The sequence below is a fragment of the Thermoplasmata archaeon genome, from assembly GCA_036395115.1.
Classification (GTDB): domain Archaea; phylum Thermoplasmatota; class Thermoplasmata; order RBG-16-68-12; family RBG-16-68-12; genus RBG-16-68-12.
Map to the genome: position 1 here is coordinate 57,672 of DASWDU010000037.1, position 55,773 is coordinate 113,444.

General features: G+C 64.6%; 59 protein-coding genes, 1 tRNA gene and 1 pseudogene (2 of these 61 running past the window's edge). 33 read left to right on the forward strand and 28 right to left on the reverse strand.

The features are described 5' to 3' along the window. From VF992_09240 to VF992_09250, 3 genes are all read left to right on the forward strand, one after another. On the forward strand, positions 1-240 hold the end of the coding sequence (locus tag VF992_09240) for a hypothetical protein (GenBank protein ID HEX9341330.1). Its footprint begins 1,422 nt before the window's first position; 240 of the gene's 1,662 nt are visible here — the last part of the coding sequence; the start codon falls outside the window, past its left edge; its stop codon occupies positions 238-240. Positions 241-338: 98 nt separating this feature from the next. Next, on the forward strand, positions 339-1,538 hold the full coding sequence (locus tag VF992_09245; GenBank protein ID HEX9341331.1) for a dimethylsulfoniopropionate demethylase: 1,200 nt from the start codon (positions 339-341) through the stop codon (positions 1,536-1,538). Between the two features lie 123 nt (positions 1,539-1,661). Further along, positions 1,662-1,994: a hypothetical protein gene (locus VF992_09250; protein ID HEX9341332.1), complete on the forward strand. Its 333-nt coding sequence runs from the start codon at positions 1,662-1,664 to the stop codon at positions 1,992-1,994. 7 nt (positions 1,995-2,001) lie between these two features. Here the strand turns inward: VF992_09250 and yaaA are convergent, their stop codons facing one another. Next, positions 2,002-2,613 carry a peroxide stress protein YaaA gene (gene yaaA / locus VF992_09255; GenBank protein HEX9341333.1) on the reverse strand — a complete coding sequence of 204 codons (612 nt, stop codon included), beginning with the start codon at positions 2,611-2,613 and terminating at the stop codon, positions 2,002-2,004. A 129-nt stretch (positions 2,614-2,742) separates the two neighbouring features. Here yaaA and VF992_09260 point away from each other — a divergent pair, with 129 nt between their 5' ends. Then, positions 2,743-3,165 carry an SRPBCC family protein gene (locus VF992_09260; protein ID HEX9341334.1) on the forward strand — a complete coding sequence of 141 codons (423 nt, stop codon included), beginning with the start codon at positions 2,743-2,745 and terminating at the stop codon, positions 3,163-3,165. An 18-nt stretch (positions 3,166-3,183) separates the two neighbouring features. On the opposite strand, the gene VF992_09265 is transcribed toward VF992_09260, so the two are convergent. After that, a complete protein-coding gene (locus VF992_09265) occupies positions 3,184-3,735 on the reverse strand; it encodes a hypothetical protein (GenBank protein HEX9341335.1) in 552 nt (183 codons plus the stop codon). 47 nt (positions 3,736-3,782) lie between these two features. Here VF992_09265 and VF992_09270 point away from each other — a divergent pair, with 47 nt between their 5' ends. Next, entirely contained in the window at positions 3,783-4,220 is a 438-nt protein-coding gene (locus VF992_09270) for a hypothetical protein (GenBank protein HEX9341336.1), read from the forward strand. 26 nt (positions 4,221-4,246) lie between these two features. Here VF992_09270 and VF992_09275 read toward each other — a convergent pair whose 3' ends face one another. The 3 genes from VF992_09275 to VF992_09285 all read right to left on the reverse strand — a co-directional run bounded on the left by VF992_09275 (position 4,247) and on the right by VF992_09285 (position 10,038). Next, a complete protein-coding gene (locus VF992_09275; protein ID HEX9341337.1) occupies positions 4,247-4,489 on the reverse strand; it encodes a hypothetical protein in 243 nt (80 codons plus the stop codon). 128 nt (positions 4,490-4,617) lie between these two features. Further along, positions 4,618-9,120, reverse strand: a complete 4,503-nt coding sequence (locus VF992_09280; GenBank protein HEX9341338.1) for a DNRLRE domain-containing protein — start codon at positions 9,118-9,120, stop codon at positions 4,618-4,620. 165 nt (positions 9,121-9,285) lie between these two features. Next, positions 9,286-10,038, reverse strand: coding sequence for an ArsR family transcriptional regulator (locus VF992_09285; protein HEX9341339.1), 753 nt, complete (start codon positions 10,036-10,038; stop codon positions 9,286-9,288). A gap of 111 nt (positions 10,039-10,149) precedes the next feature. On the opposite strand from VF992_09285, the gene VF992_09290 reads away from it, so the two are divergent. From VF992_09290 to VF992_09320, 7 genes and pseudogenes are all read left to right on the forward strand, one after another. Continuing rightward, on the forward strand, positions 10,150-10,674 hold the full coding sequence (locus tag VF992_09290) for a VOC family protein (GenBank protein HEX9341340.1): 525 nt from the start codon (positions 10,150-10,152) through the stop codon (positions 10,672-10,674). A 15-nt stretch (positions 10,675-10,689) separates the two neighbouring features. Beyond that, positions 10,690-11,346, forward strand: coding sequence for a dihydrofolate reductase family protein (locus tag VF992_09295; protein HEX9341341.1), 657 nt, complete (start codon positions 10,690-10,692; stop codon positions 11,344-11,346). Positions 11,347-11,492: 146 nt separating this feature from the next. Further along, entirely contained in the window at positions 11,493-12,953 is a 1,461-nt protein-coding gene (locus VF992_09300) for an MFS transporter (GenBank protein HEX9341342.1), read from the forward strand. Between the two features lie 139 nt (positions 12,954-13,092). Beyond that, positions 13,093-13,998 (forward strand): isocitrate lyase/phosphoenolpyruvate mutase family protein, encoded by a 906-nt coding sequence (locus VF992_09305; protein ID HEX9341343.1) that lies wholly within the window; start codon positions 13,093-13,095, stop codon positions 13,996-13,998. A gap of 81 nt (positions 13,999-14,079) precedes the next feature. After that, positions 14,080-14,310, forward strand: a pseudogene (locus VF992_09310) (metalloregulator ArsR/SmtB family transcription factor). Positions 14,311-14,412: 102 nt separating this feature from the next. Beyond that, complete coding sequence (locus tag VF992_09315) at positions 14,413-14,880, forward strand: SRPBCC family protein (protein HEX9341344.1); 468 nt, start codon at positions 14,413-14,415, stop codon at positions 14,878-14,880. 248 nt (positions 14,881-15,128) lie between these two features. Then, positions 15,129-16,049 carry an SDR family oxidoreductase gene (locus VF992_09320; GenBank protein HEX9341345.1) on the forward strand — a complete coding sequence of 307 codons (921 nt, stop codon included), beginning with the start codon at positions 15,129-15,131 and terminating at the stop codon, positions 16,047-16,049. Positions 16,050-16,712: 663 nt separating this feature from the next. Here the strand turns inward: VF992_09320 and VF992_09325 are convergent. Continuing rightward, the gene (locus VF992_09325; protein ID HEX9341346.1) at positions 16,713-17,870 is read right to left on the reverse strand and encodes an ankyrin repeat domain-containing protein; all 1,158 of its coding nucleotides are present in this window, start codon (positions 17,868-17,870) and stop codon (positions 16,713-16,715) included. Between the two features lie 274 nt (positions 17,871-18,144). Between VF992_09325 and tcmP the strand changes: the two genes are divergently transcribed. Next, positions 18,145-19,104, forward strand: a complete 960-nt coding sequence (gene tcmP / locus VF992_09330; protein HEX9341347.1) for a three-Cys-motif partner protein TcmP — start codon at positions 18,145-18,147, stop codon at positions 19,102-19,104. Here tcmP and VF992_09335 read toward each other — a convergent pair. The 4 genes from VF992_09335 to VF992_09350 form a co-directional block, all read right to left on the reverse strand. Further along, the gene (locus VF992_09335) at positions 19,078-19,995 is read right to left on the reverse strand and encodes a radical SAM protein (protein ID HEX9341348.1); all 918 of its coding nucleotides are present in this window, start codon (positions 19,993-19,995) and stop codon (positions 19,078-19,080) included. The genes tcmP and VF992_09335 overlap by 27 nt on opposite strands. Before the next feature lie 356 nt (positions 19,996-20,351). Next, complete coding sequence (locus tag VF992_09340) at positions 20,352-20,798, reverse strand: DUF6188 family protein (protein ID HEX9341349.1); 447 nt, start codon at positions 20,796-20,798, stop codon at positions 20,352-20,354. A 128-nt stretch (positions 20,799-20,926) separates the two neighbouring features. Further along, positions 20,927-20,998, reverse strand: a tRNA-Thr gene (locus VF992_09345). A 65-nt stretch (positions 20,999-21,063) separates the two neighbouring features. After that, positions 21,064-21,393, reverse strand: coding sequence for a hypothetical protein (locus VF992_09350; protein ID HEX9341350.1), 330 nt, complete (start codon positions 21,391-21,393; stop codon positions 21,064-21,066). Between the two features lie 266 nt (positions 21,394-21,659). On the opposite strand from VF992_09350, the gene rqcH reads away from it, so the two are divergent. The 3 genes from rqcH (at position 21,660) to VF992_09365 (ending at position 25,984) form a co-directional block, all read left to right on the forward strand. Next, entirely contained in the window at positions 21,660-23,546 is a 1,887-nt protein-coding gene (rqcH, locus tag VF992_09355; GenBank protein HEX9341351.1) for a ribosome rescue protein RqcH, read from the forward strand. Positions 23,547-23,606: 60 nt separating this feature from the next. After that, positions 23,607-24,905: a TrpB-like pyridoxal phosphate-dependent enzyme gene (locus tag VF992_09360; GenBank protein ID HEX9341352.1), complete on the forward strand. Its 1,299-nt coding sequence runs from the start codon at positions 23,607-23,609 to the stop codon at positions 24,903-24,905. 194 nt (positions 24,906-25,099) lie between these two features. Next, entirely contained in the window at positions 25,100-25,984 is an 885-nt protein-coding gene (locus VF992_09365; protein HEX9341353.1) for a zinc metalloprotease HtpX, read from the forward strand. A gap of 3 nt (positions 25,985-25,987) precedes the next feature. Here the strand turns inward: VF992_09365 and VF992_09370 are convergent, their stop codons facing one another. Further along, positions 25,988-26,365, reverse strand: coding sequence for a hypothetical protein (locus tag VF992_09370; GenBank protein ID HEX9341354.1), 378 nt, complete (start codon positions 26,363-26,365; stop codon positions 25,988-25,990). A 130-nt stretch (positions 26,366-26,495) separates the two neighbouring features. Here VF992_09370 and VF992_09375 point away from each other — a divergent pair, with 130 nt between their 5' ends. From VF992_09375 to VF992_09390, 4 genes are all read left to right on the forward strand, one after another. After that, complete coding sequence (locus VF992_09375) at positions 26,496-27,881, forward strand: MmgE/PrpD family protein (GenBank protein HEX9341355.1); 1,386 nt, start codon at positions 26,496-26,498, stop codon at positions 27,879-27,881. Between the two features lie 5 nt (positions 27,882-27,886). Next, positions 27,887-28,732: a phosphosulfolactate synthase gene (locus VF992_09380; GenBank protein HEX9341356.1), complete on the forward strand. Its 846-nt coding sequence runs from the start codon at positions 27,887-27,889 to the stop codon at positions 28,730-28,732. A gap of 139 nt (positions 28,733-28,871) precedes the next feature. Further along, complete coding sequence (locus tag VF992_09385) at positions 28,872-29,324, forward strand: cupredoxin domain-containing protein (GenBank protein HEX9341357.1); 453 nt, start codon at positions 28,872-28,874, stop codon at positions 29,322-29,324. A gap of 216 nt (positions 29,325-29,540) precedes the next feature. Continuing rightward, positions 29,541-30,614: a Coenzyme F420 hydrogenase/dehydrogenase, beta subunit C-terminal domain gene (locus VF992_09390; protein HEX9341358.1), complete on the forward strand. Its 1,074-nt coding sequence runs from the start codon at positions 29,541-29,543 to the stop codon at positions 30,612-30,614. 60 nt (positions 30,615-30,674) lie between these two features. On the opposite strand, the gene VF992_09395 is transcribed toward VF992_09390, so the two are convergent. From VF992_09395 to VF992_09405, 3 genes are all read right to left on the reverse strand, one after another. Further along, complete coding sequence (locus VF992_09395; protein ID HEX9341359.1) at positions 30,675-31,040, reverse strand: SHOCT domain-containing protein; 366 nt, start codon at positions 31,038-31,040, stop codon at positions 30,675-30,677. Between the two features lie 234 nt (positions 31,041-31,274). After that, positions 31,275-31,802, reverse strand: coding sequence for an SDR family oxidoreductase (locus VF992_09400; protein ID HEX9341360.1), 528 nt, complete (start codon positions 31,800-31,802; stop codon positions 31,275-31,277). A 94-nt stretch (positions 31,803-31,896) separates the two neighbouring features. Continuing rightward, positions 31,897-32,043 (reverse strand): SDR family NAD(P)-dependent oxidoreductase, encoded by a 147-nt coding sequence (locus VF992_09405; protein ID HEX9341361.1) that lies wholly within the window; start codon positions 32,041-32,043, stop codon positions 31,897-31,899. A 270-nt stretch (positions 32,044-32,313) separates the two neighbouring features. Here VF992_09405 and VF992_09410 point away from each other — a divergent pair, with 270 nt between their 5' ends. After that, positions 32,314-33,288, forward strand: a complete 975-nt coding sequence (locus VF992_09410; protein HEX9341362.1) for a PhoU domain-containing protein — start codon at positions 32,314-32,316, stop codon at positions 33,286-33,288. 73 nt (positions 33,289-33,361) lie between these two features. Further along, positions 33,362-33,976, forward strand: coding sequence for a hypothetical protein (locus VF992_09415; GenBank protein HEX9341363.1), 615 nt, complete (start codon positions 33,362-33,364; stop codon positions 33,974-33,976). Between the two features lie 69 nt (positions 33,977-34,045). Here the strand turns inward: VF992_09415 and glnA are convergent, their stop codons facing one another. Further along, positions 34,046-35,476 carry a type I glutamate--ammonia ligase gene (gene glnA, locus VF992_09420; protein ID HEX9341364.1) on the reverse strand — a complete coding sequence of 477 codons (1,431 nt, stop codon included), beginning with the start codon at positions 35,474-35,476 and terminating at the stop codon, positions 34,046-34,048. A gap of 232 nt (positions 35,477-35,708) precedes the next feature. Here glnA and VF992_09425 point away from each other — a divergent pair, with 232 nt between their 5' ends. The 6 genes from VF992_09425 to VF992_09450 all read left to right on the forward strand — a co-directional run bounded on the left by VF992_09425 (position 35,709) and on the right by VF992_09450 (position 39,574). Then, complete coding sequence (locus VF992_09425) at positions 35,709-36,167, forward strand: Lrp/AsnC family transcriptional regulator (GenBank protein ID HEX9341365.1); 459 nt, start codon at positions 35,709-35,711, stop codon at positions 36,165-36,167. Positions 36,168-36,238: 71 nt separating this feature from the next. Beyond that, a complete protein-coding gene (locus VF992_09430) occupies positions 36,239-36,739 on the forward strand; it encodes a zinc ribbon domain-containing protein (protein ID HEX9341366.1) in 501 nt (166 codons plus the stop codon). Positions 36,740-36,743: 4 nt separating this feature from the next. Further along, the gene (locus VF992_09435; GenBank protein ID HEX9341367.1) at positions 36,744-37,271 is read left to right on the forward strand and encodes a hypothetical protein; all 528 of its coding nucleotides are present in this window, start codon (positions 36,744-36,746) and stop codon (positions 37,269-37,271) included. 11 nt (positions 37,272-37,282) lie between these two features. Then, complete coding sequence (locus VF992_09440; protein ID HEX9341368.1) at positions 37,283-38,758, forward strand: SPFH domain-containing protein; 1,476 nt, start codon at positions 37,283-37,285, stop codon at positions 38,756-38,758. A 4-nt stretch (positions 38,759-38,762) separates the two neighbouring features. Further along, entirely contained in the window at positions 38,763-39,407 is a 645-nt protein-coding gene (locus VF992_09445; protein HEX9341369.1) for a zinc ribbon domain-containing protein, read from the forward strand. 2 nt (positions 39,408-39,409) lie between these two features. Then, positions 39,410-39,574 carry a hypothetical protein gene (locus tag VF992_09450; protein HEX9341370.1) on the forward strand — a complete coding sequence of 55 codons (165 nt, stop codon included), beginning with the start codon at positions 39,410-39,412 and terminating at the stop codon, positions 39,572-39,574. 27 nt (positions 39,575-39,601) lie between these two features. Here the strand turns inward: VF992_09450 and VF992_09455 are convergent, their stop codons facing one another. From VF992_09455 to VF992_09475, 5 genes are all read right to left on the reverse strand, one after another. Further along, positions 39,602-39,895, reverse strand: a complete 294-nt coding sequence (locus VF992_09455) for a PRC-barrel domain-containing protein (protein HEX9341371.1) — start codon at positions 39,893-39,895, stop codon at positions 39,602-39,604. 56 nt (positions 39,896-39,951) lie between these two features. Next, positions 39,952-40,614, reverse strand: coding sequence for a hypothetical protein (locus tag VF992_09460; protein ID HEX9341372.1), 663 nt, complete (start codon positions 40,612-40,614; stop codon positions 39,952-39,954). A gap of 57 nt (positions 40,615-40,671) precedes the next feature. Then, positions 40,672-42,885 (reverse strand): CDC48 family AAA ATPase, encoded by a 2,214-nt coding sequence (locus tag VF992_09465; protein HEX9341373.1) that lies wholly within the window; start codon positions 42,883-42,885, stop codon positions 40,672-40,674. Between the two features lie 83 nt (positions 42,886-42,968). Beyond that, positions 42,969-43,913, reverse strand: coding sequence for a hypothetical protein (locus VF992_09470; protein ID HEX9341374.1), 945 nt, complete (start codon positions 43,911-43,913; stop codon positions 42,969-42,971). Beyond that, on the reverse strand, positions 43,910-44,092 hold the full coding sequence (locus VF992_09475; GenBank protein HEX9341375.1) for a hypothetical protein: 183 nt from the start codon (positions 44,090-44,092) through the stop codon (positions 43,910-43,912). Before VF992_09475 ends, VF992_09470 begins: the two co-directional genes overlap by 4 nt. A gap of 153 nt (positions 44,093-44,245) precedes the next feature. Here VF992_09475 and VF992_09480 point away from each other — a divergent pair, with 153 nt between their 5' ends. Next, the gene (locus VF992_09480; protein HEX9341376.1) at positions 44,246-44,659 is read left to right on the forward strand and encodes a winged helix-turn-helix domain-containing protein; all 414 of its coding nucleotides are present in this window, start codon (positions 44,246-44,248) and stop codon (positions 44,657-44,659) included. Here the strand turns inward: VF992_09480 and VF992_09485 are convergent. Further along, positions 44,648-45,406 (reverse strand): hypothetical protein, encoded by a 759-nt coding sequence (locus tag VF992_09485; protein HEX9341377.1) that lies wholly within the window; start codon positions 45,404-45,406, stop codon positions 44,648-44,650. The two genes, VF992_09480 and VF992_09485, sit on opposite strands and share 12 nt — an antisense overlap. Before the next feature lie 150 nt (positions 45,407-45,556). Between VF992_09485 and VF992_09490 the strand changes: the two genes are divergently transcribed. Beyond that, positions 45,557-45,691 (forward strand): hypothetical protein, encoded by a 135-nt coding sequence (locus VF992_09490; GenBank protein HEX9341378.1) that lies wholly within the window; start codon positions 45,557-45,559, stop codon positions 45,689-45,691. Here the strand turns inward: VF992_09490 and dnaJ are convergent. From dnaJ to thsB, 5 genes are read right to left on the reverse strand one after another with little or no spacing between them, the layout of a single operon-like run. Next, entirely contained in the window at positions 45,688-46,863 is a 1,176-nt protein-coding gene (dnaJ, locus tag VF992_09495; GenBank protein HEX9341379.1) for a molecular chaperone DnaJ, read from the reverse strand. The two genes, VF992_09490 and dnaJ, sit on opposite strands and share 4 nt — an antisense overlap. A gap of 30 nt (positions 46,864-46,893) precedes the next feature. After that, positions 46,894-48,732: a molecular chaperone DnaK gene (gene dnaK, locus VF992_09500; GenBank protein HEX9341380.1), complete on the reverse strand. Its 1,839-nt coding sequence runs from the start codon at positions 48,730-48,732 to the stop codon at positions 46,894-46,896. Next, positions 48,725-49,252: a nucleotide exchange factor GrpE gene (locus tag VF992_09505; GenBank protein ID HEX9341381.1), complete on the reverse strand. Its 528-nt coding sequence runs from the start codon at positions 49,250-49,252 to the stop codon at positions 48,725-48,727. Before VF992_09505 ends, dnaK begins: the two co-directional genes overlap by 8 nt. 1 nt (position 49,253) lies before the next feature. Beyond that, the gene (locus VF992_09510; protein HEX9341382.1) at positions 49,254-49,685 is read right to left on the reverse strand and encodes an Hsp20/alpha crystallin family protein; all 432 of its coding nucleotides are present in this window, start codon (positions 49,683-49,685) and stop codon (positions 49,254-49,256) included. A gap of 31 nt (positions 49,686-49,716) precedes the next feature. Next, a complete protein-coding gene (gene thsB, locus VF992_09515) occupies positions 49,717-51,369 on the reverse strand; it encodes a thermosome subunit beta (GenBank protein HEX9341383.1) in 1,653 nt (550 codons plus the stop codon). A gap of 154 nt (positions 51,370-51,523) precedes the next feature. Between thsB and VF992_09520 the strand changes: the two genes are divergently transcribed. From VF992_09520 to VF992_09530, 3 genes are read left to right on the forward strand one after another with little or no spacing between them, the layout of a single operon-like run. Continuing rightward, on the forward strand, positions 51,524-52,291 hold the full coding sequence (locus VF992_09520; GenBank protein HEX9341384.1) for an inositol monophosphatase family protein: 768 nt from the start codon (positions 51,524-51,526) through the stop codon (positions 52,289-52,291). Continuing rightward, the gene (locus VF992_09525) at positions 52,288-53,094 is read left to right on the forward strand and encodes an NAD(+)/NADH kinase (GenBank protein ID HEX9341385.1); all 807 of its coding nucleotides are present in this window, start codon (positions 52,288-52,290) and stop codon (positions 53,092-53,094) included. Before VF992_09520 ends, VF992_09525 begins: the two co-directional genes overlap by 4 nt. A gap of 8 nt (positions 53,095-53,102) precedes the next feature. Further along, positions 53,103-53,477: a Mov34/MPN/PAD-1 family protein gene (locus VF992_09530; protein HEX9341386.1), complete on the forward strand. Its 375-nt coding sequence runs from the start codon at positions 53,103-53,105 to the stop codon at positions 53,475-53,477. On the opposite strand, the gene VF992_09535 is transcribed toward VF992_09530, so the two are convergent. Then, positions 53,461-54,615, reverse strand: a complete 1,155-nt coding sequence (locus VF992_09535) for a glycosyltransferase family 4 protein (GenBank protein ID HEX9341387.1) — start codon at positions 54,613-54,615, stop codon at positions 53,461-53,463. The two genes, VF992_09530 and VF992_09535, sit on opposite strands and share 17 nt — an antisense overlap. A 9-nt stretch (positions 54,616-54,624) precedes the next feature. Then, positions 54,625-55,773: the 3' portion of a bifunctional sugar-1-phosphate nucleotidylyltransferase/acetyltransferase gene (gene glmU, locus VF992_09540; GenBank protein HEX9341388.1), read on the reverse strand. 78 nt of this gene lie beyond the right edge of the window; the window shows 1,149 of its 1,227 coding nt (coding positions 79-1,227); its start codon lies off the right edge, out of view — the gene reads right to left on this strand; the stop codon is at positions 54,625-54,627.

Genomic DNA, 55,773 nt, shown 5'->3' on the forward strand with positions numbered 1-55,773 from the left:
CGGACGACGGGCCTCGAGCGGGCGACAGTCTACTACCAACTCTTCCCCGCCCACCAGGTGATCGGGCCAGGGTACGCGTCGACGTACGCGATCATCGGGGAGCGGATTCGGGCGTTGCAGCAGGACGCCCTGAGCCGCGGCAAGACGCTCCGGGACTTCAACGCGTACGCGAGCTCGCTCGGCTGGCCGCCGAAGTCCGTGTTCGAGGAGAAACTCGAGGCGTGGGTTCGCGCGGCCTGAACCGCTCCAATGGCCATGACGTGCTTGGATGGAATTCTTTATGGGCACCGCTCCGATAGCCGCGCGCTTCCCCGCCTCGGGGATTCGGAGACTCGACGATGGCCAAGCGGAAATCGGCACGTAGGAGGGCGACCAAGACGGCCGCGCGGAAACGGAAGCTCTACGACATGGCGCTCATCCAGCGCGGCGCACGCCTGCGGCGGTCCCCGTTCTTCGACAAGACACTCGAAGCGGGCTGCAAGTCGTATACGGTCTACAACCACACGTTCCTGCCGAGCTACTTCGACGACCCCGTGAAGGAGTACTGGCACCTCCTGAAGCACGTCGCCCTCTGGGACGTTGCCGTGGAGCGCAACGTGGAGATCAGCGGTCCCGACGCCTTCGCCTTCATGCAACTCCTCACGCCCCGGGACATGCGGAACTGCAAGGTCGGCCAAGGGAAGTACGTCCTCATCACGGACGAGGACGGGGGCATCCTGAACGACCCCGTGCTCCTGCGCCTCGAGGAGAACCGATTCTGGATTGCCTTGGCGGACAGCGACATCCTCCTCTGGGCCAAGGGTGTCGCCTACCACTCCGGAATGGACGTCAAGATCACGGAGCCGGACGCGTCGCCCCTTCAGGTCCAAGGTCCAAAGTCGAAGGCACTCATGACGGATCTGTTCGGGGAGAAGGTCACTTCCCTCCCGTACTACTTCTTTACGCGGGCGGACCTCGACGGAATCCCGCTCGTCGTCACGCGTACCGGCTGGACCGGGGAGGTTGGCTATGAGCTGTACCTCCTCGACGGATCCCGGGGCGGGGACCTCTGGGACGCGGTCGTGAAGGCCGGAAAGCAGTACAACCTTCGGCCCACGGGTCCCTCGGACATCCGCCGGATCGAGGCGGGCATCCTGAACTACGGCGCCGACATGACGATCGAGAACAACCCCTATGAGGTCGACCTCGGCCGGCTCGTGGACCTCGACAAGTCGAGCGACTTCATCGGCAAGGAGGCCCTCCAGCGAATCAAGGACGAAGGCCCGAAGTGGAGGCTCATTGGAATCGAGATCGACGGAAAGCCGATCGAATTCAACATGACGAAGTGGACCGTGACGGCGGGAGGCCGCCCCGTTGGCCGCGTGACCTCCGCGATTCACTCCCCTCGGCTCAAGAAGAACATTGGATACGCGATGCTACCGATCACGCACGCAGACCTTGGGATGGAACTCACCGTGGAACACCCTGACGGACCGCGGCCCGCCACGGTCGTGAAGAAGCCGTTCATCGACCCGGGGAAAGAAATCCCGAAAGGCTAGGCGCGCATCCTACTTGTTCTGCGTCTGCAGGGTCAGCGGCAGCCCCCGGTAGACCGTCGCGTTCAAGAGGGTGGCGCGTTCCGCACCGCAAACCGGTAATCGGAGGGAGCCCATGGACGGGACGTGGCGGAGGACGTCCGCGAGGCATTCGTCCGTCGCGTGAAGCCGATCGACCCGCTCTTCAAAGGGGGAGACCTCGAACGTTTCTGGACGATGCTGCGCGACCTGGTGGCGATGGCCCCGCAGCGGGTTGATTTGTCGCAGAAAAAATCCCACTATTTGGCGAGCCTCGCGGCTCGCTCCCTCGCCCGCGACGACCCTCGTTCCGCCCTGCGGTTCCTCGAGTTCGCAGACCGTTCGGTCGATCGGAGCCATCTCACTCCGTTCCTCCTGACCGAACGGGAAGAATTCCGACGGCAAGCCGAGGCCGCCCTGGGCCCCGCACCCCGTCCGTAGCGCAGCCCTACGGCCGTCCCGACTTCAGGATCGCCGCGATCCGCTCGCCTCGGAGCGGTTGGCTGGCGCGCCCCATTCCCGGAAAATCGATCATCTGCACCTCGATGCCTCCGAGGTCGGCGGCGTAGCCCAGGACGGACTCGCGGTACTCGAGGGAGAGAAGGTCGACAACGGTACTCGGCCGGACCGCGCGAAGATACGCGGCGAGGATGTCCGGAAGCCCACGATCGTGCCACCAGCGGTTCAGCTTGCCGAACGGCGGCATCGGCTCCGCCATCGAGTGGACGTACGCCGGAATCGGATCGCGCGACGCGACGACGCCTCGGAACCCCGAGGCGATGACGACCTCGACGTTCGCCGCGCGCTTCTCCCAGGCGTCGTCCGGGATGGAGCGGTACATGTTGCCGTCGTACCGGCGGTAGGCGGCCAAGAGGCCGCGTGCGGCATCGACCGAACTTGCCGCACTCCCCGCCCGGATCTCGCTTCGGAGGTCCTCCAGCCGCTTGTGGGAGGCGTCGGGAAGCGCATCCGCAATCGCATCCGCTTCCGCCATCGAAGTCCCCCCTTTCCGTTTGCGCGTGCTCTCGGGAATCAGGACGACGATCTCCGGAGAGGCCATCGCGGACGAGGAGAGCGCTGTGAGTCATAGCCCTTTGGCCCGTTACGGAGGACACCGCCGCCAACCAAGATCTTGGTTCAAGATATCCTTAACTAGCCGGTCCGTTTTGGCCCGTCCCGGGGTCACCACATGGTGCACATACATGATGACGGAGTGTTCGACGCGCCGATCGAGAAGCTCTGGAGATACGTCCAGGACAACGACGCCCATCAGCACGGGGCCTTCGTCGTGCAGAAGGTCCTCGAGCAGAAGGGCAACGCGCTGACGATCGAAGCGAAGCTGGGCAACCCGGACGGCTCGTTCAGCGTCGAGAAACTTCGATGGACGATGAACCCGCCGAAGGGGTTCGACCTGGAATACCTCTCGGGGCCGTTCCGCGGCACGAAGCACACGCACACGTACACGCCGCAAGGCAATCGGACGAAGGTCGTCGTCGACGGCGAGTTCGTCGTGCCTCCGGGGATGACGGAGAACGCGGTCCGCAAGGGCGCGCTCGACTACTTCGCCAACGCATTCGAAGAGGACAACACGGCGCTGAAGAGCTACGACTAGGCGTCATCTGGCCCGTCCCTACACGGGACGCCGACGGCCGGGACGGACCGCGAGCCACCGGGCCACGACATCCTCGTGGCCTCGGGCGTACTCGCTGGCTGAGAGGCCCTTCGGATCGTGCCACCGCATCTCCGTGTACCACGGAAGCGCGTGCGCCTCGTAGGCGGCCGGCGGCGTCGCGTCGACGAAGAACCAGATGTCGTAGTGCATCTCTCCCGGGACCATCTTCGAGGGGTAGAGGTCGACTTCGCTCCGCGGCTCCGCATAGCGCGCGCCTTGCATTTGCAGGATCTGCTCCCCGACCCGCCTCGCGGTCTCACGCGGATCCTCGCCGAACTTGAGGTGGGACGCGGGAATCGTCCAGCCGTTCGCGTTCGTCTGCCGGCGCTCCGGGTCGAGCCCGGCGAGCTCCTCCCACGTCGGGTCGTCGGCGTATTTCCCGAGGAGGATGCGACCGTTTCTCGTGACGAAGAGAAACGCGCACACGCACATCCCGCCCCGGGGAAGATCGGAGAACCCGGCGGGCGGCGCTTTCTTCGACAGCCAGAGGAACGGACCTCGATCGTTCATGCGCTCCGCACGTCGGTGAAAGGCAAAAGCTTTGGGCTCGCATCGCGGTGCGAGCGGACCTCACCGAGGCAACCGACCTGATTCCTCCGCCCAGCACGCGGGATTTTCAGAAGCCGCGGAGCGAGCGGACGACGGCCCTACTCGTGGTCCTCGCAATCGCCCTCGTGGTAGTCACCGCAATCGTGGTCCCACAACCGCGCATCCGACTCGCGGGCGTTCGGTACGAGACGGCTCCGTGCGATTCGGTGACCATCAGCTTCGTCGCAAGGGCGATCGTGACCCTCACGAACGAGGGAGAGGGCGACGGGGCCATCGTCGTGCGCTTCTACGTCGACGGACGACTCGGGACGAAGGGAACCTACCTTGTATCCGCACAGAGTACGACCCAGAGGGCCCTGGACATCGTAATCGCGGGTTGCTCGCCCCATCGGTATTCTGTCGATACGTGCATCCCAGCAAGCAACGGATCCTCCTTCGCCTGCTAGCCCCAACGACCGTTGAGCGAATCGCATCAACGGTGGCCGAGGAGATTCGAGATCGACTCGTACAGGAAGGGGAGCTCTGGGAGGCGGCCCCCATTGCAATAGATCGTGCCGCTACGGTAGCCGGTGAATACCGTCTTCTCGATTCGAACCCGCCACGCCTCATGAGCGTTGCTCAGTTCCTTATCCTCGATCGCACCACGCCTTAACAAGAGCTCCCGAACCCCCGCGAGCGCCTCGGGACTCGCCCCTTTCCACGTCTTCCCCTGCATGGAGTTGCGACAGTCCTGAAAGTCTAAAGCGCTTGCTGGGAAGAGGGTTAGGTTCCTCGTCTCGGGCCTTCAAGACCGAAGCTCCGGGCCCCCTCGAGCGGGGTCGAATGCGGGCTGGTGACAGCCCCTTACCGGGCCTCTTCCCGAATCTCGGCCGAACCCGTTTCGGTCTCCGCATTCTCGCCTCGAGATTGGCCCGTCTCGCGCGGCCCAATTTTCGTCTTCGCTTCGAAGAACTTCTCCAAGTACGTCCGGATCTCGCCCACCTCGTCGACGAAGCCCGACCAGTCCTTCAGCGGTTCGCCGAAGCGGGCTTCTAGATCCTGCAGGACCGCCTCCGCCCTCCGCCGGACGCGGCGCTCGGCGAGCGGGTGCGCGCTCCGAAACAGGACGGCGAGGTACACGTTCGTCCCGCGGGCGACCGTCAGCCGATGGTCCCCGAAGCTCATCCCTTTCATCTCCCCGCCGGTGACGGGCCCCATCGACTGCTTCGCGAACAACTGGACGACGGTGAACATCCCCGAGAGGACGTCCGCGTCTCGGTCGGGGGTCAGCGTCCGGGACAGGTGGGCGACGAGCACGCCGCTGTTGTGGACGAGGAACACCTCCTCGATTCGAGTGCGGAGGAGCCTCGAGACCACGACGAGACACACGCCGATCAATGCCGCAACGACGGCGGGCAGGAACGGGAGCAGCGGGTTCGGGCCGATCACCTCGACCTCGATGACCGCCTGTGCGCTCAACTGGCCGTCCGACACGGCGACGGTGACCCATTCGTGGAGCGAGGCCTGCGAGTAATCGAACACGAGGAACAGCCCCGCGGGCCGCACCCGAGGATTCCCGACGACCGAGAGGACGAGGTCCGATCGCGGGCTGTCGGAGTCAGTGACGAACGGCGTCAGGTCCAGGATCCACGTACCGAATCCGAACAGAGTCTGCTTCGGCAACGGGAAGATCACCGGCGCGTCGTTCACGGGCGTCACGAAGACGTTGATGCTGTCTTCCGCGAAGGCACCTCGCTCGTCGATCGCGCGGAACGTCACGACCTCCCGTCCGCTCCAGTTTTCGCGGGCGCCCAGGTCGACGGTGTGGTCCGCGTTGATCGTGACCCGGACGTCCGTCGACTGCACGGCGTACCCGAGGATGGGTCCGTCGATGTCGACGAAGTACGCGTCCAAGTCGAAGACGCCCGCCCGGGTCGTATCCTCCGGGAACCTCTCGTCCGGCAGGGTCTTCGAGAGCCGCGGCGGGAAGTTGTCGCTGACCGCCACCGACGTGTTCGTCGATACCGCGGTCCGGGCGTCCCGAACGGTGATCGTGAGCGGGACGGTATAGGGGGCGGTGAGGGAACCCAACTGGGCGGGGTACAGCAGAGTGAGGACGTGTCCCGTCACCGTGACGTTCGCGGGATTCGACGTGTCCACGGCGAGCGCCTCGAGCGGCGTGTCCGGGTCGCTAAGGTATGGCGTCAAATCGAAGTCGAACGGGTAGTCGTAGTGGACCGCGAAGGGGAGCAACGGCGCGATGCTCGGCGGATCATCAATCGGGATGACCGTCACCAGGATCGTGTCCTCCGCGATCGCGCCCGTCGGATCCTCCGCCCGGAACGTGACGTTCTCCTGGCCCGTCCACTCCCCCGGCGCGCTGATGTTGACCGAGTGATCCGCGTAGATCGTGAGCGTGAGATGCGTGTACCCGTACGTGAAGAATAGGGAGTCGGTGTCCGGATCGGTGAAGTAATCGTCCAAGTCGAAGACGATCTGCCACTGGCCCTCGAAGAGGAGGACATCGGGGAGGGGGCGATCGAGCTTCGGAGGATAGTCGGACGTGACCTTGATCGCGATGACTTGGGAGGCCGTCGCGCCGCTCGAGTCGGTGACCGTCAGGACGACGTACGCCCACAGGCCGTCGAACGCCTGCGGAAAGAAGAACGTGACCTGGAGGCCCGAGACGGTCGCGTGGTCCGTGTCGTTCGCGGACAAGGCGAGGGAGGCGATCGGGTCGTCGATGTCGGACATGTACGGTTCGAAGTCGAACGTATATGGGGTATCGTGCCGGACGTAGAACACCCCGGGCGGGTCGAACTTCGGGGCGTCGTTCACAGGGACCAGCTCGACCCGGATCGGCTGGCTGTCGACGTTCCCTTCGTCGTCGAAGAGGAACAGTGTCCCTTGTCCCACCCCGTTGGCATCGGGCATCGGCTGGAATGTGAGCGCGTGGTTCCCCGTCACGTTCCCGCCGAGGACCTGCACCAAGCTCGAGTTGATCCCGACGAGATCCCACCGGAGGCGGGTGACCGGGGTGTCGGGATCCCACGCGTAAGGGAGGAGATTCAGCGTCCACGCGGGGGAGTCCTCGAGGCGGACTTGATCGGGGACCGTCCCGCGGATCTGGGGACTCGGATCTGCGGTGTACGTCAGCTCAAGGGTCGGGGAGAGACCGCCGCCGTACTCGCGGCTCGCGAATGAAACGTTCCAGAGGGAGGATTCGTCATCGGACTTCAAGGCGAGCCCGGTGTTCGGGGAGGAGCCGTTCACCCACGCTTGGGCGAGGCCCGTTACATTCCACGTGGCCCACGTCCCCGCTGCGGTGACGGCGGAGGCGAGGGGCGTCGCGTCAATGTCGATGCCCGGGTTCGCCCAGGGTACGGTGCCGTCCCGTGTCGTCCACGTGACGCCCGCTGTGAACCCGCCAACGGGGCCGAGCGTCCATTGGAGCAACGCCTTCCCGTCGGGCGAGTTGCCATCGAACCAGAGGCCGGTGTCGAGCGTGTTGTACCCGACCGTCCTCGTGTCGTGGCCCAGGCTCCCCGTCCCGAAGGCGTACAGGCGGGCGGCGCGCGACGCGTCCGTCGAATTGTCGCTCGCCACGAGGACCTCCATCGTGCCGTCGCCGTCCAAGTCCGCGACGACGGGCGTGTCGACGACCGGGGCCCCGACGGCCCAACGCCATGCCGCCGTTCCGTTGGCGGAGACGGCATAGACGACGGAACCCCGGGTCCCGTACAGGACGTCGGGCTTGCCATCGAGATCGACATCGGCGGCCACGGGACTGCCGACGCTCGTCCCGTTCGCCGCGCCGGCGAACGTCCACGTCTGCGCGAGGCCCCGCGTGAGTCGATGAAGGACGCCGTCCTGGGTCACGACGTAGACCTCCGGACTCCCGTCGCGGTCCGCGTCGACCACGAGCTGGCCTCCGGTCACGTCGGACCCGAGCGTAGGGCTCGACGCCAACGTCGACCAGTTCAGGCCGCTGACGAGGTACTCGCGGGAGTTCACGCCGTTTCGATCGCCCGCGAGGATTTCCCCGCGGCTATCGAACGATAAGTTGGCGAGCGAGGGCGCCACGGAAATCGAGGAAGCGCCGGGTTTCGTGTTCCCGGGGGGCAGTGCGTTCGAGCAGTCCGGGTTCCGCATGCGAACCTTGCCTTGCGAATCCGTGAACACGACCTCAGGAGCCGAAGTGCCGGTCACGTCACCGACCGCGAAACCGAAGCCGAACGCGGTCGAACCCAGGTCCTGGTATTGGCACAGCATCGCGCCGTCCGATCCCCGAATCGCGTAGAACGAGGAGTTCCCACTCGAGTCCCCGGTGAAGACCTCCACGATGCCGTCCCCGTCCGTGTCGGCCGCCGCGAAAGGACCCGTCGGCGCCGTCGGCAGGCGGAAGTGCCACAGGTAGCGGCCGGAGGCGCTCAGCGCGGTGAGCGTGTTGTTGAACGGGGGCGACGAATCGGTGTTCTCGAACAGGATCTCCGGGCTCCCGTCCCCCGTCAAGTCCGCGACGCGAAGGGGGAGGACGACGGCCCCCGGCGCGACGTAGGTCCAGAGAGTGCTGAGCGTCGCGCCGTCCCACCGGAGGGCCGTCACCTTCCCGTCCGTCGTCCCGATGACGACCTCCAACAACCCATCTCCGTTCAGATCCACGACGACCGGGGAGGCGACGGAGCTTGCGGCGTACGTCCACAACGGGACGGAGGAGAGGCTTTTCGTCCGGTAGCCCGGGACTCCCGGGAACAGGCCGTACCGGACGGTGTACCTCTTCGACTCCCCCGGCGCGTGCGTGCTTTCGAAGGCGAGATCGAGCCCGACGATCTTGCCGTCGAGCAGGGTGACGTTCGACACCTGACTGGGCACTTCCCTCCCGATCGAATCGTAGAGGAGGAAATCGGCTTTCGGATCCCCGCTCATTCCACCACCGACGCCGAGGTGGACGACCACGGGCTCGCGAATGCGGGCGAGGCTCGCGGTCTCCGTCACCGTGATGTTCCGCGCATACGCCTCGACGCCCGTCCCCTCCGTCCAAGGCGCTCGGACGCGGTAGACGTCGACCGTCCCTGGGGACGTTGCGTTTGCGGCGTGGATCTTGAGCGTTGCGTTTGCGACCTTCGCATAGGGAGGGACGGAGGAAAGGTCAAATTGGACCAAGGCACGGTACGTAGACCCGTTCGCGGGGTCCCTCCCGACGACGAGCTCGGTGCTGCTCCCGAAGTTCCGGTTCGGCTGGGCGTCGAGGACGTAGGCGTCCCCGATGGCGGTGAGGTTGATCGTGACCGGGGAAAGTTCCGCGGAGAAAGAGGGCGGGGAGACCCCTTGGCCTCGGCCGTATGCGGAGATAGTTTGGACCGCCAAGAGCAGGCACAGAGCGATGAATACGGCCCTGGCTCCCCGGACCGGCGTAGAATGCCTCCTGGCGACCCGCGTCTCGCCGCGGGTCCATGAACAGAGAAGTGAAGTGGTAAAGGGGTTCCGACGTGATTATCAGGAAGGCCTCGGAGCGAAACGCGGGCGCGACGCTCATCCGAGGCGTTCTCGAGCCCGCTCCCAAAAGTACAGGAACAAATCGGCCGCCCAGCGGTACCCGGACGGGTCCTGAAGCAAGAGCATCGTCGACATGTCGACCTTTCCGTCGAGGGCGGGGAAGCAGACGCCCGCGATATCATCGAGGACGGCGAGGAAGATCCTCGTTTCGTCGAGGAGCCGCACCGGATAATTCCGTGACGCCCCGGACAGAGCCGGGACTACCTCCTCGAAGCCCCCGCGAGGCCGGATCACGCGGACGTCCGCGCCGCTCGACGCCTTCTCCTGCAGAATTGGAATGCCCTGCTCGAACGCATGCTCGGACATGACCCAAGTCCGTCGCTTCACGGCCCGAAGAGACTGCTCTTGGAAGGCAACGACCTTGTACGTCCCTGACGTAAATGAGCCCTGGCTCAGGGCGCCCAGTCGCTCGACGAATTCCCGGGGCAGGACGAGGACGTCGTGGCTCAGAAGGAAGTCCCGGTGGGTGGCAAGGAAGTCGAAGAACGGGATGCCCACGGATAGCAGGCGGGCCAGGTTCGTGGGCCCGTACTCGCTGCGCGGATTCTTCGAGACGAGGCCGACGGACACGAGCCGTGTCAGGTGCCGAGTGGTCTCGGAACCGGTCAGGTCGAGATGGCGCGCGATTTGCGCGTGCTTGAGGGGCTTCTCCGCGATCGCGGAGAGGATCCCGAGTCTCTCGTCCGAAGCGATCTCGAACAGGTGGCGTGCGAGCTCGTTCGACCCCATGTTGGGGCGGGAAGGTCAGGGTCGATACTAAGGCCTTCGGATTGGTCCGAAGACAAGCTAATGAGGCCCCCCGGGCTAGCCCCCTCTCTCGCACCTAAAGGAGTCACCCACATGACGGCCAAGACGGAGACGTTGTCACGCAACACGAAGCCAACCGTACAGAGCATCACCCCGTGCCTTTGGTTCGACGGAAAGGCGGAGGAGGCGGCGAGGTTCTACGTCTCCTTGTTCCCCGACTCGCACATCGACAAGGTCGTCAAGGCAGCCGCGGATTTCCCAAGCGGGAAGAGAGGGGACATCCTCGCCGTCGACTTCACCTTGATGGGCCGGAGCTTCAATGGGCTCAATGGCGGCCCCTACTTCAAGTTCAACGAAGCGGTCTCGTTCGTCATTCCCTGCAAGGACCAGGCGGAAATAGACCTCTACTGGAAGGCGCTGTCGGCGGTCCCCGAAGCCGAACAGTGCGGCTGGGTGAAGGACCGCTTCGGACTCTCTTGGCAAATCGTGCCGACCGAGCTGTATCGGCTCCTTGACGATCCAGATCCGGCGAAGGCAGGTCGCGTCATGGAAGCGATGCTCAAGATGAAGAAGCTGGACATTCGGGGGCTGCGACAGGCCTACCAGCGCCGCGAGTGATCGGAGGCAACGCACATGAGGAAGCTTGTTGTCGGCACCTTCCTGACAGTGGACGGGGCGATGCAGGCGCCGGGCGGCCCGGACGAAGACCGGGATGGCGGCTTTGAGCACGGCGGTTGGTCGGTGAAATATTGGGACGACATGATGGGCAAGATGATCGTCGAGCAGACGCTGCAAGCCGACGCGCTGCTGCTCGGCCGCAAGACGTACGAAATCTTCGCCGCGCACTGGCCTCGCGTCACCGATCCGAACGACCCGGTGGCATCGAAGCTGAACAGCATGCGAAAGTACGTCGCCTCTCGGACGCTTCGCAAAGTGGAATGGCACAACTCCACCCTACTGTCTGGGGATGCCGCGAAAGCCGTCGCGCGGCTCAAAGAGCAGGCCGGAGGAGAGATCCAGGTGACGGGGAGCTCGAACCTGATTCAGACGCTGTTGAAGCACGACCTCGTCGACGAGTTTCGCCTGTGGGTCTTTCCGGTCATGGTCGGTTCCGGCAAGCGCCTCTTCGGCAACGGGACGATTCCCGGGGCCTTCCGGCTTGTGGACGCCAGGACGTCGACCACAGACGTCGTCATCCACCGCTACGAGCGGGCGGGCAAACTCGAGCACGGCACCTTCGAGGTGGACGAACGGGGCCGATCCTCGGCGCTCTGGGAAGACAAGTCATGAGCCCGAAGAGCCGGGCGTGACGCCCGGTCGAACGGTTGAACATATCCCTGTGGGTTGATGATCTTGACGAATGGAACGCGCCGGGCCCAATCCTATAAGGGACCGACGGCTCCGGAGCCGCTACCCCGAGATCGAGGCACGAGAACATGAGGAACGAGAATTCGGACCAAGACGACAACGCGATCTCGGAGCGGCCGGTCGGGACCCGCACTGCGGTCATCTTGGCGGTCGTCATCGCCGCCTGTTTCCTGGACGTCGTGGACTTCTCCGTCGTCCAGGTGGCCCTTCCCACGATCCAGAAGGACTTCCTCGTCTCGTTCGCGAGCGCGCAGTGGGTCATCGGCGTGTACGGCCTGACAATGGCCGGCTTCCTCATGGTGAGTGGCCGGGCGGGGGACCTGTACGGCCAGAAGCGGGTGTTCGTCCTCGGAATCGTGGGCTTCGCCGTCTCATCCCTCACCGCAGGGTTCGCCCCGTCGCTCCTCGTCCTGATCACCTCCCGGGCGGTGCAAGGGATCGCCGCCGCGATGACGACCGCGACGGCGCTCGCGATCCTCGCCGCCACGTACCCGGAGGGGCCGAGACGGAACAAGGCGTTCGGCGTGCTCGTCGCGGTCCTGTCCGCGGGATTCGCGGCCGGCTCCCTCGTCGGCGGCGTCTTCACGGAAGTCTTCGGCTGGAGGTCGGTGATGTTCGTGAACGTGCCGATCGGGGCCGTCGCGGCGCTTCTGGCCTATCGGTACATCGCCGCGGCCCCCGCCCGGGCCGCGAACATCCGTCTCGATGTCCCCGGCGCCGTCGCGATCACGACCGGGCTGATTCTGCTCGTCTACGCGTTCACGAACGCCGCGAACGAGGGGTTCCTCACGCTCGCGACCGCGTTGCCCCTTGGCGTCTCGGCCGTCGTGCAGACGGGCTTCCTCGCGATCGAGCGCCGATCGACGTCGCCCCTGATGCCCTTGTCGTTCGTGCGACGCAGGACGGTCCTCGAGGCGAATGTCCTCTCGGTCCTCATGACCGCGAGCGCGGGGGGATTCCTCATGCTGACGTTCTTCCTGCAAGGGTCGCTCCGGCTCTCCGCGCTGGAGACGGGACTGGCGTTCCTCCCGCCCGCCGCCGTCTTCTTCTTCGTCGGCGGATGGGGGGCCTCCCGCTTAGTCGACCGGCTCGGCATGAGGAAAGTCCTCATCATCGCCGCGGGGTTGATCACCCTGGGCTCCGCGCTCCTCGTGCCGATCTCGGTGCAAGTAGGTTACTTGAGCATCCTCCCCGGGAGCGTCGTCTGGGCTCTGGGAGCGAGCATCGGGTTCCCGGCGCTCGCGATCGCCGGCCTGACGGGGACGCAGCCTGGGGAGGAGGGCCTCGCGTCCGGGCTGATCCAGACCTCCCAGCGCCTCGGCTTCCCCTTAGGCTTCGCGCTGTTGCTCAGCGTCGCGACCGCCTTCGATCCGGGACTCGGAATCGCCGGGTTCCGCTACGCCTTCCTGGGAGCCACCGTCCTGGGGACGGTGGGGTTCGCGCTCGCGGTCTTCCTCGGGCGTCAGAGCGCTCCGACGGATGCCGACGTCGGGGCCTCCATGGACGCAGGGCCCGTCGCGGAGGACTAGTGGCCCGGACCGGGCGGTTGGCCATGTCGAGAGAGTTTTGCATGAACACGAGGGTCGCAGGATCGTCCACGCCAGGCCGCAGTGAGGGGACCGGTCCGGACATGGGGCCGTCTGGATTGCCAAGGCATTTGGTTCGGCGGTGCGTTACACCGGTGGTCGCACTCGCAGTCGGAGGAACCTTCGCGCGGCCGAAGGCGGTTCACTGACCGGTCAATCGGAAAAGGCAGAGGCCTTCCGGAAGCTCCATCGAGGAAAGATCCTGATCCTCCCGAATGCTTGGGACGTCGCGAGCGCTCGCTTGTTCGAAGACGCCGGCTTCCCTGCCGTGGCGACCTCCAGTGCCGGGATGATGGTCTCGCTCGGCTATCCGGACGGCGAGCGGATCGACCGCAAGCAATTTATCTCGGCCATACGGCGGATTGCAAAGGCCCTCTCCGTTCCGCTCAGCGCCGATGTCGTCAGCGGGTTCGGGCGGACGCCGCGGGAGGTGGCCGGCGTCGTCAAAGACGTCATCGAGGCCGGCGCGATTGGAATCAACATCGAAGATTCGAAACATGAATCGAAGCGGCTCATCCCCCTCGCGAGCCAGGTAAGGCGGCTCGAGGCGCTCCGGCAGCTGAGGGACTCGCTCGACATCCCGTTCGTGATCAACGCCCGGACGGACGCCGTGTTGTACGCGCCGGGAAGTGCCCAGGATCGCCTGGACGAAGCGATCCGAAGAGGGATCGCCTACCGAGACGTGGGGGTCGATTGCGTCTACCCGATGGGATTGACGGATGCCGCGGCAATCCGCGCCTTCGTCCGCGGATTGGAGTTCCCCGTCAACGTGATGGTCCGCAAGGGCCTTCCGTCGGTGCGAGAGCTGGAGCGGCTGGGGGTCGCGAGGATCAGCCTCGGCCCGAGCGCCTCCTACGCGGCGATGGGCTTGCTCAAGCGTGCCTCGGCCGAGCTTCTCCAGCGAGGGACGTACACCACGTTGCTCGACGGGGCCATCACCTACGATGAACTGAACCGTCTCGCTGCCTCGAAAGCTTCCCGGGCATAGTCCCCATCGGTCGGCGTCTCCGAGCCCGCTTCCACCCTTAAGGAAATCCTTAAGTATTCTGGACGCTTAACGGTTAAACGGATGCTTAAGCTTCAGAAGGTGCCGCTCGACGATGTATTTGCGGCCCTGGCCCACCCGATTCGGCGCGCGATCATCGAGCGCCTTGCCGAAGGCGAATGCACGGTGGGCGAGTTGGCCGAGCCGCACGACGTGAGCCTTCCGGCCATCTCCCAGCATCTCCGCACGCTGGAAGACGTCGGCCTCGTCGAGCAGACGCACACGGGGCGGGTGCGCCTATGCACGCTCAAGGCCGCGCCGCTCTCCGCGGCGTTCTCGTGGATCGTGCAGTATCGCATCTTCTGGGAGGACATGCTGGACGACATCGCCGAGAAAGTGGAAGGAAGTGGAACAGCTATGAGAACGACCAAGGCGACGACCAACGCGACGACAGGGACGGTGCGACTGACTCGCGTCTTCAAGGCGCCGCGCGAACGCGTGTTCAACGCGTTCCTCGACCCGGACGCGTCCGCCAAATGGCTTCCGCCGAACGGGTACACGGCCCACGTGTACAAGTTCGAGCCCAAGGTCGGGGGCACGTACCGCATGAGCTTCTCGTCGCTCGACAAGAAGGACACCCACTTTTTCGGCGGCAAGTTCCTCGAGATCAAGCCCAACGAGAGACTGCGTTACACGGACGCGTTCGAAAGCGACGACCCGCAGATGCATGGCGAGATGAAAGTCACCATCACGTTCAGGGACATGCCCGGTGGGACCGAAGTGAATATCGTGCAAGAAGGAGTGCCGAGGGCGATCCCGATCGAAGGCGCCATGGCGGGATGGAACCAGTCGCTCGAGAATCTGGCGCGCCTCGTGGAGCTGTAGCCGGGAGTCGATCAGAGCGGGCGTGCAAGAACGCAGGAAACGAGTGCGCCCTGGAGAGGCATGACCTAGACGTCACAGCTGCAGGTGGAAAATTGAACCCCCGACGTGCGCCTTTCCAAGGCGTGGGGCGAGCGATGCCAACCGGGGGTCCTGGCCATCCCACCTCGCGTGGACGTGACCGAAGTCCCGGAGTTTCAATCAATAAGTACTGCTGCCCGCTTCCCTCGTAACCAGGGTTGGAGACTCGAATGCCCGAAACGAGCACCGTCCTGGTAGTAGGTGCCACAGGGGATTTGGGAGGCCGGGTGGTGGACGCTCTCTTGGCTCGCGGGAAACGCGTCCGCGCGCTCGTCCGCGAGGGAACGGACCCGAGCCGTCTCGCGGCGAAAGGAGTGGAGATCGCGCGAGGGGACATGCTCGACCCTGCGTCGTTGGAGAGAGCCCTGAGCGGCTCCGATGCTGTCGTCACCACAGCAGCGGGATACACGCGCCGCCGAAAGGGCGACTCGCTCGAGAAAGTGGACGACCTCGGGAACCGGAACCTCGTCGACGCCGCGAAGAACATGGGGATCCGTCGATTCGTCTTCACGAGCATCCTGACCTGCGATCAGGCCCGCGATGTCCCCCATTTCTGGCAGAAGAAACTCATCGAGGACTATCTGGAGAAGAGCGGCACTCCGTTCGTGGCCTTGCGCCCCGGCGCGTTCCTCGGCGGTGGCAGCGCGAGATTCTTCCTCAGGGGGCTCCAGAAGGGTCGAATGATGACCTTCGGGTCCCCCACCGTCCGGTGGACGTACACCCACCCTGACGATGTCGCCCGATACCTCGCGCTCGCGGTCGACACCCCTCGCGCGGTCGGACACCGGATCGACCTCGGAACGGACCGTCCCGTCTCCGCCGTCGAACTCGCGGACATCTTCACGAGACTCCTGGGTCGCGAGGTGAAGCCGAGCGTTGGTTCGTTGCTCGTGCTCAAGGCCGTCGGCACGATCGGAGGCCTGTTCCTTCCGTTCATGCGCGACATGATGGCCATGGGCCGGTACTTCGAGACGGGAAAGTACGTTGCCGATACGAAGCTACAGGCCGAACTCTTCGGTCCCGTGCCGACAATCGAAGATACGGCTCGACGAGCGCTCGCAGATCTCGAGCTTGTGCCGCGAGCCGCGTAAGAGAATCGTGCAGCGAACCAACGAGTGCCGATTGGAGGAAGCGGACGATCCGTTCTTGATAACGACCGTTGCCCGCAAGCAGAGCCGCAGGGGGGAATTGAACCCCCGACCTGCGCCTTACCAAGGCGCAGTCATAAGGCATACTGGCTTGCAACGAATCGCCTGATTTCGACGCTTTGGCCTACTATAGCCCCGAACTTTTGGGTGTCCGGAGGAAAGAGGTGAAGCGTTTTCTCAGGAAGACGGAACGCCCAAACCAGGCGACCACGCTCGTGGCTCTCCACACCGGGAAAGCAAAGGTCTTTTCGGTTTAGTTCGATTCTTGCAGTAAGAAAAACCGATGGTTCGAGTCGAGCGAATGGCTGAAGCCAGTTCAGGCGACACCTTCACGATCCGGTTCCGGGGAGTGGAGTGGCAAACCTCAGGTGTGTTCAACCTGGAATCTGAAGTGAGGGAGCGGTTTGCAGGAGTGTCGCCGGACGAGGTTGTTACGATCACTCCACCGAAATCCCACGCGGTAGTGCACCTCAAGGTGACAGAACTCGCCAACCTAGTTTGGGAATAATCGAATTAGAAGGCCCCTGACTAGCCGGGCGAAGGAACATAGCGGGTGGACAACCCCGCAAGGTGACCCGGGAGCCTAGCCGTTGGACGCTAGATCGATTAATCCGTGGCGCCGCGCGCCGCCAAGAACCGTGCGACTTCGAGTTGAGAGCACAACTTGGCAATCTTCAATGCGGTGTACCCGTTCTGGCCTCGGGCGCCAATGTCTGCGCCGGCCGCCAAAAGAAGCTTTGCGGCCTCAAGGTCACCCCATTGCGCCGCAAACATGAGGGCGCCGTTGCCATGCCTGTCTTGGGCCTTTGCGTCCGCACCGCCTTCAAGCAAGGTGCGGAGGACGGCCGTACGCCCTTTGAAGGCCGCGAGAATCAGCGCCGAATAGCCCCTCTCGTCCTTTGCTTCGAGATCCGCCCCGCGTTGAATCAGGTCCTGCGCCAAATCCAATCGCGCGGCGTCGACGGCGTAATGAAGTGTCTTGGAGCCAATTGTGAAGCCAGCGTCGATTGGCCCTCCCGAAGGCGCTCCGGCAAAGCCCGAGCTTTCGATCACTTGCAGCACGCTCCGATGTAGCTTCTGGGCTTCCGGTTCCACGCTGACTTCGAGTCGGTCTCCGTGAGCCTTGGCGATCTCCAACACCTTGCCCAGTTGCTTTTGCGTCAGGCACGTGGGCTCGCGGTTATAGGGTGTCAACAGGAAAATGCCTCCGTCAGCCAACAGGTGCACGCGAAGGACGTCAGACCCGATCCCGCCCTTCTTACGTCGTTCATCCAAGACGCGCATATTGGTGACCAGATCTTGGCCTGCCAGGTAGAAAGGCGATATGGGCGAATCGTCACGAATCGCCGCCTCCGCGAATTCTGCGGAGTGCACGCCTGTGCGAGTAACTATCCTGAACGCTACGTGTTGCTGTTGCGGCAATGGGAATTGTGCGACCTTTGGAAGAACCTCGAGAAAGCCCTGGGCACAGCCGATGAGGGCGAGGCTCGCGGCCGCAACTGAGGGATGGAAGCCCATTCCAATGATCCCGCCGCCACTGCTCGCGTACATGCTAGCCGTACCGTCGTTTGCGGCGACGAAGGTCGCAGTCCCTGCCGCTGAGCCAAACTCAATCATGACAGCGACGACATCGATGGGCCCTACATCTGGAGGTGCCAACGACGCAGCCTCGCCCGAGAGCCAGTTCTGACGAAGCCGCGTGTACTGTTCCCGCGAGGCACCCGTCTCGGGTTCCTTCTTCCTATCGGTGCGCTTCCAGGGCATAGGCGGGCGTCTGATGCATGAGGCTTGGCTTATTGCTTATCATGGTCGGTCGGGGAGTGTGGGGAATCGAAGTCATCTTCTGCCCAGGCCCCCGCAAGCAGGAAGGCTGCTGTCACACCCTGCCCGGGGGCATCGATGCCACCTCTCCCCGACAGCATATTTTCCCGTCCCGCTGATATGCTTATAGCCGCGCAGCCCACCTACGTACGGCAGTGCCGCGCCGATCCGAACCTTTCCGCCCCAAAATCCCCCAACATGCGTGGCTGTTAGGCCCATGACGAAGAGAAAGACGGACCTGGAATGGCTCGGCGACCACTTGAGAATTCTCACAGAAGCTTCCGAACGCGTCCGATCAATTGAGCCCACTGTGTACAACGATTTCAATGCTTGGACGACGCTGAAGCTGATCGGAGTAAAGTTCTGGCAGAGAATCTACACCGACATCATTCAAGAACATCTCGAGTTGCTTCGAAAGGAATGCATGGCCTATCTGGATGTGATGGCTGGATCGGGCCTGAACCGAATCCGTGATGCGGATTGCTTCGTGGCAGGATCGTCAATCCTTGCCGCGCTAGTACCGAGGAAACCATTCCACTACATTGTGTCGATAGAGAGCAACAGGAGTCGAGCTGTTGCCCTCGAAAAGCGTCTCATCCACGTCAGGGGTAATCAGACATCATTCAAAGTATTCGCCCAAGAAGCGGATGCGGCGATTCGAGACGCACTGGGAGAACTGAGGGATCGCAAGTCCCATTTCATGGCCTTCGTCGACTATCAAGGAATGAAGGGTTTCTCACGCGAGTCAATGGACGCACTCCTAAGAGAGCCATGCGACATCTGGTTCACCTTTTTCCCAAATATCAAGAGATCCGTGGCCCTTAGTGAATGGGACGAGGCGAACCTCGAAACGTGCCGCAACTTCTTCGGTCGTCGAGTCTTTGACCGTTCTGCCACGTACGATGACCTAATTGGGAATTGGACACAGGAGCTCCTCCTTCGCAGGCAGATCCTATATCCTTTCCAGATTCAAAGTGGAGAAGGCTATTCGTACGAACTCGTGTTCATGACGAAGAGAACAAAGGCAGGAAGTCCCTACGTAAATGCGGCTGACGACCTCAAGCGCCGTCTCGATAGCATCAAGGGTGACTTCGCGCGAATGGTGCTCCAAGTGCTAACGGGCAAACAGCGTGACCTTGACTCGTATTTCTCAGGCCGGCCACCATTTTCCCTTTAGACCAACTCGCCCGAGCTCTCCGTGGAACATCCGAGAGATTCCCCTGTCGAATCCTCGGGTAATAGTGACTTTCTCTCCCAAGCATTCTTCGACGAGCTGAAGATTCCGGCCGCGGACATGAACGGATTCGCCGTAAATATGGTTCGGCTGGATTTCAACAAGCGCTTCCGCCATCAGCCTGAGATCCTCGATCACGTCCTGTCGAACTCGTGTTGGAGGGAAAATGGGTGCAAGAATCACACCGACATCTAAACCCATTTCCTTGGCGCGCCGAAGGACTTCGATGCGAGCTCTGGGCCGCGGGACTCTCGGTTCGATCCGGCGAGCGAAGTCGTCACTCATCGTCGCGATGGAAACTTGCAGACGAACCTGGTCTGGATACTGGGCAAGTAAATCCAAGTCTTTGATCACAAGATAGGAACGCGTCTGCAGACAGACACGCACGCCAGCTGGAAGCGCATGCTCCAGTAACTTCCTCGCCCCTGATGCAAGTTTTGGCAGGTACGGGTCGTGAGTTGAACTCATCATGACTTCTTTTCCCGCCCACCTGCGCCATGGCGTCTTCACAATTGCCTCATCGAGGTTCTCGGGAACAAGCAAGTAGTCGCCCCACTTCTGCAGCACGGCGTCTCCGTAGCGACTCTGCCCAAACCTCTTGTGAATTTCGTCGACGTAGCAGAAGGGACAACCATGCGTGCATCCGACCGCGAAGTTGAGCGACCAGCCATCGGATAGCTGCTTCCCAACACCTCCGTTGCTTCGAGATGTCAACTTTGAATGCCGGATCAGGGGCGGCGTGGTCCGGAACGTGCCACCTATGACAGAGGTAGGCAGCCGGATTCTGTCAGCATTGAGCGTCCTATCAAGCTGCTCCACGACCGTGACCGTCATTGCTTTGCAGACCCCAGTTTCGTTAGAATCGACGCAGCCCTATAAAAGTGCCTCCGGGGGAGAGGTCGGCGAATCGGGGATAACGACGAGAGAATTGGATCAACATCATGGCATGCTCGCAAACCAGTTGGTGATCGGCGAGGCGGATTCATAGCCGACAATCGACAGTTCGAACTCGGAGCCATCCGGGGAAATCAAATGCATATTGTGTTTGCGAAGCTTCGATTGCGTACTTGTAGGTGTGCCCATGCGGGACGGAGGTCGTCCCGTCGCCGCATCGTTGAGAGCCCTCCCTCGCCTCTGAGGACTCGCGGAAAAAGTCGGAGGGGACCCTTAGCGGTATTTCAACTCTCAACCTACGGTTCCACGGGATCGACTGGGTCCCTGGCGGACCAGAAAGCGAGTCCTCCACCCGGAAGGCTGACGATCTTGAGCCCGTTAGGCCCAGACATTTCCCACGCTTCATAGTGCAGGTCTGGAGGGACCAGGAGAACATCGCCATCAATGAATACGATTTCGAGCGTCCCGTCCTTCAACGCTATTGCTGTGCGCGCGGTCTTGTGAAGTAGTCTCAGGGCTCCACTCACTTTTGCGACATAATCGTATTCAATCGAATAGCCTACTTCCGTCCCGGCGTGACGTATCTTGAACTGCCCACCGATTCGAAACTCGAAGGCATCGTTCCGCCGGATGAACATGACGCCAAAACTCGAGTCAACATAGCAACGCTCAAGAGTCCAGCCGCCGACCTCAATGGGGATGTCTATCTCTCGAGCCGAATGTGGCACCTGGTCCTGAATCACCAACTTGACTTAGAATCTGCCGGAACCGCAGGTGCTTGACGTCTAATCAGTCTCTCCTCGGTTCGACGTGATGGCCTACTACAAAATCGGCGTCCCCTGACCTCAGGCGTGGAACGGCCAGATCGGAGAGCCGCAGGGGGGAATTGAACCCCCGACCTGCGCCTTACCAAGGCGCCGCTCTACCCCTAAGCCACTGCGGCAACGCGGGGCCCAAACCTCCGATCCGCATAAATACTCCCGCACGACGCCGATCGGAGTCGTGACGCTACATTTTGCGGCTCGCCGTGTCGTCGCGTAGAGATGGCGACGCGAGTCCTGGCGCCGCCCCTTCCTGGGAAGAGTGGTGGTGCAACTTGTGGATTTCCTGCAGGAGCGCCCCGTACTCTTTCTTCGCCTCCATCTCGACGACGACGGTCAACATGCGCATCCACATCGCAGGGTAGGCTACGAGCCAGACGGCCGAAGCGATGAGAATCGTGACGATCGAGCTGGGAAGGAGGTCCCCCAGGCCGACGTACCCGAGGAAATTGCGGAGGACAATCTGCGTCGCAATCGAAGATGCGGCGAGGAACGCGACGAGGCGCAGCCGCTTCACCCAACGATCGTGAATTGTTGCTTGAGCAAGGTGAAAGAGACCGTGATACCACCCGACGACGCGATGCATCCGAAGCCGCAACAGGCGTCTTGCAGGGGCCTATAAGATGCTTCGCCCCCAAGTATCGACGGTGAATAGCGGGCCCCGACTCCCTCCGGCCTATCTTCGTTGTCCGCGATTTCAGGGCCTTGGGGACCGTCGCTGACGAAATTCCCGCCCCGGCGCGAACCAATCATTAAGTAACGCACGGGGCTTCGCAACGACGGATGAAGACTTCCCTCTCCTCCTTTGATCTTCGCGCGCTCGTCGCGGAGTGGCAAGGGCTGGTCGGCGGACACGTCGACAAGATCTATCAGACGGGAGACGACGTAATCTTCCGGATCAACCTCGCCGGCGGCGGGAAGGCGGAACTCTACTCCAAAGCGGGCCGCTGGCTGTGCCTGCACGAAGTCGAAACAAAACCGGAATCGCCGCCGCCGTTCGCGCAGACGCTCCGGCGGCTGCTCGACAACGCCCGCATCGTCGCAATCGAGCAGCGGGGATACGACCGGATCGCGGTCCTCGCCGTCGAACGAGGTCCCGACGCGCTGCGCGTCATCTTCGAGGTTTTCGGGAATGGGAATCTCGTCGTCACGAAAGGCGACACGGCCGTGGCGGTGCAGTTCCCGCAGGTGTTCAAGGACCGCAAGGTTCAGGTGGGCGAGTCGTACGCGTTCCCCGCGGCGGGAGTGGACGCGCTCGAGCTCGACCGAGGCGGGTTCGCGGAAACCTTGCGAGGTGCGAAGGGCCAGACCGTGCGGGTTCTCGCGAGCATCCTCAACCTGGGCGGGACCTACGCGGAGGAGGTGTGCCTACGGTCGGCGGTCCCGAAAGACACCAAGGTGCGGGAACTGACGGATCCGCAGATCGATGCGCTCTACACGGCGCTCAACAACCTCGCGGTGGCGGTCGAGCAGGAGCGCCGCCCGGCGGTCGTGTTCCAGGCAGGCCGAGCGGTGGACGCGACGCCCATCGAGTTGATTCAGCACCGCGGCCTGGAGCGCCGCGAGTTCCCGACGTTCAACGAGGCGCTCTCGCACTATCTGACGGTCGCGGAGCCGGAGGTCGAGGGAGCAAGAGCCGAGGGTGCGGCGGCGAAGCTCCTTCGACGGATCGCGCAGCAGGAGGAATCTTTGGCCGCCCTCCGAGAGGAGGCGACCCGCCTCGAGGCGCAGGCGGTCTTCCTGTACGGCCACTACCCGGTGTTCGACGAGCTCCTCAAGGCAGTCCGAGAAGGACGAGATCCGCCGGAGCACGGCCAGATCAAGGCAATCGACCGGAAAGAGCGCACGGTCACCCTGTCGATCGGAGACTTCGACACGATCACCCTGGACTACGAGGAGGACGTGACCGCGAACGCGCAAGCGCTCTACGACCGTCGGCGCGAGGCGCTGCTCAAGTCGCAACGGGTCGAGGAGGCGATCGCCGCGACGCGGATGGAGATGAAAGCCATGAGCGCGAAGGCGTTGAAAGCCGCCAAGCGTCCTCGCGTGAAGGCGACGAAGGCGCTGTGGTTCGAGGCGTATCGCTGGACCCTGTCGTCCGAGGGCTGCCTGATCCTCGGCGGACGAGACGCCCGGACGAACGACCAGCTCGTGAAGAAGCACCTGAAGGAAGGGGACCGCTACGCCCACGCCGATGTCCACGGTGCTCCGTCCACAGTGATCAAGGAGGGCGCGAGAGCCTCCGAGGCGACGTTGCGGGAAGCGTGCGAATTCGCGCTCGCGTACAGCAAGGCGTGGTCGGCCGGCCTCGCGGCCGGGAGCGCGTACTGGGTCTTGCCGGAGCAGGTGTCGAAGCAAGCGGAGTCTGGCGAGTTCCTCCCTCGAGGCGCCTTCATGATCCGCGGGAAGCGGAACTATGTCCACGATCTCCCGGTGCGGCTCGCGGTCGGCGAGGTCGAGGTCGAAGGCCACCGCAAGGTCATGGGCGGTCCGGTCTCCGCGGTCGCCGCCCGCGCTACGCGGTACGTCGTGCTCGCCCCGGGCAAAGCGGACCGTGAGGCGGTCACGAAGCGGCTCGCCGCAGCCTTCGCCGTGCCGATCGAAGAAATCGCGCGGACGATGCCACCGGGCTCGGTCGAGATCGTCGAACGACATGGGCTCGAGGCGTGACGCGCGGCAAGCCTTTAGCCCTGGCCGACCATACCATGCCATCGGTTTTTGGTGGGGGTCATGTCTCGAGCCGACGCGTTGGTCGTCTCGCTGCCCGATGACGAGCGACCGACCCGATGGTACAACATCCTGGCGGACCTCCCGGAACCGCTCCCGCCTCCGAAGGATCCCGAGGAAGGGCCGTCCCGGATCAAGGCGCTTCCGGACCTGCTCCTCCGTGAGTGCCTCCGCCAGGAGAACTCGACGCAGCGGTGGATCGACATCCCGCAAGAGATTCAGGACCTGTACCGGCAGGCGGGTCGACCTCGCCCGCTGATCCGGGCCCGTCGGCTCGAGCAGCGCCTCGGCACGCCTGCGCGGCTATACTATAAGGCGGAGTTCTACAGCCCGACGGGGAGTCACAAGGTCAACACCGCCTTGGCGCAGGCGTGGTACGCGAAGGAAGAGGGGTACGAGCGTCTCACGACGGAAACCGGCGCGGGCCAGTGGGGAACCGCGCTCGCGTACGCCGCCAGCTTGGCCGGCCTCAAGACGACGATCTACTGGGTCCGCGCGGTCCACGACTGGAAGATCCAGCGTCGGCAGTTCATGAAGCTGTACGGCGCGACGGTCCACCCGTCCCCGAGCAAGGAGACGGCGGTCGGCCGGGCGCTCCTCGCGGACGACCCGCACCACCCCGGGGCCCTGGGCATCGCGGTGTCGGAAGGGCTCGAAGACGCGAGCGGCGACGACAAGGCGATCTACTGCCTCGGCTCCGTGCTGAACCACGTACTCCTGCATCAGACGATTATCGGCCTCGAGACACAGCGGCAATTCGAGCGCGCCGGCGAACACCCGGACGTCATGGTCTCGTGCCTCGGCGGCGGGTCGAACTTCGGCGGCTTCGCCCTGCCCTTCCTCGCGGAGGCGATCCGCGGAAAGGACATCCGGTTCATCGCGGCCCAGAGCGCCGCCGCCCCGAACCTCCAGGGCGAGTACCGATACGACTTCGCGGACCACGCGGAGATGACGCCGCTCCTGAAGATGTACACGCTCGGGCACCGGGCCGACATGAAACCGGTGCGCGGGGACGGGCTGCGGTACCACGGGTGCTCGCCGATCCTCTCTCTCCTCCGGCACCGCGGCCTCATCGACACGATCGCATACCCGACGGACGAACGGCACGTCTTCGAGCGCGCTCGGACGTTCGTCCAGACGGAAGGATTCCTGCCCGCTCCAGAGAGCGCGTACAGCATCGCGTGCGCGATCGACGAGGCGCTGAAATGCAAGGAATCGGGCGAGGCCAAGGTCATCGCCTTCAACGTGAGCGGACACGGCTTCATGGACATGGAAGGCTACGCGGACGTCCTCGGCCTCTGAGGCGGCCTCCGCACCGCCAGCATCGAGCGCCATCTGCACCGAGTAGGTCTCGTAGCCTTGGGACTACCGCTGGTCGCCTCCCTTTCGAACTATAGGGAATCGGTTACTGCGCCAGCGAGTCGAACGGCGCGCCCGCCATAACTTCATATGCGACCTGAGAGTCCTAGGAGGATACCTAGTCGGGAGTGGAGTCTATGGGAGCGTATCTTCGGACCGCCTTCTTATTCGCCCTACTGACGGCCATCTTCGTCCTATTCGGCTGGGCGATCGGTTCGGTCTGGCTCGGCGACCCGGCCGGGGCAATTGTGACCTTCTTCCTACTCGCCGCCGCGATGAACGCGATCGCCTACTTCGCCTCCGACCGGATCGTCCTCTGGTCATACCGGGCGAAGCTCGTGACGGAGGCGGAGGCTCCGGGCGTGTATCGCCTCGTGCGCGAGGTGACGCAGCAGGCGAACCTCCCGATGCCGAAGGTGGCCATCGTGCCGACGCAGACGCCGAACGCGTTCGCGACGGGCCGGAACCCTCAGCACGCCGTCGTCGCGGTCACGCAAGGCATCCTCCGCCTGCTGACCGACGACGAGCTCCGCGGGGTCCTCGCCCACGAGGTCTCCCACGTGCGGAATCGAGACATCCTCGTGATGTCCGTCGCGGCGACCCTCGCCGGCGCGATCTCCTTCATGGCGCGGATGTTCTGGTGGAACAGCCTCTTCGGCGGCTCGCGGAACCAGGGACGCGGCAACGGGGCGGCGGTCATCCTCGCCGTCGTCGGGATGGTCTTGGCGCCACTCGCCGCCCTCCTCGTCCAGCTGGCGATCTCCCGCAGCCGGGAGTACAAGGCGGACTACATCGGCGCGAAGACGATCGGGCAGCCGCTCGCCCTGGCGTCCGCGCTGGGGAAGCTCGAAGTCGAGAACCGCCGCCGGCCGATCGCGTTCGGCAGCCCGGCATCGCAGAGCCTCTTCATCGTGAACCCGTTCCGCGGAGGCGCGTTCGTCCGGATCTTCGGCACGCACCCGCCGATCCAGGAGCGGATCGCGCGACTCCAGGCGCTCGCGCAGGGCGTCGACCGGTACTGAGGCTCAGCCGAACTCGTGCCCGACGTGCCGCCCGTGGCGGGCGTCGAGGTCCTTGATCCGGTCGCGGACCTCCAGGTTTGGCTCGAGGACCTCGAACTCCTCCAGGTAGTTCCGGTCCTTGTAGACGACCGTCGTCCGGCCTTCCTTCACGATGCGGATCACGAGGTTCAGGTCGCCGCCGCCTTCCGGGCCCTCGTAGAGCGTGTAGAAGCCGACGAAATGGCCGATGATCTCCTCGAACCCGGAATGCGGATAATAAAACCTGAACCGCACGCGGTCTCCCGGATAAATGTCCATCTTGTCGACGAGCTTGTCGTCGAGGACGCCGGCCTTCTTGAGGATGCGGCGCTCCTCGGTGATGTCGTCTTTCTGCTCCACCATTCTGAGGGTCAGGACATACACCGTCCGACTTAAACCAGCGCCCGGGGTCCCCGGAACCCCGCCGCGGCGGTGGATCGCGGCCAACCTAGAAAGGGGTCGGAGCGATTCCACCGGCCCGAGAGGGATCCGCATGACGATGGCCGAAGACCTCGCCGAATTCGTCGTTTCGAGGTCCATCGACGATCTGTCGGCCGGCGCCCTGGACGCGCTGAAGCTCCGCGTCCTGGACGCCATCGGGTGCGCGATCGGCGCGGTGCAGGGCGGACCGATCGAGGCAATCCGACGCCACCTCGACGACTTCGGCGGGCGCCCGCGTTGCACGGCCATCGCATTCGGTCGCACGGCGCCCGACCGAGCGGCACTCTACAACGGGGCGCTCGTCCGGTACCTGGACTTCAACGACAGCTACCTGGCGAAAGGGGAGACGTGCCATCCGAGCGACAACGTCGGCGCGGTCCTCGCCGCCGCGGAGTACGCGAAGCGGAGCGGGGCGGACCTCCTCGTCGCGCTCGCCGTCGCGTATCAGGTCCAGTGCCGGCTCAGCGACGTCGCGCCGGTCCGGGCGAAGGGGTTCGACCACACGACCCAGGGAGCGTACGCGGTGGCGGCGGGGGTCGCGAAGGCCCTCGGCCTGGACGCCCGGAAGACCGCCAACGCGGTCGCGATCAGCGGGACCGCGTTCAACGCGCTCCGCGTCACCCGGACGGGCGCCTTGTCCCACTGGAAAGGGCTCGCGTATCCGAACACCGGCTTCGGCGGGACGCATGCGGCGTTCCTCGCGATGCACGGGATCACGGGGCCGCTCGAGGTCTTCGAGGGAAACAAGGGATTCATGGACGCGATCGCGGGCAAGTTCTCCATCGATTGGTCCAAGGAGGACTTGGAACGCGTGACGCGGACGATCGTGAAGAAATACAACGCGGAGGTTCACTCCCAGTCCGCGACGGAAGGCATCCTCGAGCTCCAAGCGGAGCACGGATTCACCGCCGCGGAGGTCGAACGGATCGAGATCGACATCTTCGACGTCGCGTTCAACATCATCGGCGGCGGCGAAGAAGGCTCGAAATACGGCGTTCGAACGAAAGAGGAGGCGGATCACAGTCTCCCGTACATCGTGGCGGTCGCGCTGCTTGATGGCACCGTGATGCCTAGCCAGTACGCGCCGGAGCGGATCCTCCGGGATGATGTCCAGCGGCTCCACCGGAAGGTGGTCGTCCGCGCAGACCCGGCGTACAGCGCCCGGTTCCCTGCCGAGATGCCTTGCCGCATCACGGTCCACCTGAAGGCGGGGCGGGCCCTCGAAAAAGAGAAGAGGGACTACGAGGGCTTCGTCACGCGACCCATGTCGTGGCCCTCCGCCTCGGCGAAGTTCCACGCGCTTGCGGCTCCCCTCGTGAGCGAAGCCTTAAGGAAGCGGATCGCCGGTACAGTCGAGAACTTAGAGAACATCCAAGTAGCCGAACTCGTCAAGTCGCTAGCGAAGATCCCGAGGCCTCCAAGGAGCGGACCCGAATGAGTTCCATGGATAGATCGAATGCGTGGCACGAGCAGGAGCGGGCGTTCAGCTGGGTCAGGCGGAACGATCGCGAGGGGAAGCCGCGGACGCGCGGGCTGACGGAAATCCGGGGCCCGTACTACACCGTCATGGGAGCGAAATACCTCGAAGACGTCCTGTCCACCGCCGGGGACTACGTCGACTCGCTGAAGTTCGCTGCGGGCTCTTTCTCCGTCATCCCGAAGAAGGCCTTGACGGAAATCCTCGACCTCTGCCACTCGTACGACGTGATGGTGTCCACGGGCGGGTGGATCGAGTACGTCCTGACGCAGGGCAAGGAGGCCGTGGACCGGTACATCGAGGAAGTCAAGTCGCTCGGATTCGACATCCTGGAGATCTCGGCGGGATTCATCAGCATCCCGATCGACGACTGGCTGGCCCTCGTCGAGCGCGTGAAGCAGGAGGGCCTGAAGCCCAAGCCGGAGGTCGGGATCCAGTGGGGCGCCGGTGGGGCGACGAGCGCGGCCGAACTCGAGGCGGAAGGCGTCCGGGACCCCGGCCGCGCGATCGCCGCCGCGAAGCGGTTCCTGAACGCGGGCGCATACCTCATCATGATCGAGTCGGAGGGAATCACGGAGAACGTGAAGAGCTGGCGAACGGACGTCGTCTCCCAGGTCATCGAGGCCCTCGGGACGGACAAGGTCATGTTCGAGGCCGCCGACCCCGAGGTGTTCACGTGGTACGTGAAGAACTATGGCGCCGACGTCAACCTGTTCGTGGATCACAGCCAGATCGTCCAGCTCGAGATCGTCCGTCGCGGAATCTGGGGGACGTCGAGTGTCTGGGGACGCATCTTGACGTACAAGCCCTGAGCCTCTGAGGCCCCTATACCGCCGCGACAATCTGAGCCCCACGGAATGAGGGAAAAATACGTATTGGCGGCGAAGTACAGATAGTATATATCGCGCCCTCAAGAGCCCCTCCCTCTCCTCCCCCGGCCGAGGCAACGTCATGGCGGGACTTCCGGAACGCAATTCCCTCTCTGTGCGCAGGACATTAGTGATCGCAATCGTCGTGGCCGCGCTGGTGGGAGCTGCGGCGGGATACACGGCTGGCTACCTTTCGCGAGCGCGGCAGCCGACGCAGGCCCGAGAGTTTTGGGTCTTCACGGTCGTGCTACCGTTCAACGATAGCACGCCAGGGTTCCCTTCCCACGACTACTTCGCGCCGGATCGGATTACGGTCAATTTGGGTGACTCGGTGACCATCCATTTCTTCAACACGGAGGAAGAGCCGGAGGACCACACGTTCACGATGGACGCACCGTATGCGATGAACCACGTGCTGCCGTACGGCAACACCACGACGTTCTCCTTCGTGGCGAACACGCCCGGAATCTTCGCGTACCGCTGCACGTACCACCCTCCGACGATGACGGGCTGGCTGGTCGTCTTGGAGGACTAGGCCGCCGCCGAGAGGAAGCGGGAGTGCGTTCTCCGTTCCCCATGAGCGTCTCTGGACACCCGCAACGCGATGGTAGCGACCGTGGAACCTGAGGGGAGCCTCGGGCGGCGGTCCCCTGCGACGGCGGGCCTCGACGTACGTATTGGGGTTGCCGTCCATATTCTACGTACAAGGAGTATATGGACGCGGTGATCCCTCGACGCGAAGAGGGATCCCATGGCATCAGAGCACGACTCCCCTGTCATGCCGACGTGTGTGAACTGCGGCGGAGCGCTCGAACGCATTGAGGAGAATACGATCGACATCGCGGGGGAGGATGTGACGTTCTACGCTGATCGGTGCACGTCCTGCCTGAACGAGTTCATGAACGCACCCGAGATCCTCCGACCGGACGAGGAACTCATCTCGACATTCGGGTCGACCGCGGGCCCGCTCGGTTCGTATCGCAGGATCATGACCTTGGCGAGTCGGGACCGGGACTTTCGCCTCTTCGCGGGCCCGAAGGCCGCCGCCGCCATCCTCGCACACCTCCTGGAGAAAGACCTCGCGGACGTCGTCCTACTCGCACACCAGGGAGTCACCGAAGAGCCGGTCGTCGCGTTCACGAAGGCCGACCTGTATCGAGCCGGCGATATTCGGATGGGGCCCGGCCGTGCGGTCTTCACGGGTAGCGGATTGCGGGCAAACCTCCTGACCCTCGCCCAGCTCAAGCGATTTGCCGAGACCGACCATGGACTGAACCCCCGCATCGCCGTGATGGGCCGCCCCTGCCAGAACTACACGGTCCGGAAACTTCGGTGGGACCGATTCATGCCGGGCTACGAACTCGCCTTCGCCCTCGGCACCTATTGTTACGGAAACTTCGCGCCGGCGGGCGCGGGGAACCGCCGACTTCGCGAGCTGCTCGGTTTCGACCCGTCGGAAATCCGGCAGGTCGAGTTCGTCGGCGAGGAGTTGCGGTTCACTTCGGAAGGGGGCGTCTCGTGCCGGGTGGGCCAGGATTCGGTCGCGGGCCTCGTGAACCCGAATTGCCTCCAGTGCTATGACTTCTCCGCAAGCTTCAGCGACCTAAGCGTCGGCCGCGTGGGCCCGGACGAGATGTTCGAGACCGCGGTCGTTAGGACGGATCGCGGCGAGCGAATCGTGGACCAGGCGATCCGGGATGGCGTCCTAATGACGTCCGCGGAAGTCTATGGCCAGCCGGACCTCTTGGTCGACGAGAGGCGGGCGGAGCTCTTCCTCGAGGCGATGGTCGACATCAAGAAGCAACTCACCCGGAACCTCCGCTAGCGCGTGTCCTAGCGTTACGGTCGACCATCCATACTCCCGGCATCGTTGGTTACGGAAGCCTCAAGGTCGGGCGGAGGCTCTGGAGAGATCCTGGCGGATTCGCAGGTATTCTTCCCGGTTCAATTCCCCGCGGGCATAGCGCTGGTCGAGCACGTCCAGCGGCCCCAAGGCAGGAGGCCCATAGATCGGGTACGCGGCCAGAGCTGCTGGCTCCCGCAGACCGACGAAAGCCACGAAAAGGATCACGATCAGGATCACGAAGGGGACGCCCATCATCAGGAGAGCCCACCCCCATCCGCCACCGCCCATCATCCCGTAGTATCCGCTCGACGGCATGCTCAGAGCTGCCAAGATTGCCAGGAGACCGATCCCAAGAACGACCGCGAGTACGACCCAGAGCCAGCGCTCCGAGGTTCTCGTTTCCATCAGCTCACCGGCACAGGATGGCGCGGAGCCCCTTTTCAAAGTGCTGTAATTGCTTAATCATCCCGCCTTCCGGTCCCTATCAACGACTCTCCATTGCGTCCACTCGGTGCTAGTGCCGATCGACTGGGAGGAAAATACATGTATATTCCTTTGCGAGACCGCAGGACGCTCCAAATGGCCGGCTCATTCGGTGGGGTTTCAGTCCCCTCGACTTATCCAGACCATGGGATGTTCCTATCCGGCCAACCAGCCTCCGTCGACATGGAAGGTTGCGCCGGTGCAGTAGTCTGCCTCGTCGGAGGCAAGGAAGACGGTGAGCGCTGCCACATCCTCGGGCCGGCCGATGCGGCCTTTGGGGATGCGTGCCAGGAGGGCCGCTTGGGCGCGTGCGTCGGCAGTTAAGTCCTTCGTCATGTCCGTGCCGATGATTCCGGGCGCGATCGCATTCACGCTGATGCGATGCGGGCCCAACTCCAGGGCCATGACCTCCGTCATCGCGTTGACGCCGCCTTTCGAGGCGCAGTAGTGCGCAATGTTCGGATAGCCGATCCCGACTTGTCCGGAGGCGATTGACGCAAGGTTGAGGATCCTTCCTCCCTTTCCACGGCGCGCCATTCCGCGAGCCACGGCCTGCGCGACGAGGAACTGGCCCTTCAGATTGATGTCGATCACCCGATCCCAGTTCGCCTCAGACATCGTTAAGAAGGGTTCGAAGAGCAGGATGCCCGCGTTGTTTACGAGGATGTCGATTCCCCCCCCAATTCCAGTTCGACGCGAGCGACCATGGCGTCTACGTCATCTTTCCTACTCACGTCACCTCGTACGGCGATCGATCGCTGACCCAGCTTGCGGATCATCATGACGACCGCCTCCGCCTTATCAGGTTCGCTGACGAGTTCACCGCGACATCGGCGCCCCCCTCGGCAAGGGCCCAGGCGATTGCCTTCCCGATGCCGCGGCCTGCACCCGTGACGAGGGCAACCTTTTCTCGGAGATCGAACATGGTTTCATCCTGAGGAATGCGAAGGCCTCCGCCCTCAAGGGCCTTGCCACCGTGGCTGAATATACAGGTACGTTCGTCGCCTGAGAAAGGCTGAGATACGCGGCGACCGAAGGTCTAATTATCCAAGGGATGGTCATGGTTGCAACAGAGTATCCGCTCGGGGGGACCGAAATGGAGAGCAGGAAAATCCAGAAGGTAGGCGCATCGACACTCACAATTTCGCTTCCAAAAACCTGGGTGACCCAACGGAAGCTGAAACGAGGCGATCCGGTGTTCCTCGTTGAGGAGGGCGAGGCGCTCAAGATCCTGCCGAGCCAAGAGGCGGCGGCCCGGAAGCGGTCGATGACGGAATTCGTCGTGGACGCGGACCTTTGCGACGAACCGGGGATGCTCGAACGGGTCATCGTCGGCAACTACGTGCTCGGACGGGAGAAAATCACCGTCCGCTCGGCACAGCGGCTGCGGAGCGAGCACCTCGACGAAATTCGGAGGGCAATGCGCCGGTTGATGGGGATCGGCATCCTCGATGAAGCGCCTTCGCGGGTGGTTCTCCACTGCTCGATTGATCCGACGAATTATCCCGTCGATGCTCTGATCAAGAGACTCTACAACCTCGGCGCCACAATGCTCTCGGAATCTCTCCAAGCCCTTGAGACCGCCGATGCGTCTCTCGCCGAAGATGCGATGAAGCGGGAGGACGACGCGGACATGATGTACTGGCTGATCCTCCGCCTGCTGCTATCGGCCCAGGTCGACGACACGCTCGTAGAGCGCCTGGGACTCCGGACTCGCCTGGAGATCGCAGGATACCGCGCGATCGCTCGCGACCTGGAGATCGCCGCGGACCACGCGCACGAAATCGCGACGCACGTGCGTGGGGTTCTGCGGGACGAGGTCGACATTCCGGATTCGATTGTTGGCGCGTTCGCGACCCTTGCAGATCTCATCGCGCACACGTTCGCCCTCGCGCTCGGCGCACTCTTGTCCCGCGATCTCAAGCAGGCCAATGCCGCGTTGAGCCTCTCGAATGACCTCGAGAAACGGGAGCAGGAGGTCGTCAAAAGCCTCCTCCGAGAATCCCGGGGGCAGCGGTCGAAGGAGCCGTCGTTCCTCCTCCCAGTCAGCGGAATCCTCCGAGGCATGGCGCAGATCGGGAGCTACGGGCGATCCATCGCGCTCATCGCATACAATCGGTATCTCGAGAAGCCTTCGAACCTGTGCCGTCCCGCATCGACCAAAGATTAGTGGCCGCGTTCGCGCCCAGGACGCTCGAAGTAAATACGAAATCATTATGCAATAGCCGATTCTTGAGGCCTCCATGGAGCCGAATCGGAGCCGTTGGGCGGGTCGCTTCATCGGGGCGGCCATCATCCAAGGTGCCATCGCGTTCGCCATCTTGGGCGTCTTGATCGGAATCAGCGCGCTGCAAATGAATCCGAGTCCCGGACGAATCGTCGCGGGAGGGGACACCTGCTCCGTCACGATCACCAACCAGACGGCAGGGACGGGCACGGCGACGTGCTCGAGCGCGGGGATGTGGTTCGTGGTCGGGATGATCGGCTACGGTCTCGTCGGCGTGTTGGGGGTCGCGATGAGCGCGCTGTTCTATCAGCACCTCGAGGTCACCGTTGGCGCGGTATACACCGGGTGGCGGAACTTCGTGGCCTGGCTTCACCTGATCCTCGGTGGCGTTGGCGCGAGCGCGGGGACTCTCCTCATGGCCTACGGGGGGTACATGGGAGGCGCGGCGTTGCTGCCCGTTTCCTCGGGGGGCCTCGGCAAGAACGCCTTCTACGTCCATACGAACATCCTGAACCCGCTCGCGCCGTACATCACCGCCCTCCTCGGCATCGCCCTCTTCGGGTTCTTCCTGGGAGGAGTCGGGTACGTCACCGTGTGGTGGTCCGCCCGGAAGAAGACAGCATCGGCCTGAGCTAGGACGAACACGGCGTCGAGGAGGCCGACGCGGGGCTTCCCGCGCCGGTTGTCTTCGTCGGCTGGATCAGGCGTCCATGTACCGGTAGAACTCGTACGGCGAAGGCCGGAGCGAGGTCTGCAGGTGCTCGTCGAGTTTCAGCTCCTCGTACTTCTCGAGGAGGTCCTGCGGGAAGACGGTCTTCAGGAACATGTAGTCCGTCTGCAGGTGCTCGATCGACTCCTTCAGGGAGCCGGGGAGCTCGCGGACGCCGTATTCTTTGCGCTTGCTCGCGCTCAGGTGGTACAGGTCCTGGTCCACCGGGTCGCCCGGGTCGAGCTTCCGCTTGACGCCGTCCAGGCCGGCGCACAGCATCGCGGCGAACGACAGATAGGGGTTGCACGCCGGATCCGGCGTGCGGTATTCGATCCGCTTCGCGGCCTCGATCCCCTGGTAGTACATCGGGATCCGGATGTTCGCGCTCCGGTTCCGCTTCGACCAGGCGATGAACACGGGCGCCTCGTAGCCCGGCACGAGCCGGCGGTAGGAGTTCGTCGTCGGGTTCGTGAACGCGCACAGGCTGCGGGCGTGGTCCATCAACCCGCCAATGTAGTACCGGCAGGTCTGGCTGATCTCCGCATACTCGTCCTTCGGATCGAACATCATGTTCTTGCCTTTCGTCCAGAGGCTCTGGTGGACGTGCATCCCGCTCGCGTTGTCGCCGAAGATCGGCTTCGGCATGAACGTGGCCAACATCCCCATCTTGTGGGCGACCATCTTCATGACGTACCGATACGTGACGACGTTGTCCGCCATCGGGACGAGTTCGTCGTACCGCATATCGATCTCGCACTGCCCCGCGGTCGCGACCTCGTGGTGATGCGCATCGAGGGTGAGGCCGAACGAGTCGATCAGGACGCGGCACGCCTCGTTCCGGAAGTCTTGGAGCGTGTCGACGGGCGGCGCGGGGTAGTAACCTTCCTTGAATCGGATCGGGAAGTTCTTGCCGCCGGTATCGCTCCACGGGGCTTCGCGAGACACGATCTCGTACCCGGCCCCCGACCACGGGTTCCGGACGGCGTCCGGGGTTGGCAGCATCCGAATTCCGTCGAACACGAAGAACTCGATCTCCGGCCCCCAGTACGTCGTGTCGTACCCTTGGTCCGCGGCGAACTGAGCGGCCCGCTGCGCCATGTAGCGCGAGTCGCGCGTGAAGCGCTCGTGGGAACCGCCCTCGTACACATCGACGAGGAAACGGGCCGTCTTGTGCGGCCCTTCGTACCATGGCAAGACCGCAAACGTCGATGGGTCGGGGTTCATCACCATGTCGGACTCGTGAATCTCCTTGAACCCTTTGATCGAGGAGCCATCCAGCTTGCCGACGCCCCGCTTGAACTCCTCTGCCCCCAATGAAGTGGACGGGATCGTGATGTGCTGGAGCGCACCGAGCACGTCCACGAACTGAAGGTCGACCCACCGGATGCGGTCGGTCTCGATCTGTTTCAACACCGATGCCACGGTCATCCTCTTCGACTTCGCCGGAGTGCTCGAAGAAATCGCCATGCCCTTCCCACCTGGACGGCCCAATGTCCGTCGGTTCGGGGAGAAATATGGACATATATAAACTGTTGTCCTCGGAAATCGTACATATGACCGGAACCCTCATATTCTCTGAGACATTGTTTGGAATGCCCCGCGGGCGTGGCGTCGAGTTCGAGCATTCGACCGACGGCCGCACGGAGGAACGACCATGGCATCCTCGGACGGACTCGACGATCTCGACGTTCGGATCGTGCGCCTCCTGAACGCCGACGCCCGGAAGTCGTTCCGGGACATCTCGAAGGAAGTCGATGCGAGCATCAGCACGGTCTCGAACCGGATTCGGAGGCTCGAGGAGGGCGGCGTCATCTCCGGCTACGTGCCGCTCCTCAACGAATCGAAGCTCGGCTTCGACGTCCTCGCGGTCGTCGGGGTGAAGATCCACAAGGGCAGACTCCTCGAGGTCCAGCGCCGCATCGCGAAGGACGAGCGCGTCACCCACGTCTACGACGTCACGGGCGAGTGGGACTCGATCGTCGTGGTGCGGCTGCGGACGACGCGCGAGCTCGACGCCTTCATCAAGCGCCTCGGCTCGATGGAATACGTCGAGAATACGTATACGCAGGTCGTGCTGAACGTCGTCAAGGAGGAGCGCCGCGTTCTCCTGTGAATTCCCGCGGGGTGCCTACACAACGTTTATGGGCGTAGGTCCGGATATCGCGGGGGGGAGAGTGGAGGGCGATGGCGGACCTCCTGAACTTCAATCCGAACCGGGAACTCGACTTCAGCCCGGGCCGCTCCCTCGAGTTCGATTCCCGACGTCCGCTCGAGTTCGACCCGCGTCGGGAGAGGGAATTCAACGCGAACCGCGATCTCGGTTTCGGCCGCCGCGGCGTCGTGTTCCGAGGGTTCGTATGCCCGATCTGCGGCGCCCTCGTGACGGAGGACGCGAAGCGATGCAACGAGTGCGGCGCGGTGTTCGATGACGGCTCGAGGGCGAGCGGGCCCCCGGCGCCGACGACCCCCGGCAAGGCCGCCCCGCCGAACGCGCCGAAAGCCCCGGCTGCTCCCGCGCGATCGCCCGCGACGACGACCTCCTGCGCGTATTGCGGTGCGAAGCTCAAGCGCACGGACACCTTCTGCTGGAACTGCGGGGCCCGAACACGCGGGGCCTCCGAAGTCGTGAAGCTGCCGACCCAGAAGGTCGAGTCCGTGACCCGCGACTGGCGTCAGGGGAGGTGAGACTATGGCCCTCCTCGGTCTGAGTCCGTACACATGGGTGATGATCGCGTTCCTCATGCTGCTCATCCTCGTCCTCGTGCTGGGGGACATTGGCGGCATCGATTTCGATCATGACATCAGCCTCGAAGTCGACACGGGCCTCAGCCCGCTCAGCCTACCAATCGTGGCGTCGTTCGGCACGGCGTTCGGCGGCTTCGGGACGATCCTCGAGACGCTGGGCTTCGGCCCGATCGCCACGCCGGTCCTCGCCGCGGTTTTCGCGATCCTCGTGGCGGGCGGGATGTACGTGGTCATGCTGAACCTCTTCGTGAAGAGCCAGGCGGAGACGCGGGTCGATCTCGCGACCCTGGTCGGATACAAAGGGCAGGTCATGATCCCGATCAAGCCGGGTCAGCCCGGGCAGATCGTCGTCGTGACGGAGGCGCGGGGGCGTACCTTGCTCCAAGCGATCTCCGACGACCCGATCGGCACGGACGAGCACGTCGTCGTCGAGTCAATCGTAGGCAATTCGGTCAAGGTGCACAAGGTGTAGGAGGGAGCGACATGGCGGACGGGGACATCATTGCAATCGTCGTACTGGCGATCGTGGGCGTCGTGTTTGGGACCGCGCTGTCGTATGCGAGCCGCTACAAGAAAGTCCCGCCGAATATGGCCATGGTGATCTACGGCCGCAAGCAGAAGGGCACCGGCGGGCGCGGATACCAGGTCAAGTCCGGCGGCGCGAAGTTCATCGTCCCGATCTTCGAGTCGGTGGAGTGGTTGAAGCTCGACGTGCGGACCCTGGACCTCGTCGTCACGGACATCGTCACGGACGTGAAGCGCTCGGGGGCGAAGATCAACATCAAGGCGGTCGCCCAGGTCAAGATCTCCTCGGACGAAGCGACCCTGAACACAGCGGCGGAAAACCTCCTCGGGAAGACGGAGCAGCAGGTCGACGAGATCGCCCTCAAGACGCTCGAGGGGCACGTGCGTGGCGTGTGCGCCACGCTGACCGTCGAAGAAGTCAACTCGGACCGCGACGCGATCGCCTCAAAGATCCTCGGCATGGCGGGCAACGACCTGCGGAACATGGGGATCGAGATCCGATCTTTCGTGATCAAGGAAATCGAAGACGCGATGGGCTACCTCGACGCCCTCGGCGTCAAGCGAACAGAGGAAGTCAAGCGGGACGCGAGGATGGGGAAGGCGAACGCGAACCGCGAGGCGACGATCGCGGAGGCCCAGGCGGCGCAAGAGGCCGAGAAGGCCAACGCAAACGCGGAGGCGAACGTCGCCCAGTTCCACCGAGACCGGGACATCATCAAGCAGCAGTCCGAGGCGACCGTGGAGTTCGAGAGGGCGAACAAGGAAATTGCCTTCCAGCTCCAGACGGCGAAGCGCCAACAGGAACTCATCGTCGAGCAACGGAAGATCGACATCCGCGCGAAAGAACAGGAAGTCCTCGTCCAGGAGCAAGAGGTCCGGCGGCGCGAACAGGAGCAAAACGCCGCGCAGGTCGTCCCAGCCAAGATGCAGGCGGACGCCATGGCGGCCCTGGCCGACGGCGAGAAGCGCAAGATGGTCCTGACGGCCGAAGGCGAGAAGGAGCGTGCGATCCTTGTCTCGGAAGGCGAGCGCGAGCGTCTCTCGCGGACGGCTGCCGGCGAGGCGGAGCGAATCCGACAGGAAGGGACGGCGGAGGCCGACATCATCCGCCTCAAGGGCGAGGCGCAGGCGTACGCCATTAAGGCGACCGGCCTCGCCGAGGCCGAGGCGATGAAGGCGAAGGCCGAGTCCTGGGAGCGGTACGGCCGCGCGGCGGTCACGCAGCTCATCGTCGAGAAGCTCCCGGAAATCGTCGCCAACGCGGCGAAGTCGCTCGAGACGACGCAGAAGCTCATCATCATGGGTGAGCGGGGGCCATCTCAGCTCGTCGGGAGCGTGGTGGACATCGCCGCCACGGCCCCCGCGCTCGTGAAGGCGCTGACCGGGATGGACCTCTCGGAACTCGCGGGCAAGCTGAAGGACATCTCGAAGTGAGCCCGTGGCCCAGAACTATTGCGGGGCGTGCGGGGCGCCGCTCCAACCCGGAGCCGCGTTCTGTGTGCACTGCGGGGCGCTGATCCCGAGGTCCACGCCCGTCGACACGGGAGCGCCCGCGGCTGCCCCGTCGCCGGCTCCCGCACCGACGTGGCCTCCGTCGACTCCGCCTTTCGCTCCGCAGACGCAGGCGCCGCCGACGGGACCTGGATACTGGCCTGTACCGCCGTATGCGGCTCTACCGACGAAGAAGAAGTCACCCTTGCTCGTGGTCGCGGTCGTGATCATCGCTCTCGTCGTCGTAGTCGGCCTCGCCGCGGCCGTCTACGTGCTCACGTCCGCGAAGGCGCACTTCGTGAGCATCACCAAGATGGGTCTCGATGGGAACGGCAACATGACCTTTGACGTGCAGTTCGCAATTGAGGGCGCGTCGATCGGTGTCGACAAGCTTCACCTGCACCTGCGCGCGTTCGAGAATGGGGTCCAGTACGGATACGGCATCTATTTCTGGAACCAAGATGCCCTCTCGGTGGGAACGCACACGTGGGGCGTCCACATCGCGGTTAATCCGAACAACCTGTCGGCGTTCACCTACCGTTTCACGCTCGAAGTCAACGGGAGCGTGATGGAACAGACCACGGTGACGTGACCATGGATGAGGCCGCGGTCGAATGGTCCGTCGGGATGGATCCGGAGCTCGCAATCGACGCGTGGTCCACCGCCGCGCTCCTTGCGGCCGTGATCGAAGCCCTGCTCGAAGAGCCGGAGAAACTCGAGCTCGCGCTTCGGGTCCTGGGCGCCCGTCCGACCGCGTAGCGGCCGAACGGACCACGGCGGCGTGGCCTAGAGGTTCATCACGACGACGTCCTTCACGGCCTTCATGCCCTGGAACGGCAGGATGAGCCGCCCCTCCGGATCCTTCTTGAGCCCCTTCGTCGGCACGTTCTCCGCCGGGAGCACGAGGACGTCGGACAACTTTCCGCTCTTCGTGTTCACGATGAAGTTCTCGATCGTCCCCAGGATCTGGCCGTCGTTCGTCATGACGGTCTTGCCCCGGAGCTCCGTGGCAAACTTCTTCATCCCATCACCCGCATCGGGCGAGGGCCCCGTTGCGGCACCGCCGCGGCGGGATCCCATCCCTGTCCGACAGACATCCGACGCACGATATATGAACATTCCGCCGCGATGCGCGATTAGCGCGCCGGGGGCGTCCAGTCCTCCGGCGGCGGAGGAGGCGTCATCGACCGGATGCTCTTCAGATAGGGAAGGCTGGCACCGAAGATTCCGAGGACGACAGAGATGAGCACGAACCACCATCCTAGGCCCGCTCCCCACGACCACTGCGTCGAGCCGGTGTTCGTGTTCCCCCAGAACCCGCCCACCGTGAACGTACCCAGGTCGGTCGTGGCGGCTCCCGGAATTGCGACGATCGGATAGAAGATGGCGAGGAGCCCGACCCCGACGGCGAGGAGGGCAGTCACGAGGAGGCCCAGCGTCGACATCGTCCGCCCGATCTTGAGCGAGAACATCGCGAAGACGACGGCCGCCAGGAGGAGGAACGCGACATCGAGGGCGTAGGAGAGGCCTAGGACCCCTCCGATCGCAGGGAAAGGGCTGGAGCCGTACGGGACGATCGTCGTTTGCGTCCATATTCCGTTCCGGAACCGGTCCGTCGCCATCGTCGTCCACGAGAAGCTGCTGACGTCCTGCGTGTTGCCCGTGAAGGCGCCCATGGACCAAACGGGCAGCGCGAGGGCGGGGAGGGCGAGGAGGATGGAGAGGCCGAGGGCGAGCCGGGCGGGACCGAGCCGTACGGCGCGTTGGACCCAGGCCCGCAGCACATCGCGCGGATGCATCGAAAACCTGCAAGCAAGGGGGTGGATAAATAAGGTCCGACGTGAGTTCGCGGGACGTCAGCGGTACAGGACGCTCTCCTCGCGCTTCCGCTCGACGCCCTTCTTGAAGCGCTTGTCGAATTCCTCGTAGAACTTGATCGTGTCCGCATCAATGCTCGGGCGGACGACCTTCCCCGCTTCCTGGAAGTGCGCCGTCGACACGCGGCTCGCCTGCTTGCTCTCCCGGAGCGCGATCATCGCGGCCTCGCGGCACAACCCTTCGATGTCCGCGCCGGAGTAGCCGTCGAGGTCGACCGCGAGCTCTTCGAGGTCGACGCCGTCGAGGGGCATCGTCCTCGTGTGCACCTTGAGGATCGCGAGGCGCGCCTCCCTGTTCGGGGTCGGCACGAGCACGATGCGGTCGAACCGGCCCGTGCGGAGCATCGCCGGATCGAGCCGGTCCGGACGGTTCGTCGCGCCGATCACGACGACACCCTCGAGGGACTCGAGGCCGTCCATCGACGTCAGGAGCTGGTTCACGACCCGCTCGCTCACGCCGCTATCCGAGTCGAATCCACGGACATGGGCGATCGCGTCGAGCTCGTCGAGGAAGATGATACAGGGGGCGACCTGCTTCGCCTTCTTGAAGATCATGCGGACGGCCTTCTCCGATTCGCCGACCCATTTCGACATGACCTCCGGCCCCTTGATCGAGATGAAGTTCGCCTCGGACTCCGTGGCGACGGCTTTGGCGAGCAGCGTCTTGCCGCTCCCGGGCGGGCCGTAGAGCAAGATCCCGCGCGGCGGCCGAATGCCCATCCGCTTGAACGCCTCCGGATCCTTGAGGGGCATCTCGACGGCCTCGCGCAGCTTCGTCTTCACGTCCTCGAGCCCTCCGACGTCGGACCAATTGATGCGCGGCACCTCGACGAGGACCTCCCGCATCGCGCTCGGCTCGACCTCCTTCAGCGCGAGCTTGAAGTCTTCGCTCGTCACGCGCATCTTCTCCAGCGTCTCCGCGGGGATTGGCTTGTCGAGGTCGATGTCCGGGAGGTACCGCCGCAACGTCTTCATCGCCGCTTCTCGGGCGAGAGCGGCGAGGTCCGCCCCCACGAAGCCGTGGCACACGTCGGCGAGTTCGGAAAGAAGCCGGTCCCGATCGTCTTCGGCGCCTTCGATCGGCATGCCTCGCGTGTGGATCTGCAAGACCTCCTTCCGACCCATCCGGTCCGGAACGCCGATCTCGATCTCGCGATCGAAGCGGCCCGGCCGACGCAACGCGGGATCGATCGCCTCGTCGCGGTTCGTCGCGCCGATGACGATGACCTGACCTCGGCCCGAAAGGCCGTCCATGAGGGTGAGGAGCTGCGCGACGACCCGACGCTCGACCTCACCGGTAACCTCTTCCCGCTTCGGGGCGATGGAGTCGAGCTCGTCGATGAACAGGACGCTCGGCGCATTCTTCTGCGCCTCCTCGAACTTCTCCCGGAGGCGCTCTTCGCTCTGGCCGTAATACTTGGACATGATCTCCGGGCCCTGGATGGAGTAGAAGTTCGCTCCCGCCTCGTTCGCGACGGCCTTGGCGATGAGCGTCTTGCCGGTCCCCGGCGGACCGTACAGGAGGACCCCTTTCGGGGGATCGATGCCGAGGCGCTCGAACAGCTCCGCGTGCTTCAGCGGAAGCTCGATCATCTCGCGGACCTTCATGAGCTCTTCCTTCAGGCCGCCGATGTCCTCGTAGGTGACGGTCGGCGTGAGGACTTCGCCCTCGCGGACGGGTTCCTCTTTCATCTCGATGATCGTGTCGTCCTGGATCTGGACGATGCCCTTGGGCGCCGTGCTGATGACCATGAACGGGAGGGCGCCGCCCATGAGCGCGATGCCGGGGACGATGACCACGTCGCCTTTGTTCAGCGGGCGCTTCAGGAGCCCTCGCTTCACGAAGTTCTCGATCCCTTGGCCGAAGGAAATCTTGTGGCCCTCGCTGATGATCGGGGCGATCGTGATGCGTTCCGCGGGCAGGACTTCCGCCTTGCGGACCTCGACCTTGTCCCCGAGGCTGACGCCGACGTTCCGACGCACGAGGCCGTCGATCCGAATGATGCTCTTGCCTTCGTCTTCCTGCATCACGCGGAAGAGCTTCGCCGCCGTCGACTTCTTCCCGATAATCTGGATAATCTCGCCGACGTCGACTCCCAGGGCGACCCGGGTCTTCGTGTCGACCCGCGCCCTCCCCAGACCGACGTCGGATTGGGGCGCCTCGGCGACCTTGAGCACGATGCGCTCCGACACACGGCTTTCAACTCCTCGGGCCTATTTCTATGTTGTTGTCCCATAATCGCCTTGTCGGACACGCGCGCGAATATGGCGGGGAATCACGAGATGGTGCGCCGCTCCTTGACCTCGCTGGACTGGTGCACGACGAGGTCCCTTGCCTCGACCAGGTCGATGTGGCAGTGCGGTCCGATCTGGACCTCTTCGCCGTACACCGACGATGCCGTGGTCGCCTCGAGCGAGACCTCCTCACCTTCGATTCGGTCCGCGATGAGCTCCCCCCGAACGCGAAAGAAGGCTCCCGTGGCTTTCACTCGAATCTGCTCGCCGTGGATCTTCGGGATGCGGGAGGTCCCGCCCAACTCGATGTCGATGTCCTCGGCCTCCAAACCACTATCGATGCGGACGGACCCCGAGGAGTGGAAGTCCTCTGCGTGGACCTTGCCTTTGACCTGCAGGGAGCCGCTGGATGAAATCTCGTCCACCTCGATGTCGCCCTCCACCTGCAAAGATCCGCTCGACTCGACCTCGTCCGCTCGCAACGTGCCCGAGATTCGAGTCGAACCGGCGCAGCGGAACTCGTCAACCGTCACGTCGCCCTCGCAGCTGCACGATCCGGCAATGCGGGCGACGTCGGCCACGAGGGGGCCCTGGACTCTCGCGTTGCCGGCGGATCGGAACTCGACGGTCTTCACCGGATTTCCGCTCACCACGCCAGAGCCGACGATCTTAATCGCCTCGTCGCTGAGGACCGTTCCGATGCCGGAAAAGTCCACGGCGCGCATCGCATCACTCACCGCGCGGGCCGCGTCCGCGGCAACTCGGGTGGCATCCGCGGCGGCGCTCGTGGCTTGCTCCGTCGCCTCCGCAACCGCCGCACCGATCGTAGCCTCGAGCGGCTCGACCGAAGGCTCGCGCGGCTCGGGTTCCTCCGTCCCTTCCGGCTCCGCGTCATAGCGGGCCTTGATTTCGAGGTACGTCGTCTCCGAAATCTCGCCGCGGGCGAGGCGCTCCTCGAGCTTCCGAAGGATGTCCTTGCGCCTCATCGGTTCCACCGGGGAGCGTTCGCCGCCGCGAAATACATTTCCTTCCGCACGAGGACCCCGAGAGGCGTCTCCGGGATCGGGTACGGAGGCGTTCCCCGGTCTCGATCGGCTCTCATCGCGGCGTCCGCACGGAAACGAAACAGGAACTCAGCCAATCCCGCGTTCTCTATCCCGAACATAGAGTGTCGATGGGGGCGGAGTTATTTATACAAACGTCGCGGATAAAAATGACAACGTCCGCCGGGTTGCTGACATCATCTCCTCGCAGGGAGATGTCGACCAAGATGCGGTGGAAGAACGTTGAAGTACGCTGAAGCGACTCGGCCGTGGAGATGGCGGAGCCCTTGGAGCTCATCCGGATTGCGGCCTCGGAGACGCGCCGCCAAATCCTCCGATTGCTCCAGCAGGGCTTCGATCATCCCGAGGACCTCGCGAAGAAATTGAAAATCCGGCGGACCTCGGTCGACAAGCAACTCGCTGAACTGTTCTCCTGGGGACTCGTCGACCGAGCCGCGGTGTTTCCGCCGAACGGGCGCCCGCGAATCGTGTATCAGGTGACGCAGCGAGGGCGAGACCTCCTCGACTTGCTCGAGCGCGTCGTGAAGGAGTACACGACCGGCTTCCGCACGGACTTCGATCGGGAACTCGAGGCGCTCGAATCGAAACTCGCCGCCGGCGAAATCGCGGAAGAGATGTACTTCAAGCGGAGGAAGGAACTCGAGGCTCGGTACAGCCTAGCGCTTTGAGCCGCGTTCCTTGCGCCGCGCGCGCTCGATCGCCTCGTCAAGGGAAAGTTCGCCTCGGGCGACGGCTCCGGCAAGCTCCGAAGAGATCGTCACGACGCCTCCGCTCCCGAGGCGGGAGCGCCGCTGAATCTCGCGGACCTCCCCCGGCGTCGGGCGGATCTCGAACGGGGGGACGGCCCGCCGACCCGGCGTGCGAGCGATCTCGATCGCCGCATCGACGTCCGGCTGGGGGCTCCGATGGGTCGTCCCCGCCTCGTCGACGATCTCCACGCGCAAGCGGTCCCGCGAGAGCGCGTTCAGAATGCGATTCCGATTTGTGGGGTCGCCGTGACCGACGCGCACCTTCACCTCCTCCGCAGGGAACGTCCGGACGGCCTGATGGACGTGGAATGCGACGGCCTCCGGACTCGCGGCGATCCGCGTGTCGATCACGTCCCCATCCCCGACGATCGCGACCCCGGGCTCGCGGCCCGGGTCCACGCCGATCCAGAGCTCCCGCCAGGCCGCCTTGCCCTTGAGCAGTTGGAGCGCCTTCGCGATCGACGCATCGATGTCGTCGACCCGGACGACGTACGGGAAGCGGATCTTCGCCGCTTCGGCGGAGGACGTGAGGATCGCCCCGACCGACTCCGGGATTCGGCGGGCGAACGAAAGGCTGGCGAACGGGAGGTCACGCGCCTTGAGCGCCGCGACGAGGTCGTGGTAAAGCCGGAAGTCTTCCGTCAGGATGCCGAGGACCTTGCGCAAGGCACCCGGACGAACCGAACGCCGTCGGATAATCCTTGCGCGAATCGGCCGTTTTCATAAATGATTCACAAGCGTGATTATTACGTCGGAACCGATTCATATCCATCTCCCGAATCGTGTCGGGAGGAGATTCATATTCTGCAGGAACAGGTGGCTCCGGAACTCGACGCGAAGGGCTTGCTTCTCCGAGATGCGCTGGCAATCGTGACCGTCGTGGGCGCCCTCGTCGCGTTCTACGGGATGATCAAGCTCGTGTCGTACTTGGCGGGAATTCCCTCTCCCTAAGGCTTCCGGAACCGATCGAAGACGCCCCGGGGGCCGTCATTCTCGGCTCGGAGCCCGCCCAGCTGCTCCAACAACCGACGCTCCTCGGCGGTCAACCGGGTCGGCGTGACGACGATCACGCGCACGAGCTCATCGCCCCGGCCGCGCCCCTGGAACGCCGGGAGCCCCTTCCCCCGCAACCGGAGCAAGGTGTGGCTCTGGATCCCCCCGGGGACCTGCAGGCGACTCCGCCCGTCAAGCGTCGGGACCTCGACCTCCGTGCCGAGCGCGGCTTGGGTGATGGAGATCGGCAGGTCGATGAGCACGTCATCCCCGTCCCGGACGAACCGTTCGTGCGGGGCGACGCGGATGCCGACGTACAGGTCCCCCGGCGGCGCGCCCGCCTCGCCGGCGAGGCCGCGTCCCGGCACGCGGAGGCGGACCCCGTCCGGCACCCCGGGCGGGATGTCGACCGCGATCGTCCGGTCTTCCTCGACGCGGCCGGCGCCGTGGCACCGGTCGCACGGGGCCTCCGGCCATTGCCCTCGACCATTGCATTTCGGGCACGTCGTGATCGTGATGAACTGGCTGTGGCCGCGCCGCTGGGCGCTGCTCACCTGCCCACGACCCGCGCAGGTCGGGCACGTGACAAGCCGCTCGCCTTCCGCGCCGGTCCCCCGGCACGCCGGGCAGGTCATCGGATACCGGACCGTGATCTCCTTGCGGCCGCCGCGGGCGACGTCCTCGAGGGTCAGCTCGACCTCGACCTGGGTGTCGAGGCCCGCCGCGGGCCCGCGCCGGCGGCCGACGACGCCCCCGCCGAAGAACTGCTCGAAGAGAGAGCCGCCCAGCCCGCCCGACCGGCCGAAGAACGACTCGAAGAAGTCCCGGCCGAAGATGTCTTCGATGTCCGACGCGTGCGTGAAGCGGGACCAGTCGAAGCCTTGGCCGCCCCACACTTGCTGCTTCAGGCCCTCGGCGCCGAACTGGTCGTAGATCCGCCGCTTGTCATCGTCGATGAGCGCCTCGTACGCCTCGGAGACCTGCTTGAACTTCTCTTCCGCCGCCTTCGGGTCGTCCTTGTTCAGGTCCGGGTGGTACTTCTTCGCGAGCCGGCGGTACGCGCGCTTGATGTCGTCCTTCGACGCCCCTCGCGGGACGCCGAGGACCTCGTAGTAGTCAAGGTCGGTCATCCGGCGCCCATCCCGCCCCAGAGCCTCCGCTCACCTCTTGTCGACGTCCTCGAAGTCCGCGTCCACGACCCCCGAGTCGGACGGCTCGCTGGCATCGCCGGCGCCCGGCGGGGGCGCAGCGGCGGGGCCGCCCTTCCCGTACATCTCGACGCCGATCTTCTGAGCCTCGGCGTTCAGTGCGTCGACGGAGGCACGGAGCTTCGAGATGTCGTCCGTCTGAAGGACCTTCTTGAGGGCCTCGAGCTTCTGCTCGACGGACGTCCGGGTGGCCTCGGAGATCGCGGATCCGTGTTCCTTGAGGAGCTTCTCCGTGGCATAGACGAGCTGGTCGGCGTGGTTGCGCAGCTCGACGAGATCCCGCCGCCGGCGGTCTTCCTCCGCGTGGCTCTCCGCGTCGCGCATCGCCTGGTCGATCTTTCCCTGGTCCATCCGCTGCGGCGCCATGATCGTGAGTTTCTCGGTCTTCCCGGTGGCGAGGTCTTTCGCGCTGACGTTCAGGATGCCGTTCGCGTCGATGTCAAAGGTCACCTCGATTTTCGGCACGCCGCGCGGGGCCGGTGGCATGCCCGTCAAGTAGAAACGGCCGAGGCTGACGTTGTCGGAGGTCATCGCCCGCTCGCCTTGCAGGACGTGGACCTCGACGCTCGACTGGCTGTCCGCCGCCGTGGTGAAAATCTCGCTCTTCCGCGTCGGGATCGTCGAGTTCCGTTCGATCAGTTTCGTGAAGACACCGCCGAGGGTCTCGACGCCGAGGCTGAGCGGCGTCACGTCGAGCAGGAGGATGTCCTTGACCTCGCCGCTCAGGACGGCGCCCTGGATCGCCGCGCCGAGCGCGACGCACTGCATCGGGTCGACGCCCCGTTCCGCGGGACGCCCGAGGATCTTCTCGAATCGTTCCCTTACGACGGGCATTCGGGTCGGGCCGCCCACGAGGATGACATGGCCCACGTTAGAGAATTGCCAACCGCCGTCCTTGAACGCCTGGCGGATCGGCCCATCGAGGCGCTCGAGGACCGGCTCGACGAGCTGCTCAAGCTTCGCTCGCGTGAGCTTCTTCTCGAGGTGCAACGGCTGGCCCTCCTTCTGAGCGATGAACGGGAGGTTGATCGTCGTCTCCGCGGTCGAGGACAGCTCGATCTTCGCCTTCTCCGCGGCGTCCCGGAGCCGCTGCATCGCCTGGCGGTCCCCCGACAGGTCGACGACGTGGTCCCGACGGAACTCCGTGACGAGCCACTGGATCAGGGCGTTGTCCATGTCCATGCCGCCCAGCTGTGTGTCGCCGGACGTGGACACGACCTCGAAGACGCCGTCGCCCATCTCCATCAGGGTGACGTCGAACGTGCCGCCGCCGAGGTCCAGGACGCAGATCTTGCCCTCGCCCTTCTTGTCCAGGCCGTACGCGAGGGCGGCGGCCGTCGGCTCGTTCACGAGCCGCAGCACCTCGAGACCCGCGATCTTGCCCGCATCCTTCGTCGCCTGACGCTGGTTGTCGTTGAAGTACGCCGGCACGGTGATGACGGCCTGCGAGAGCTTCTCGCCCAGGTACGCCTCCGCGTCCGCCTTGATCTTGCGGAGGATCATCGCGGAAATCTCCGGGGGCGTGTAGTCCTTCCCGTCGATCTTCACCTTGTAGTCCGTCCCCATCTTCCGCTTGATCTGCATGATCGTCTTCTCGGGGTTCAGGACGGCCTGGCGCTTCGCCGGCTCGCCGACCAGGATCCCGTCCTTCGTGAAGGCGACGACGGACGGGAACATCTTCCCGCCGTAGGCGCTGCCTTCCGCGCTCGGGATGATCTTCGGCGTTCCCCCTTCCATGTACGCCCCTTCCGAATTCGTGGTGCCGAGGTCGATTCCGATAATCTTAGCCATTGGCCTCACCTCCGCCGTTGACGACGATGACTTGCGCGGGTCGCAACACCCGCTCGTGGTAGCGGTACCCTTTGCGCACGACTTCCTTCACGACGCCTTCTCTTGAACCTTTGTCTGGGACCCGTTGGACGCAGTCCATGAGGTACGGGTCGAATGGGAGCCCGAGGGCGGGGACCTCTTGGAGCCCGGCGGCCTGGAGCGCCTTCTGGAGGTTGCCCCGGACCATCCGGACGCCTTCCCCCGCGCGGCCGTCCAGCTTCGCGACCGCGGCGTCGAGTTCGTCGAGGACCGGCAGGAGGCGGGCGAGGAGGGTCTCTTGGGCGAACTTCAGGATCGTCTCCGTGTCGCGCTCGGCCCGCTTGCGGTAGTTCTCGAACTCCGCCTGGAGGTACTTGAGCCGAGTGAGGAGCTCCTCGTTCTCGCGGCGCAACTCCGCGACCTCGTCCCGACTCGCCGGCGGCACGGGCGGCTCGGCCGCGGCACGCTCTTCGCGTTGCACGGCGGGCGTCTCTTCCGCCATCCTACGGACCCCTCCGCACCCGTACCCTGTGCCCGCGCCGTCGCGGGAGAGTCACGTCGAGCACGCCGTTCCGATACGTCGCCGTCACGGCTTCCGGTTCGACGGAGTGCGCGAGATCCATATCCCGATGGAAGACGCGGCCGTCCGCCATCAGTGCATGAACAGTCAACCGCGTGTCCGTCGTCGTGACCTCGAGGGTCTCCCTCGATGCGCCGGGAAGCTCGAGCGTGACGTAGATCCGGGCCGGCGTCACGACGACGTCGACGGCGCCCGCCTCGACGGGTCGCTCGTCTGCGACCGCGGAGGGAGGCCCGAGGACCGGGACCCGGGTCGCCGCCACGGCGGGGAGGCTGCGGTGCGCGTCGAGGCGCCTCAGGAGGCGGCCGACGTCACCGGTAAAGCCTTCGCCCTCGTCCGACGGTTGGGAGACCATCGGGACCACCTGAGGGCCCTTCCGGGGGCCCTCAGAATTCCTCGCCTTCGCCTCCGCCCTCGCCGCCTTCGCCGCCCTTGCCGGGGCCGCCCTTTCCGCCGCCCGCGCCGGCCTTTGCCGCGATGACGTCGTCGATGCGGAGCACCATGACCGCCGCGTCGGTAGCCGAGGAAATCGCCTGGGTGCCGACCCGGATCGGCTCGATCACGTTCTCCTTCTTCATGTCGGAGACTTTGCCCGTGAAGACGTTGATCCCAGCGTACTTGTTGCCCTTCTTATGCTCCTTGCGAAGCTCGATCAGGATGTCGATCGGGTCCAGGCCCGCGTTCTCGGCGAGGGTCCGCGGGATCGCTTCGACGGCGTCCGCGAACGACTCGATCGCGATCTGCTCCCTCCCGCCAACGGTCGAGGCGTGGTCGCGCAGGGCCAGGGCGATCTCCGTCGCGCTCGAGCCGCCGCCCGTGATCACCTTGCCGTCCTCGATCGCGACCGCGACGACGCTCGTCGCGTCCTCGAGGGACCGCTCGACCTCGTCGACGACATGCTCCGTGCCGCCCCGAATGAGGATCGACATGGCCTTCGGGTTCTTGCAACCGGTCACGAACGTCATCTCGTCCTCGCCGATCTTCTTCTCGTAGACGAGCTTGGCGTACCCGAGGTCGTCCTTGGAGAGCTCGTCGAGCTTCGTGACGACCTTGCCGCCCGTCGCCTTCGCGAGCTTCTCCATGTCGGACTTCTTGACGCGGCGCACGGCGTAGATGTTCTCCTTCGCGAGGTAGTGCTGCGCGAGGTCGTCGATGCCCTTCTGGCAGAAGATGACGGTCGCGCCGCTCTTCTTGACGATGTCGACCATGCGCTTCAGCATCGATTCCTCCTCGTTGAGGAACGCCTGGAGCTGCGCCGGGTCGGTGATCTCGATCTTCGCGTCGATCTCGGTCTTCTTGACCTCGAGCGCCGCGTCGACGAGGGCGATCTTCGCCTCCTTGACTTCGGACGGCATGCCGGGATGCACGCGCTCCTTGTCGATGATGACGCCGTCGACGAGCGATGTGTCCGCGATCGAGCCGCCCTGCTTCTTCACGACTTGGATGTTGTCATCGTCCACGAAGTAGGAGTTGTCCGCGCGCTGCTCCGCGACGGTGGAGACGGCCTTCACGGAGATGTCGGCCAAGAGTTCCTTGTGGCCGCTGGACGACTTCGAGGACATCGCGGTCATCGCGACCTTCTTCAGGATGTCCGCGTCCTTGATCGAGATTTTCATCGCGACCTTCTCGAGGACCTCGCGGGCCTTCTCCGCGGCCTGCCGGTACCCGGCCGCGATGACGGTCGGGTGGATGTTCTGCTCGATCAGGTCTTCGGCCTTCTTGAGCAGCTCGCCCGCCAGGATGACGGCCGTCGTCGTGCCGTCGCCGGCTTCCTCGTCTTGGGTCTTCGCGACCTCGACGAGCATCTTGGCGGCCGGATGCTCGATGTCGATCTCCTTGAGGATCGTCACGCCATCGTTCGTGATGACGACGTCCCCGAGGCTGTCGACGAGCATCTTGTCCATCCCCCGCGGCCCGAGGGTCGACCGTACCGCGTCGGCGACCGCTTTGGCGGCCGCGATGTTGTTGAACTGCGCTCCCTTGCCGCGATCGCGGCGCGTGCCTTCTTTCAAAACGAGTATCTGGGTCCCTGCTGGCATCATGGATGTTCCTCCGAAATCCGGATTCGGGGTCCCGCCTATGTCGAGACTTCTATATAAGGATAACGAGCCGTGGGCCCGTCCCTCGGACGGCGACTGCCGGCTTGCCTCGGACTCCCATAATTCTATATCGGGAGAGGCGGTAGGTCGGCCCGTGAAGGGGATTCTCCTCGAGGCGGCGGACGCAGTCCAGCATGCCGTCGCGGCGATGCAGGGAAACCCAGGGGACGTCGTGGGACGCGGTGCGGACGGCGGTCCGAGCGCCCGCATCGACCAGGTCGCCGAAGAGGCGGTCCTCCGCGTCCTCGACTACGAAGGGGCCTCCCTGAACGTCCTGAGCGAGGAGGCCGGCTTCATCGAACGCGGGGGGCAGGCGACCCTTGTCCTCGATCCGATCGACGGGACCCACAACGCGCTTCGCGGCGTCCCCGCCTATTCGGTCTCCCTCGCCATCGGCCACGAACGCCTGAGCGACGTGCAGGAGGCGCTCGTCCGGGATCTCGTCTCCGGGGCGACGTACTATGCGGCGAAGGGAGGCGGCTCGCTCTTGAACGGGAGCCCGATCCGCGTGCGCCCGTACGATCCGGCGGACGCCCTCGTCAGCGTGTACCTCGGAACGAACGCGGCTCCCGATGCGTCGCGGATCGCGAGCCTCGCGCGTCGCGTGCGCAACCTCGGCGCCGCATCGCTCGACCTTTGCCTCGTCGCGCGAGGGGCAGCGGACATGTACTACATGCACAGCGCCGTCGTCGAGACGAAGCTCCGCGCGGTCGACATCGCCGGGGGCACGCTCATCGTACGGGAGGCGGGCGGTTTCGTCCTGGACTTGGGCGGCCGCGACCTCGAACTGCCCCTGAGCCCGACGGCCCGAACCGATCTCGTGGCGGTCGGGGACCGCCGCGCGTGGGAGTCGATCCGATGAAATTGGGCATCACCGCGAACCCGCACATCCCGAGCGCCCTCGAAGCGGCGAAGCAGGTCCTCGCGCGGCTCGAGCCGAAACAGGACGTCCTCCTCGAACCGGAGCTGGCTCGGGCCCTCGACCGCAAGGGCCAGCCGCTCGCCCACATGCGGGCGGACGTCGTCCTGGCGATCGGCGGGGACGGCACGATCCTGCGGGCCCTCCAACTCTGCGATTCGAAGGTCCTCGGCATCAATTCGGGCTCCCTCGGCTTCCTCGCCGAGGTGAATTCGAACGAGGCGGACGCCTACCTGGACCGGGTCTTGCGGGGCGACTACAAGGTCGAGGAACGCATGCGGCTCAAGGTCACCGTCGACGGTGAGCGGATGTTCGACTGCACGAACGAGGCGGTCGTCCATACGGCACAGATCGCGAAGATCCGGCACTTCGAAATCCGCCTCGACGATGAAGTCGTGGAACGGGTCCGCGCGGATGGTCTGATCGTCGCGACCGCGACCGGCTCGACGTCCTACTCGATGTCGGCCGGCGGCCCGATCGTCGATCCTCGGGTCGACGCCATCATCGCGACGGCGATCGCTCCCTTCAAGCCGGCGTCCCGTCCGCACGTCTTCCCCGCGACGTCGGTGGTCCACGTGCGCTTGGTGAAGCCGAAGGAGTGCCTGCTCGTAATGGACGGCCAGCACGAGTCCGCCCTCAAGGGCACGGAAGACGTCGCCCTCACCGGCTCCGAGCGCCGCGCGAAACTCGTCCGGTTCCGGGACGACTTCTACCGACGCATTGAGGAGAAGCTGTCCCGTCAGTGAGACGATCCATGAAACCCGTTACCGCCATCGCCCGGAAGACCCTTCGGATGATCCTCGAGGCGTCCCGGGACATGTACCCGCACGAGTTCGGCGCCATCCTGCGCGCGGAGGAGGGCACGATCACGGAACTGATCCTCGTCCCCGGGACGATCAGCGGCAAGCGCCACGCGATCTTCCAGCTCCACACCCTCCCCGCGGACTTCTCCGTCGTCGGCACGGTCCATTCCCATCCGAGCGGCGTCTACGAGCCGTCGGACGAGGACCGCGCCTTGTTCAACAAGTTCGGCGGCATCCACCTCATCGTCGGCCATCCCTTCTCTGAGACGGCATGGGCGGCGTGGACGAACAAAGGGGCACGGATCCCGCTCAAGGTCGTGCCGTGACGTCGTCGGAGCCGTCCGCGATCGAGCGGTACAGGGCCTCCACCTGATCCGTCACGCGCTCGATGCCGAACGACGCGACGACCTTCTCTCGCCCGCGCCGTCCCATCGCCTGCCGGGCCTCCGGATCCTCGAGGAGCCCGCGAATCTTTTCCGCCAAATCCTGCGCGTTCAGCGGATCCGCGAGCAGGCCTTCCTTCCCGTTCTCGATTACTTCGCGGACGCCGGGGATGTCCGCCACGACCACGGGCTTTCCGGTCGCCATCGCCTCGAGGGCGACGATCCCGAACGCCTCGAGGCGCGAGACGCTCGGTAGCACGAAGACGTCGCACGCCGCGTAGAGCCGTGGGAGGCCGTCCTCCGAGACCCGGCCGACGAAGCGGAGCCGACCGTCGACCCCGAACGTGGCGGCGAGCCCCTTCATCGCGGGGAGGAGAGATCCGTCCCCCGCGACGAGGAACCGTGCATCGGGGACGTACCGGGCCGCCTCGATGAACTGCTCGATCCCTTTGTGCGGCTCGATCCGTCCCACCAGCAGGACGACTTTCTCGTCGGGCGAGAGGTTCAGCGTCTTCCGGACCGGCGACGGATCGACGTCCGGCCGAAAGCGGCGATGGTCCACGGCGTTCGGGATCACGGCCGGATTGTGCTTCCACACCGCACGGCTCGTCGCGGCGTACGTGCGCGTGGTGACGACGACCTTCGTCGCTCGGTCGAGGGTGGAGGCCCCGAGGCTCCGGCGGTACACCGACTCCAGAAGGATGCCGAACGCGGAGGGGATCTCGACGTCGCAATGGTACGTGACGACGGACGGGGCCCCGCGTGCGGCCGCGACGGACGTCGCGTAGTGGGCGGCGAGCGGCGGAGGGAAGTGCCCATGGAAGACGTCCGTCTCGAGCGTCCGCAATCTCGCCCGCATCTTCGGGGCGATGGGGGTCCTCATGACGATCGCCCGGGGCTTGACGCGGACCACGCGGAATCCGTCCATCGACTCTTCCTCGGGGAGCGACGGGTCGTGTCGCGTCGTGACCACGGTGACGTCATGGCCGCGGGCTGCGAGCTCCGTCGAGAGCGCCCGCACGTGGCTTTCGACGCCGCCGAGATGAGGATAGAACCACGGTGCGACTTGGGCGATCCGCACGCCCCCACCTCAGAAAATCCGGCTCCGGGGAGCGATGTTGCCCCGCGCATGCGCGCCGGGCCCGATGAACGACTCCTCTCCGACGATCGTGCCCGCGTCGATCGACGCGTTGATGCCGACTTTCACGTCGTCCCCCATGATCACGCCGAGCTTCCGCAACCCCGTGTCGACCTCGACCCCCCGCCACACGACCTTGACCGGCGCCTCGTCGAGACGGAGATTCGCCACCTTCGTGCCTGCGCCGAGGTTGCACCGTTCGCCCAAGATGCTGTCCCCGACGTAGTTCTGGTGAGGCACGTGCGCGGACGCCATCAAGATCGAGTTCTTGACTTCGCACGCGCTGCCGACTTTCGCGTTCGGCCCGATCGACGTCGCCGGCCGGACGTAGCAGTTCGGCCCGATCTCCGCCCCCGCGCCCACAATCGCCGGGCCTTCGATGTACGCGCCTTTGCGGACGCGCGCGTCTTCCTCGACCGCGACCTCCCCCACGAGGGTCGCGCCCGCATCGACGTCGCCGTGGTTCGTGCCCTTGAGGGACGCGAGGAGCGCCGCATTCGCCCGGAGGAGGTCCCACGGCCTGCCGACGTCGATCCAGTCACCCGGAATCCGAAACCCGTAGACATCGCGCGCCGCCATCAGCGCTCGGATCGTATCCGTGATCTCGTATTCGCCGCGCTGCGACCTCGGCGTCTTGTCGATCAGCGGGAAGATGTCCTCGTCGAAGATGTAGATGCCCGCGTTGATCAGGTTCGATGTCGGCCGACGCGGTTTCTCCTCGAGTCCGACGACTTTGCCGTCGCCCATCTCGACGACGCCGAACGCCCGAGGGTCCGGCACCTCGGCGAGCGCCATCACGGGACCCCGGACGGCGCGATGATGCGCGATCATCGCCGGGAGCACGTCGCGGGACACGACGACGTCCCCGTTCACGCTCAAGAACGGACCGTCGACGTGGTCGCGCATCCGACCGAGCGCGTGTGCCGTACCGAGCCGCTCCGCCTGCTCCTCGTAGGCGATCGAGAGGCCGAGCGCCTCGCCGTCCCCGAAACTCTCCCGAATCCGGTGGCCCTGCCATCCGATCAAGATCGCCACCTCCGAGATGCCAGCGGCCCGCAGCGCATCGAGCGTGTGCCGCAAGAACGGCTTGCCCGCCACCGG

Bases quoted from the DNA above. Each gene is read 5' to 3' on its own strand.
- VF992_09435 (HEX9341367.1), top strand. From the start codon at position 36,744: ATGGCCCTCCTCGGTCTGAGTCCGTACACATGGGTGATGATCGCGTTC.
- thsB (HEX9341383.1), bottom strand. From the start codon at position 51,369: ATGCCAGCAGGGACCCAGATACTCGTTTTGAAAGAAGGCACGCGCCGC.
- VF992_09510 (HEX9341382.1), bottom strand. From the start codon at position 49,685: ATGGTCTCCCAACCGTCGGACGAGGGCGAAGGCTTTACCGGTGACGTC.
- VF992_09470 (HEX9341374.1), bottom strand. From the start codon at position 43,913: ATGAGGCGCAAGGACATCCTTCGGAAGCTCGAGGAGCGCCTCGCCCGC.
- VF992_09300 (HEX9341342.1), top strand. From the start codon at position 11,493: ATGAGGAACGAGAATTCGGACCAAGACGACAACGCGATCTCGGAGCGG.
- VF992_09525 (HEX9341385.1), top strand. From the start codon at position 52,288: ATGAAATTGGGCATCACCGCGAACCCGCACATCCCGAGCGCCCTCGAA.
- VF992_09455 (HEX9341371.1), bottom strand. From the start codon at position 39,895: ATGGGATCCCGCCGCGGCGGTGCCGCAACGGGGCCCTCGCCCGATGCG.
- VF992_09430 (HEX9341366.1), top strand. From the start codon at position 36,239: ATGGCGGACCTCCTGAACTTCAATCCGAACCGGGAACTCGACTTCAGC.
- VF992_09440 (HEX9341368.1), top strand. From the start codon at position 37,283: ATGGCGGACGGGGACATCATTGCAATCGTCGTACTGGCGATCGTGGGC.
- yaaA (HEX9341333.1), bottom strand. From the start codon at position 2,613: ATGGCCTCTCCGGAGATCGTCGTCCTGATTCCCGAGAGCACGCGCAAA.
- VF992_09320 (HEX9341345.1), top strand. From the start codon at position 15,129: ATGCCCGAAACGAGCACCGTCCTGGTAGTAGGTGCCACAGGGGATTTG.
- tcmP (HEX9341347.1), top strand. From the start codon at position 18,145: ATGACGAAGAGAAAGACGGACCTGGAATGGCTCGGCGACCACTTGAGA.
- rqcH (HEX9341351.1), top strand. From the start codon at position 21,660: ATGAAGACTTCCCTCTCCTCCTTTGATCTTCGCGCGCTCGTCGCGGAG.
- dnaK (HEX9341380.1), bottom strand. From the start codon at position 48,732: ATGGCTAAGATTATCGGAATCGACCTCGGCACCACGAATTCGGAAGGG.
- VF992_09360 (HEX9341352.1), top strand. From the start codon at position 23,607: ATGTCTCGAGCCGACGCGTTGGTCGTCTCGCTGCCCGATGACGAGCGA.
- VF992_09390 (HEX9341358.1), top strand. From the start codon at position 29,541: ATGGCATCAGAGCACGACTCCCCTGTCATGCCGACGTGTGTGAACTGC.
- VF992_09395 (HEX9341359.1), bottom strand. From the start codon at position 31,040: ATGGAAACGAGAACCTCGGAGCGCTGGCTCTGGGTCGTACTCGCGGTC.
- VF992_09315 (HEX9341344.1), top strand. From the start codon at position 14,413: ATGAGAACGACCAAGGCGACGACCAACGCGACGACAGGGACGGTGCGA.
- VF992_09425 (HEX9341365.1), top strand. From the start codon at position 35,709: ATGGCATCCTCGGACGGACTCGACGATCTCGACGTTCGGATCGTGCGC.
- VF992_09405 (HEX9341361.1), bottom strand. From the start codon at position 32,043: ATGTTCGATCTCCGAGAAAAGGTTGCCCTCGTCACGGGTGCAGGCCGC.
- VF992_09365 (HEX9341353.1), top strand. From the start codon at position 25,100: ATGGGAGCGTATCTTCGGACCGCCTTCTTATTCGCCCTACTGACGGCC.
- VF992_09380 (HEX9341356.1), top strand. From the start codon at position 27,887: ATGGATAGATCGAATGCGTGGCACGAGCAGGAGCGGGCGTTCAGCTGG.
- VF992_09475 (HEX9341375.1), bottom strand. From the start codon at position 44,092: ATGTTCGGGATAGAGAACGCGGGATTGGCTGAGTTCCTGTTTCGTTTC.
- VF992_09450 (HEX9341370.1), top strand. From the start codon at position 39,410: ATGGATGAGGCCGCGGTCGAATGGTCCGTCGGGATGGATCCGGAGCTC.
- VF992_09295 (HEX9341341.1), top strand. From the start codon at position 10,690: ATGAGGAAGCTTGTTGTCGGCACCTTCCTGACAGTGGACGGGGCGATG.
- VF992_09265 (HEX9341335.1), bottom strand. From the start codon at position 3,735: ATGAACGATCGAGGTCCGTTCCTCTGGCTGTCGAAGAAAGCGCCGCCC.
- VF992_09335 (HEX9341348.1), bottom strand. From the start codon at position 19,995: ATGACGGTCACGGTCGTGGAGCAGCTTGATAGGACGCTCAATGCTGAC.
- VF992_09285 (HEX9341339.1), bottom strand. From the start codon at position 10,038: ATGGGGTCGAACGAGCTCGCACGCCACCTGTTCGAGATCGCTTCGGAC.
- VF992_09370 (HEX9341354.1), bottom strand. From the start codon at position 26,365: ATGGTGGAGCAGAAAGACGACATCACCGAGGAGCGCCGCATCCTCAAG.
- VF992_09385 (HEX9341357.1), top strand. From the start codon at position 28,872: ATGGCGGGACTTCCGGAACGCAATTCCCTCTCTGTGCGCAGGACATTA.
- VF992_09260 (HEX9341334.1), top strand. From the start codon at position 2,743: ATGGTGCACATACATGATGACGGAGTGTTCGACGCGCCGATCGAGAAG.
- VF992_09290 (HEX9341340.1), top strand. From the start codon at position 10,150: ATGACGGCCAAGACGGAGACGTTGTCACGCAACACGAAGCCAACCGTA.
- VF992_09275 (HEX9341337.1), bottom strand. From the start codon at position 4,489: ATGCAGGGGAAGACGTGGAAAGGGGCGAGTCCCGAGGCGCTCGCGGGG.
- VF992_09530 (HEX9341386.1), top strand. From the start codon at position 53,103: ATGAAACCCGTTACCGCCATCGCCCGGAAGACCCTTCGGATGATCCTC.
- VF992_09415 (HEX9341363.1), top strand. From the start codon at position 33,362: ATGGAGCCGAATCGGAGCCGTTGGGCGGGTCGCTTCATCGGGGCGGCC.
- VF992_09460 (HEX9341372.1), bottom strand. From the start codon at position 40,614: ATGCATCCGCGCGATGTGCTGCGGGCCTGGGTCCAACGCGCCGTACGG.
- VF992_09375 (HEX9341355.1), top strand. From the start codon at position 26,496: ATGACGATGGCCGAAGACCTCGCCGAATTCGTCGTTTCGAGGTCCATC.
- dnaJ (HEX9341379.1), bottom strand. From the start codon at position 46,863: ATGACCGACCTTGACTACTACGAGGTCCTCGGCGTCCCGCGAGGGGCG.
- VF992_09325 (HEX9341346.1), bottom strand. From the start codon at position 17,870: ATGCCCTGGAAGCGCACCGATAGGAAGAAGGAACCCGAGACGGGTGCC.
- VF992_09505 (HEX9341381.1), bottom strand. From the start codon at position 49,252: ATGGCGGAAGAGACGCCCGCCGTGCAACGCGAAGAGCGTGCCGCGGCC.
- VF992_09480 (HEX9341376.1), top strand. From the start codon at position 44,246: ATGGCGGAGCCCTTGGAGCTCATCCGGATTGCGGCCTCGGAGACGCGC.
- VF992_09245 (HEX9341331.1), top strand. From the start codon at position 339: ATGGCCAAGCGGAAATCGGCACGTAGGAGGGCGACCAAGACGGCCGCG.